This window comes from Microbacterium sp. DT81.1 (genome assembly GCF_049844955.1).
Taxonomy (GTDB): domain Bacteria; phylum Actinomycetota; class Actinomycetes; order Actinomycetales; family Microbacteriaceae; genus Microbacterium.
On the sequence record NZ_JBNCMA010000011.1, the window covers coordinates 1 to 57,671 of the forward strand.

48 protein-coding genes (1 of these 48 running past the window's edge) are annotated in these 57,671 nt (G+C 68.7%); 27 read left to right on the top strand and 21 right to left on the bottom strand.

Annotated features, from left to right (window positions below; all coding sequences use genetic code 11):
• From ACLQ2Q_RS21100 to ACLQ2Q_RS21160, 13 genes are all read left to right on the top strand, one after another.
• A partial coding sequence (locus ACLQ2Q_RS21100) for a hypothetical protein (protein ID WP_425823634.1) occupies nucleotides 1-602 on the top strand: 602 nt, incomplete at its 5' end.
• Between the two features lie 69 nt (nucleotides 603-671).
• Nucleotides 672-1,580, top strand: a complete 909-nt coding sequence (locus ACLQ2Q_RS21105; RefSeq protein WP_425823636.1) for a hypothetical protein — start codon at nucleotides 672-674, stop codon at nucleotides 1,578-1,580.
• Between the two features lie 180 nt (nucleotides 1,581-1,760).
• Nucleotides 1,761-2,423 (top strand): hypothetical protein, encoded by a 663-nt coding sequence (locus tag ACLQ2Q_RS21110; RefSeq protein WP_425823638.1) that lies wholly within the window; start codon nucleotides 1,761-1,763, stop codon nucleotides 2,421-2,423.
• Nucleotides 2,407-3,129 (top strand): carboxypeptidase-like regulatory domain-containing protein, encoded by a 723-nt coding sequence (locus ACLQ2Q_RS21115; protein WP_425823640.1) that lies wholly within the window; start codon nucleotides 2,407-2,409, stop codon nucleotides 3,127-3,129. Before ACLQ2Q_RS21110 ends, ACLQ2Q_RS21115 begins: the two co-directional genes overlap by 17 nt.
• Nucleotides 3,130-3,151: 22 nt before the next feature.
• A complete protein-coding gene (locus ACLQ2Q_RS21120; protein ID WP_425823642.1) occupies nucleotides 3,152-4,465 on the top strand; it encodes a phage tail sheath family protein in 1,314 nt (437 codons plus the stop codon).
• Entirely contained in the window at nucleotides 4,462-4,959 is a 498-nt protein-coding gene (locus tag ACLQ2Q_RS21125) for a phage tail protein (protein WP_425823644.1), read from the top strand. The genes ACLQ2Q_RS21120 and ACLQ2Q_RS21125 overlap by 4 nt, the downstream gene beginning before the upstream one ends.
• Nucleotides 4,960-6,114: 1,155 nt before the next feature.
• Nucleotides 6,115-6,999 (top strand): hypothetical protein, encoded by an 885-nt coding sequence (locus ACLQ2Q_RS21130; RefSeq protein ID WP_425823646.1) that lies wholly within the window; start codon nucleotides 6,115-6,117, stop codon nucleotides 6,997-6,999.
• Complete coding sequence (locus tag ACLQ2Q_RS21135; protein WP_425823648.1) at nucleotides 6,996-8,540, top strand: phage baseplate assembly protein V; 1,545 nt, start codon at nucleotides 6,996-6,998, stop codon at nucleotides 8,538-8,540. Before ACLQ2Q_RS21130 ends, ACLQ2Q_RS21135 begins: the two co-directional genes overlap by 4 nt.
• A 1-nt stretch (nucleotide 8,541) precedes the next feature.
• Nucleotides 8,542-8,886, top strand: a complete 345-nt coding sequence (locus ACLQ2Q_RS21140; protein ID WP_425823650.1) for a hypothetical protein — start codon at nucleotides 8,542-8,544, stop codon at nucleotides 8,884-8,886.
• On the top strand, nucleotides 8,883-9,329 hold the full coding sequence (locus ACLQ2Q_RS21145) for a GPW/gp25 family protein (protein WP_425823652.1): 447 nt from the start codon (nucleotides 8,883-8,885) through the stop codon (nucleotides 9,327-9,329). The genes ACLQ2Q_RS21140 and ACLQ2Q_RS21145 overlap by 4 nt, the downstream gene beginning before the upstream one ends.
• Nucleotides 9,330-9,331: 2 nt before the next feature.
• The gene (locus ACLQ2Q_RS21150; protein ID WP_425823654.1) at nucleotides 9,332-11,923 is read left to right on the top strand and encodes a baseplate J/gp47 family protein; all 2,592 of its coding nucleotides are present in this window, start codon (nucleotides 9,332-9,334) and stop codon (nucleotides 11,921-11,923) included.
• A 14-nt stretch (nucleotides 11,924-11,937) separates the two neighbouring features.
• A complete protein-coding gene (locus ACLQ2Q_RS21155; RefSeq protein ID WP_425823656.1) occupies nucleotides 11,938-12,708 on the top strand; it encodes a phage tail protein in 771 nt (256 codons plus the stop codon).
• Nucleotides 12,705-13,160, top strand: a complete 456-nt coding sequence (locus ACLQ2Q_RS21160) for a hypothetical protein (RefSeq protein ID WP_425823658.1) — start codon at nucleotides 12,705-12,707, stop codon at nucleotides 13,158-13,160. The genes ACLQ2Q_RS21155 and ACLQ2Q_RS21160 overlap by 4 nt, the downstream gene beginning before the upstream one ends.
• Here ACLQ2Q_RS21160 and ACLQ2Q_RS21165 read toward each other — a convergent pair.
• From ACLQ2Q_RS21165 to ACLQ2Q_RS21190, 6 genes are all read right to left on the bottom strand, one after another.
• The gene (locus tag ACLQ2Q_RS21165) at nucleotides 13,157-14,020 is read right to left on the bottom strand and encodes a hypothetical protein (protein WP_425823660.1); all 864 of its coding nucleotides are present in this window, start codon (nucleotides 14,018-14,020) and stop codon (nucleotides 13,157-13,159) included. The two genes, ACLQ2Q_RS21160 and ACLQ2Q_RS21165, sit on opposite strands and share 4 nt — an antisense overlap.
• Nucleotides 14,021-14,323: 303 nt before the next feature.
• Nucleotides 14,324-15,781 (bottom strand): rhamnulokinase, encoded by a 1,458-nt coding sequence (locus ACLQ2Q_RS21170; RefSeq protein ID WP_425823662.1) that lies wholly within the window; start codon nucleotides 15,779-15,781, stop codon nucleotides 14,324-14,326.
• A 214-nt stretch (nucleotides 15,782-15,995) separates the two neighbouring features.
• Nucleotides 15,996-18,050, bottom strand: a complete 2,055-nt coding sequence (locus ACLQ2Q_RS21175) for a bifunctional aldolase/short-chain dehydrogenase (RefSeq protein ID WP_425823664.1) — start codon at nucleotides 18,048-18,050, stop codon at nucleotides 15,996-15,998.
• Nucleotides 18,047-18,982 (bottom strand): alpha/beta hydrolase, encoded by a 936-nt coding sequence (locus ACLQ2Q_RS21180; protein WP_425823666.1) that lies wholly within the window; start codon nucleotides 18,980-18,982, stop codon nucleotides 18,047-18,049. The genes ACLQ2Q_RS21175 and ACLQ2Q_RS21180 overlap by 4 nt, the downstream gene beginning before the upstream one ends.
• A 5-nt stretch (nucleotides 18,983-18,987) precedes the next feature.
• On the bottom strand, nucleotides 18,988-20,154 hold the full coding sequence (gene rhaI / locus ACLQ2Q_RS21185) for an L-rhamnose isomerase (RefSeq protein ID WP_425823668.1): 1,167 nt from the start codon (nucleotides 20,152-20,154) through the stop codon (nucleotides 18,988-18,990).
• Entirely contained in the window at nucleotides 20,151-20,576 is a 426-nt protein-coding gene (locus ACLQ2Q_RS21190) for an L-rhamnose mutarotase (protein ID WP_425823670.1), read from the bottom strand. Before ACLQ2Q_RS21190 ends, rhaI begins: the two co-directional genes overlap by 4 nt.
• Nucleotides 20,577-20,752: 176 nt before the next feature.
• Between ACLQ2Q_RS21190 and ACLQ2Q_RS21195 the strand changes: the two genes are divergently transcribed.
• Nucleotides 20,753-21,616, top strand: a complete 864-nt coding sequence (locus tag ACLQ2Q_RS21195) for a DUF294 nucleotidyltransferase-like domain-containing protein (protein ID WP_425823672.1) — start codon at nucleotides 20,753-20,755, stop codon at nucleotides 21,614-21,616.
• 72 nt (nucleotides 21,617-21,688) lie between these two features.
• On the opposite strand, the gene ACLQ2Q_RS21200 is transcribed toward ACLQ2Q_RS21195, so the two are convergent.
• The 3 genes from ACLQ2Q_RS21200 to ACLQ2Q_RS21210 all read right to left on the bottom strand — a co-directional run bounded on the left by ACLQ2Q_RS21200 (nucleotide 21,689) and on the right by ACLQ2Q_RS21210 (nucleotide 24,942).
• A complete protein-coding gene (locus ACLQ2Q_RS21200; protein WP_425823674.1) occupies nucleotides 21,689-22,597 on the bottom strand; it encodes a carbohydrate ABC transporter permease in 909 nt (302 codons plus the stop codon).
• Nucleotides 22,594-23,511: a carbohydrate ABC transporter permease gene (locus tag ACLQ2Q_RS21205; protein ID WP_425823676.1), complete on the bottom strand. Its 918-nt coding sequence runs from the start codon at nucleotides 23,509-23,511 to the stop codon at nucleotides 22,594-22,596. Before ACLQ2Q_RS21205 ends, ACLQ2Q_RS21200 begins: the two co-directional genes overlap by 4 nt.
• Before the next feature lie 111 nt (nucleotides 23,512-23,622).
• Nucleotides 23,623-24,942, bottom strand: coding sequence for an ABC transporter substrate-binding protein (locus ACLQ2Q_RS21210; protein ID WP_425823678.1), 1,320 nt, complete (start codon nucleotides 24,940-24,942; stop codon nucleotides 23,623-23,625).
• 240 nt (nucleotides 24,943-25,182) lie between these two features.
• On the opposite strand from ACLQ2Q_RS21210, the gene ACLQ2Q_RS21215 reads away from it, so the two are divergent.
• The 4 genes from ACLQ2Q_RS21215 to ACLQ2Q_RS21230 all read left to right on the top strand — a co-directional run bounded on the left by ACLQ2Q_RS21215 (nucleotide 25,183) and on the right by ACLQ2Q_RS21230 (nucleotide 34,834).
• Nucleotides 25,183-27,900, top strand: a complete 2,718-nt coding sequence (locus tag ACLQ2Q_RS21215) for a family 78 glycoside hydrolase catalytic domain (RefSeq protein WP_425823680.1) — start codon at nucleotides 25,183-25,185, stop codon at nucleotides 27,898-27,900.
• 41 nt (nucleotides 27,901-27,941) lie between these two features.
• Entirely contained in the window at nucleotides 27,942-30,797 is a 2,856-nt protein-coding gene (locus ACLQ2Q_RS21220) for a family 78 glycoside hydrolase catalytic domain (RefSeq protein WP_425823682.1), read from the top strand.
• A 44-nt stretch (nucleotides 30,798-30,841) separates the two neighbouring features.
• Nucleotides 30,842-31,858: a LacI family DNA-binding transcriptional regulator gene (locus ACLQ2Q_RS21225; protein WP_425823684.1), complete on the top strand. Its 1,017-nt coding sequence runs from the start codon at nucleotides 30,842-30,844 to the stop codon at nucleotides 31,856-31,858.
• An 81-nt stretch (nucleotides 31,859-31,939) separates the two neighbouring features.
• Entirely contained in the window at nucleotides 31,940-34,834 is a 2,895-nt protein-coding gene (locus tag ACLQ2Q_RS21230) for a glycoside hydrolase family 2 TIM barrel-domain containing protein (RefSeq protein ID WP_425823686.1), read from the top strand.
• A 12-nt stretch (nucleotides 34,835-34,846) separates the two neighbouring features.
• Here the strand turns inward: ACLQ2Q_RS21230 and ACLQ2Q_RS21235 are convergent, their stop codons facing one another.
• From ACLQ2Q_RS21235 to ACLQ2Q_RS21245, 3 genes are all read right to left on the bottom strand, one after another.
• Nucleotides 34,847-36,145, bottom strand: coding sequence for a four-carbon acid sugar kinase family protein (locus ACLQ2Q_RS21235; RefSeq protein ID WP_425823688.1), 1,299 nt, complete (start codon nucleotides 36,143-36,145; stop codon nucleotides 34,847-34,849).
• A 121-nt stretch (nucleotides 36,146-36,266) separates the two neighbouring features.
• Nucleotides 36,267-37,523 carry a RuBisCO large subunit C-terminal-like domain-containing protein gene (locus ACLQ2Q_RS21240; protein WP_425823690.1) on the bottom strand — a complete coding sequence of 419 codons (1,257 nt, stop codon included), beginning with the start codon at nucleotides 37,521-37,523 and terminating at the stop codon, nucleotides 36,267-36,269.
• Between the two features lie 14 nt (nucleotides 37,524-37,537).
• Nucleotides 37,538-39,529, bottom strand: coding sequence for a glycoside hydrolase family 127 protein (locus tag ACLQ2Q_RS21245; protein ID WP_425823692.1), 1,992 nt, complete (start codon nucleotides 39,527-39,529; stop codon nucleotides 37,538-37,540).
• 205 nt (nucleotides 39,530-39,734) lie between these two features.
• On the opposite strand from ACLQ2Q_RS21245, the gene ACLQ2Q_RS21250 reads away from it, so the two are divergent.
• The 6 genes from ACLQ2Q_RS21250 to ACLQ2Q_RS21275 all read left to right on the top strand — a co-directional run bounded on the left by ACLQ2Q_RS21250 (nucleotide 39,735) and on the right by ACLQ2Q_RS21275 (nucleotide 45,943).
• Nucleotides 39,735-41,078 carry an ABC transporter substrate-binding protein gene (locus ACLQ2Q_RS21250; RefSeq protein WP_425823694.1) on the top strand — a complete coding sequence of 448 codons (1,344 nt, stop codon included), beginning with the start codon at nucleotides 39,735-39,737 and terminating at the stop codon, nucleotides 41,076-41,078.
• Nucleotides 41,079-41,149: 71 nt separating this feature from the next.
• Nucleotides 41,150-42,031 carry a carbohydrate ABC transporter permease gene (locus ACLQ2Q_RS21255; RefSeq protein WP_425823696.1) on the top strand — a complete coding sequence of 294 codons (882 nt, stop codon included), beginning with the start codon at nucleotides 41,150-41,152 and terminating at the stop codon, nucleotides 42,029-42,031.
• A gap of 1 nt (nucleotide 42,032) precedes the next feature.
• Nucleotides 42,033-42,941, top strand: coding sequence for a carbohydrate ABC transporter permease (locus ACLQ2Q_RS21260; protein ID WP_425823698.1), 909 nt, complete (start codon nucleotides 42,033-42,035; stop codon nucleotides 42,939-42,941).
• 4 nt (nucleotides 42,942-42,945) lie between these two features.
• Complete coding sequence (locus tag ACLQ2Q_RS21265; RefSeq protein ID WP_425823700.1) at nucleotides 42,946-43,608, top strand: aspartate/glutamate racemase family protein; 663 nt, start codon at nucleotides 42,946-42,948, stop codon at nucleotides 43,606-43,608.
• 629 nt (nucleotides 43,609-44,237) lie between these two features.
• Nucleotides 44,238-45,023, top strand: coding sequence for a hypothetical protein (locus ACLQ2Q_RS21270; RefSeq protein ID WP_425823702.1), 786 nt, complete (start codon nucleotides 44,238-44,240; stop codon nucleotides 45,021-45,023).
• Between the two features lie 311 nt (nucleotides 45,024-45,334).
• A complete protein-coding gene (locus ACLQ2Q_RS21275) occupies nucleotides 45,335-45,943 on the top strand; it encodes a VOC family protein (protein WP_425823704.1) in 609 nt (202 codons plus the stop codon).
• A gap of 224 nt (nucleotides 45,944-46,167) precedes the next feature.
• Here the strand turns inward: ACLQ2Q_RS21275 and ACLQ2Q_RS21280 are convergent, their stop codons facing one another.
• Nucleotides 46,168-46,704 carry a nucleotidyltransferase domain-containing protein gene (locus ACLQ2Q_RS21280; protein WP_425823706.1) on the bottom strand — a complete coding sequence of 179 codons (537 nt, stop codon included), beginning with the start codon at nucleotides 46,702-46,704 and terminating at the stop codon, nucleotides 46,168-46,170.
• 580 nt (nucleotides 46,705-47,284) lie between these two features.
• Nucleotides 47,285-47,851 (bottom strand): RBBP9/YdeN family alpha/beta hydrolase, encoded by a 567-nt coding sequence (locus ACLQ2Q_RS21285; protein ID WP_425823708.1) that lies wholly within the window; start codon nucleotides 47,849-47,851, stop codon nucleotides 47,285-47,287.
• A 576-nt stretch (nucleotides 47,852-48,427) separates the two neighbouring features.
• Between ACLQ2Q_RS21285 and ACLQ2Q_RS21290 the strand changes: the two genes are divergently transcribed.
• Complete coding sequence (locus ACLQ2Q_RS21290) at nucleotides 48,428-49,054, top strand: DUF1349 domain-containing protein (protein ID WP_425823710.1); 627 nt, start codon at nucleotides 48,428-48,430, stop codon at nucleotides 49,052-49,054.
• Between the two features lie 146 nt (nucleotides 49,055-49,200).
• Here the strand turns inward: ACLQ2Q_RS21290 and ACLQ2Q_RS21295 are convergent, their stop codons facing one another.
• Nucleotides 49,201-49,722 carry a hypothetical protein gene (locus ACLQ2Q_RS21295; protein WP_425823712.1) on the bottom strand — a complete coding sequence of 174 codons (522 nt, stop codon included), beginning with the start codon at nucleotides 49,720-49,722 and terminating at the stop codon, nucleotides 49,201-49,203.
• Nucleotides 49,723-50,080: 358 nt separating this feature from the next.
• Entirely contained in the window at nucleotides 50,081-50,938 is an 858-nt protein-coding gene (locus ACLQ2Q_RS21300) for a hypothetical protein (protein ID WP_425823714.1), read from the bottom strand.
• 463 nt (nucleotides 50,939-51,401) lie between these two features.
• Between ACLQ2Q_RS21300 and ACLQ2Q_RS21305 the strand changes: the two genes are divergently transcribed.
• Nucleotides 51,402-52,388, top strand: a complete 987-nt coding sequence (locus ACLQ2Q_RS21305; protein WP_425823716.1) for an aldo/keto reductase — start codon at nucleotides 51,402-51,404, stop codon at nucleotides 52,386-52,388.
• 163 nt (nucleotides 52,389-52,551) lie between these two features.
• Nucleotides 52,552-52,725 carry a hypothetical protein gene (locus tag ACLQ2Q_RS21310; RefSeq protein WP_425823718.1) on the top strand — a complete coding sequence of 58 codons (174 nt, stop codon included), beginning with the start codon at nucleotides 52,552-52,554 and terminating at the stop codon, nucleotides 52,723-52,725.
• Between the two features lie 194 nt (nucleotides 52,726-52,919).
• On the opposite strand, the gene ACLQ2Q_RS21315 is transcribed toward ACLQ2Q_RS21310, so the two are convergent.
• The 5 genes from ACLQ2Q_RS21315 to ACLQ2Q_RS21335 all read right to left on the bottom strand — a co-directional run.
• Entirely contained in the window at nucleotides 52,920-54,017 is a 1,098-nt protein-coding gene (locus tag ACLQ2Q_RS21315; protein WP_425823720.1) for a glycoside hydrolase family 172 protein, read from the bottom strand.
• A 38-nt stretch (nucleotides 54,018-54,055) separates the two neighbouring features.
• Nucleotides 54,056-54,916, bottom strand: coding sequence for a carbohydrate ABC transporter permease (locus ACLQ2Q_RS21320; protein WP_425823722.1), 861 nt, complete (start codon nucleotides 54,914-54,916; stop codon nucleotides 54,056-54,058).
• Nucleotides 54,916-55,842: a carbohydrate ABC transporter permease gene (locus ACLQ2Q_RS21325; protein WP_425823724.1), complete on the bottom strand. Its 927-nt coding sequence runs from the start codon at nucleotides 55,840-55,842 to the stop codon at nucleotides 54,916-54,918. Before ACLQ2Q_RS21325 ends, ACLQ2Q_RS21320 begins: the two co-directional genes overlap by 1 nt.
• Before the next feature lie 49 nt (nucleotides 55,843-55,891).
• Nucleotides 55,892-57,220: an ABC transporter substrate-binding protein gene (locus ACLQ2Q_RS21330; RefSeq protein ID WP_425823726.1), complete on the bottom strand. Its 1,329-nt coding sequence runs from the start codon at nucleotides 57,218-57,220 to the stop codon at nucleotides 55,892-55,894.
• Nucleotides 57,221-57,306: 86 nt separating this feature from the next.
• Nucleotides 57,307-57,671, bottom strand: partial view of a LacI family DNA-binding transcriptional regulator gene (locus tag ACLQ2Q_RS21335; protein WP_425823728.1) — the end only. Its footprint extends 661 nt past the window's final position; 365 of the gene's 1,026 nt are visible here — the last part of the coding sequence; its start codon lies beyond the right edge, outside the window — the gene reads right to left on this strand; the stop codon is at nucleotides 57,307-57,309.

The window sequence follows — 57,671 nt, forward strand, 5'->3', positions numbered from 1 at the left end:
CGGCGGGGGCGTTCTCGTTCGTGGTGGGTGCGGCGTTGGAGGAGGCGCCGGATCAGGTGGTGTCGGGTCCCACGGTGACGTTCCAGGTACCCGACCCGAAGAAGCGCAGGTTCCCGTGGTGGATCGTGATCCTCGCTGCGGTGGCGGCGTTGCTGCTCGCCGGTGGCGGCATCCTGATCTACTCCCTCACACGTCCTGAGGGGCGCGACCCCGCCCCGTCACCCTCTGCGACGGCGGCGTCGACAACGCGGCCCGTCTTCAACCGCGACGACTTCCTGGTGGACGAGTCGTCGATGCAGGAGGACCTGGACATGGACGGAATCGTGGATGTGTCACTCTCCGACACCGACTTGAGTCCCGCCACGACCGTGCGCTCGCCGACGATCGTGAGCGGCACCACGCGGGGTGTGGGCCTGGTCGCCGATCCGACCTTCGAAGCTTGCCGTGAGGTGGTGCTCGGATCCGGATCCATCGCCATAGCGGAATCCGATGACGACGCGATCGTGTGCGTCTTCACCAGTGGCGGACACGCGGCCATTCTCGAGTTCGAAGCGTCGCTGCCGGATGAGACGCGTGAGGTTCGCTTCACCGTGTGGGAGTAGTCCTTCCCCGGCGACACTCGGTTCGGGCCGCATCGCGTGTTCGCGTGGCCTCGCTGGTACGGTGTGGCCATGTCGGGTGGTGAGGGTTTCGGGCCGGTGGGTCCGGCGGCCGCTGAGGGGCCGCCGTTCGCGGTGGCGGGGCCGGCGTCGGTGGCGCTGGATGCCGGGCGTTCGGGTTCCGGGTCGTTCACGGTGTCGAATGTGACGGGTCGGCCGGTGCGGGCGCGGGTGCTGGTGCTGCCGGGGGCGGGGGCGGACGCATCGTGGTTCCAGGTGGTGGGGGAGTCGGAGCGGGCGATGCCGGTGGCCGGGACGGCGACGGTGGATGTGGCGGTGAAGGTGCCGGAGAAGGTTCCGGCGGGGGCGTTCTCGTTCGTGGTGGGCGCGGCGCTGGAGGAGGCGCCGGATCAGGTGGTGTCGGGTCCCACGGTGGCGTTCCAGGTACCCGACCCGAAGAAGCGCAGGTTCCCGTGGTGGATCGTCATCCTCGCGGTGGTACTGATCCTGCTGGTTGGAGGGGGCATCTTCGTGTGGAGGCTCCTCACACCGGATCCGCAATCCGCCCCTTCGAAATCTCCGTCCCCGTCGCCGAGTCACGGGATCTACGATCAGTACCGGTTCGTCGCAACCACCGGTCTCAACTTCGATATCGACGAGGGCGAAGCCGGCCCCCCCTACTCGGCCGAGAATCCGTCCACCGATTTGCTCTTCACCGGCGACATGCAGGAAGACGGTTTCCTGCTTGTCGTCGGTTACGACACCAACACCCTCGCCTTCGTCGACGAGGGCACCTTTGAAGCGTGTGAGGCGGCGCAGGACTACTCGAAAGGTGAGCCCCTCCAGATCCCGCCGGAGAACACTTCTTTCCTCTGCGTTCAGTACACGGATCAAGTGCACATGGCCCTGCTGACGATCGAGCGGGCGGCAAGCCGCTCTCACGACGTCTCCGCCATCGTGTGGGAACGGGGCGCCACCTAGTCACGAGTGCGCCTCTGGTGCCGCCGCACGGCGACTGCTACCTTGTGGCCGTGGCGACCAGAGGGACGCGGCGCTGCGAGTGGGTGTGGAACTCGCGAGGTCTGCCGACTGTCGCGGCGGCGATGGGCGCCGGCGCGCGCGCCCGCGTCGACCGCACGGCCCGGAGAGGGTAGACCCACCATGGGAAGCCCATTCGTCCGCACCCTGCTGACCGCCGTGGTCGCGGTCGCGCTGGCTACGGGTACCTGCCTCGCTGCCTCGGTACTGTGGCCTGCTCTGCGGGAGCCGTGGGTGCTGATAGTCGTCGGCGGCATCGCCCTGCTCATCGCCATCATGGCCGGCATCCTCGGCAGCTACGAGCTGACGACCGCCCGCGGATGGCTGCTGCTCGTACTCGATCACACCTGGTCGCTGCCCAACACGCTTTTCGGGGCGGTGGTGGGCAACATCATCTATCCGTTCTTCGGAAACCCGTCCACGTCGCTGAGCGCCGGAAAGGAATGGGTCTCCTACAAGGCGCGCGGGGCCTCCGGGTTCGGGGTGACCGTGTTGCAGACGCTCGGAACGGTCAATATCGGCGGTGCGGGCAATCACGAACGGGTGCACCTGCTGCAGGCGCGCATCCTCGGCCCGATCTTTCTTCCGCTCGTGGGTATTTCCTACGTGATCTTGACGCTCTTCCAATGCGTGTGGTCCCTCACCATCGGTCTCATCCTCCGACTCGCGAAAGTGCGCGACACGGCTTGGTTCCGAGCGCCCGCCACGTCGGCGGTACCCGGCTTCTGGGGCTGGATCTACTTCGCGACTCCGATGGAGCTGTGGGCATATGGCACCGAACCCTGAATCAGGGGACGACTTCGCCCGGGCCCTCGACCCGGTGCGGCAGTGGGCGCGCGCGGTCGCAGACCTCCCGGTCATCCACGATTTCGACGACGAGCACGAGGGCGACGGAGCCGTTCTGCTCCGTCCCCTCGAACTGGAGGCGGCGCCGGCGTCCGGACCGGACCGGCGGTACATCAGCAGTGCCGAGCTCTCGCTCGGCGTGCTCGTGACGACCGTCGGGCTCCCGGTCTTCGAGGCTGCCGGCATCACGAGCGGGCTGGCGCTGTCGGCGAGATCCGACGGCGAGTGGCCGATGGATGCGTCGGGCCCGAGCCTCGGACTCTGGCGCGCCCTCGCCCGGCCGCCGGCACCCGCCTTCATCCTGCGCGTGCCCGTGCGGCGCATCCTGGACCGCCCCGCAGCCCCGCTGGTGCGCGAGCCGCTCCACACGGTGCCGGTGCACATGCGGGTGGTCAACGGCCGGGTCGTCGCATCCGACGGCCGTCCGCTCGCCGCGGCGCGGGTCGCCTTCACCGACTCCGGTGCCTGGGTGATGTCCGATCATCGCGGAAGGTTCCGCCTTCCGGTCGCCACGGTCGAGGGCGGTCCACTCGTCCTGAGCATCCGCGCCCGCGGCATATCCGTCACGGCAACCGTCGACGCGCCCTCCGCGGATGCCGGCGGCAACGTCGGTGACCTCACGCTGCCTGTTCCTGAATCCGACTGATCGACACCGAGAAAGGACGACAATGCCCCAATACCTCACGCCGGGCGTCTATGTCGAAGAACTCCTGGCAGGGCCCAAACCGATCGAAGGCGTCGGTACCAACGTCGCCGCACTCATCGGGGTGGCCGACAATCCCGACGCACCGGTCGGCGTGCCGACCGCCGTCAACAACTGGACGCAGTACACGAACCTGTTCGCGGGTCCCGGGCCGAGCTCGGATCTGGGGCTCGCCGTGCACGGGTTCTTCCTCAACGGCGGTCAACGCTGCTACGTCTTGAACATCGGCAAGGACGGTTCCGTCGGCGGCACTTCTTCGCAGCGGGGCATCTCGGCGCTCGAGCCCATCGACGAGATCGCAATCGTCGCCGCTCCGGGATTCACGGATGCCGTGTCGTACGAAGCCGTGATCAGCCACTGCGAAGGGATGAAAGACCGCGTGGCGGTGCTCGATTTCCCGTCGGGTATCCGCGATCTGAACACCTTGACTCGGGCGGCGACGGCATCGGGGTCGGCGTCATCGAGCTCGTCGGCATCCGGCTCCGCCACTTCACCGTCCGGCGAAGGCGAGTCGGACGCCGAGGGTGAATCGGATACCGAAGGGGCAGACGAGACACCTCCTCCACCCCCCGCGCCCGGCCGGCGCGGCGGCCCCGGCGGGGGCCCGAGCGAAGAGGGTTCTGCCGCCCGCGCGACGGACTGGGCGGCGCAGTACGGCCCCTACGTCTGGATCGTCGACCCCGTTACCGGCAAGCTTGTGCTGGCACCACCGTCGGGCCATGTGGCCGGTGTGTGGGCTCGTGTAGACGGAAGTCGCGGCGTGCACAAGGCGCCCGCGAACGAGACGCTTCGCGGCGCGGTCGACCTCGAGTACGCTCTGACCCCGAGCGAGCAGGGGCTGCTCAACAGCTCGGGGATCAATGCCATCCGGATGATGAACGGAAGCATCAAGATCTGGGGGGCCAGAACGAGGGCTGAGAGAGGCAGCGAGTGGACCTACCTGCCGGTGCGCCGGCTTTTCGCCTTCGCCGAGGAGTCGATTCAGCAGGGCACGAACTGGGTCGTGTTCGAGCCGAACGACCGGACGCTCTGGAACCTCCTCCGTCGTGACGTCGTCGCCTTCCTGCGCCGCCTCTGGAGCGACGGAGCGCTGTTCGGAGCGACGGAACGCGAGGCGTTCTTCGTCAAGTGCGACGCAGAGACCAATCCTCCGGAGAACATCGACGCGGGCATCTTGACGGCGCTCGTCGGGATGGCACCGGTCAAGCCGGCCGAGTTCATCGTCTTCAAAGTCAGCCAGTACGTGGCCGGCAGCGCCGGCGGAGAGGAAGCACAGTGAGCGACGCATCGGCGGCTCCCACGGCGCCGGCGGCTCCTGCCGCGGCCCAGCCCCTGTTCGAGGCACCGTTCGGAGCAAGCAATTTCAAGCTCGTGATCGGCAACCTCGCGGTCGGGCACTTCACGCAGTGCTCGGGTCCGCGGGTGCGGATCGACACCGTCGAGTATCGCGAGGCGGGTCAGTCCCAGGTTGTGCACCACATCCCGACGCTGGCCAACTACGAGACGCTGTATCTCCGGCAGGGGCTCACCCGCCAGACCGAGCTGTGGGACTGGTTCGCCGCGACGCTCCGCGGCGAGATCAGGCGGCTCGCGGTCTCGATCATCCTCCTCGACTCCCGCGGAACCACGCCCGTCGTCCAATGGGATCTTGCCGGGTCGTTCCCCGTGAGCTACGCCGGCGCAGAGCTCCAGGCCACCGGCCGCGAGGTGTACATCCACGAGTTCGGGCTGAAGTACGAGGGCATCGAGAGGGTGGGTTCCGGCAATGCCTGAGTGGCGTCGGCCGCGTCTGTGGAGGACGCTGGTCGCCGCCGGCAGGACCGCGATCGACCGCGTCGCCGACGGGGTGGACGCCCTCGCAGACGGGGCCGAGGCGCTGGCTCACGGCCTCCGCTCGCTCGGCCGCGGCCGGCAACCGGCCCCACCGGCGCCCACCGCGGATCCACGGCTCGCGGGCGTGGATCCGGCCCTCGCCGCCTACGTCGCCGCGCGCAATCCCGTGTGGTTCTCGTTCGAGGTGCCGGACAGCCAGCAGGAGGCCGAACCGGAAACCCCGTTCTCGTCGTGGAACGAGGCGTCCGAGCCGGCTCATGATCGTAACGGCGAGAGCCGGGCCGCGCCGGCCGCCCCGGAGCCCCCTTCGCCGCGTCGGGCCGCCGGGCGAGGCGCTCCTACGGCCGCGGAACTGCCGGGCGGGCGGCCGGTGCCGACGCGCGTGCACTTCCGCCGGAGGCGGGACGAGTCGGATGTTCCTCCGCCCTCCCGTCCCATCACCGCCCCTCCGAGCCGCGTGCCTGCGTGGAGCCCCTCTGTTCCTGGGCCGGCCACCGCAGACGGGTCTCCCGACGGGAGCCGGAAACGAGAGGCGCCGGCGGGGCGGGGCCCGGATGCGGCGTCTGCGGCTCCGGCATTCCCGAAGGTCACTTCCCCGCCGCCGCCATCGCCCGAAGCGGGATCGAGTTCCGCGCGAGAACGGCGCGAGGCGTCCGCGGACATCGGTTCGGCTGCACCGTCTTCTCGTGACACGAAGTCGCCGGCACCCTTTTCCTCCGTCCCGTTCGAGACGCGGACCGCGTTTGTGGAGCCGGCCCGGGGCGCAGAGTCCCATACTCCGCCGGCCACCCGTCCGCCGTCCTCTCCGCAGCGGAACGAGGCGCCCCCGCCGCGTCGTCTTCCCTTCCCGGCATCGGCCGGCGATGTAGCAGTGGCCGCGCAACCCCACCGCCGATCGCCCGCACCGCAGGTCTCACCCGGGGTGCGCACCAGTGAAACCATCCGCACCACGTCACCTCCGGCCTCGGCACCGGCCCCGTGGCCAGAATTGCCGCCGTCGGGATGGAGTCCGATCGCCGGCGACGTCGTAGGCGGCCTGGCCTGGGCGTCGGTGGTCCAGCCCGACGTGCTCGTCGATGAACAGCGGAGCACCTGATGGAGCGGGTCGCATTCATCGTGGAGGAGACCGGTGAGCGGATCACGTGCATGCTCAACCCGGAGCACATCGTGCAGCGCCGCATTGCCGGGCTCGCCCCGCGGCGCAGCGGGGCGGGCATCGTCGCCGGCCCCGCACGATCTGACTCTCCGCTGCTGCACACCGGCGGCGGGCGGACGGAGATCGAGCTCCAGCTGCTGTTCGATGTCGGCCTGCTTCCGCCGCCGATCGTGCCGCCACCTCCTTCCCCGATCCCGGCCGAGGGCGGGGCTGGCGGGCCGAGCGAGGTCGAACTGGGCGAACTGGGACCGACGGAGCCCGGCTCCCCGCCGCCGGCTGCCGTCGCGCCGCCGCCGATCCGCCGGGATGTCCGGGACCACACGAGGCCGCTGTGGCAGCTCGCGGAGAACTCGGCGAACGGCGGTCGTGGCGTACCGCACGTTCGGATGGTGCTCGGCAAGGAGATGAACGTCCTCGCCGTCGTCGAGGCGCTCGCCGAGCGGTTCGAGCAGTTCGATGCGAGCGGAACGCCGAAGCGATCCTGGCTCAGCATGCGCCTCGTTCGTGTGCCCGACCCGAATCCTCCTGCTCCGGAGATTCCCGTGGCCGTCACCATCCCCGGGGCCGCCGCCGCGGAAGCGGCGGCCGCCGCGCCGGCCGCCATCCATGCCGTGATAGGCGCGGGCCCGTCGCCGGCGGGCGGCCCCCCGGCCGGCGGGGAGACCCTCCCCCAGATCGCTGCGCGCTACTTCGGCGGCCGTTCCGCGCTCTGGCGCTGGATCGCCGAGGTGAACCTGCTGGACGACGTCATCTGGCCCGAGCCCGGTCGCGACCTCATCATCCCGTCCGCTCCGGAGAACCTCCCGACGGAAGGGCCGCGATGACCGACCCCGCAGCCGTGGCCGCCATGGGACCGCATCGCGTCCCCGGCGTGACGTTGCGCATCGACGGCGACGAGCTCGACGCCGTCGGAGTCGCCCTCCTCGCCGGCATCCGCGTTCGCCGCGAGGCGAGTGCCCCGGCGGCGTGCGCCATCACGTTCGAAGACCCTGCCGATGCGGTGGCGTTGGAGAGCATCCTCGCCCTCGGGGCGGCGGTAGAGGCATCCGTCGAGGGATTCTCGGACGCACTCTTCACCGGCGAAATCGTCTCCGTGGAGCAGGACTTCGGTGCGGATGGCACGCTGCAGGTCACGGCGCGCTGTCAGGACGCCGCGCACCGGCTGCGGGGGGACTCGCAACTTCGGGTGTTCGTCGACGTATCGGTATCCGAGCTCGTGCGAGAACTCGCGTCGGGTACAGGGCTCGACGTGGATGCGCCCGAGGAAGGGCCGCGCATTCCCCGCCTCGTACAGGACGGCCGGTCCGCGCTGGATCTTCTGACGTCGGTCACCCGCCGTGCCGGCCTGTGGTGGCGGGTGGATGCGTCGGGAAGCACTATCGAGCTGTTCGGGACCGGCGGCGCGGGCGAGGAGGTCAGCGTTGCGTATGGCGAAACGCTCCTGCAGGCAACAGTGACGGCAAGCTCGCTGGCGAACCGCTCGAGCTGGCGCGTGCTGGGGTGGGATCCCGTGACGGGGGACGTCGCGACGGGCTCCGCGGATGCCGCCACTGCGGCACCGGGAGCGAGGGAAGCCGTCCTCGGCGGGGCGATGACCGCCGGCACTACGCACCTCGACGCGCTGGCGCGCGGACTCGCCGCCGATGACACCGCCGTAGGACGATCGTTGCGGGCGGTGATCGAGGGTGACCCCGCCGTCGCCGCGGGAACGACGCTCGTGGTCGACGGGCTCACATCCGGGGCATCCGGCTCGTTCGTGCTACTCGCCGCCGACCACGTCGTGGATCCGTTCGGGGGCTATACCTGCACCGTGACGACCACGACGCCTGAGCATCTGCGGCTGCTGCGCCGGCTGGACGAATCACCCGGGCGCGAGGCGTCCGCGATCACGGTCGCGGAGGTGCTGCGCATCGACGACCCGGACGCGAGGGGCCGCGTACGCGTGGGTCTCTCGGCGTACGACGGGCTGGAGTCCGAGTGGCTCCCGGTGCTCGCGCTGGGCGCGGGCGAGACGAAGGGGCTCGCCCTGCAGCCGGATATCGGGGACCGGGTCGTCGTCGCGCACGACTCCCGCGATCCGGGCCGGGGCGTCGTCCTCGGCGGACTGCGCACGTCGGACGCGGGCGAACCTGGAGTCGGCGTCGTGGACGGAGCGGTCGGCGTCTACGGTCTCCGGCTTCCGACCGGTCAGTCGCTTCGGCTGAGCGCCGACGGCGACAGCATCGTTCTCGCGAACCAGGGAGGCAGCCGCGTCGAACTCACCGCGGCGGGCATCGTCGTTCACGCGGCCGGCGATCTCGTGCTGGAGGCTCCCGGGCACCTTCTGCGGCTGCAGGCCGATCGGATCGAACTGGAGCAGGTGTGACATGTGGTTCTGGGTGACCCGAGACGCCGACATCCGCTGCGAGCACAAGCTCGGCAGGGTGGACCTGAAAGCCCCGGAGGACTTCGTCTTCGTGAGCGGGCAGCCGGTGCTGACCGACGGCGACCCCATAGGCCGCTCCATCGGGGGATGCCCCAACCTCAGCGTCGGGATCAAGCCGTGCACAGTGACTGTGAACGTTCAGCGCGGCCACTCGGGATACGTGACGATCGCGGGCAAGCCGATCGTCCGTGCAGACCTTGCCGGGCTGACCGACGGCACCCCGCAGGGACAGGTGCAGTACCGGGTGCAGCACCCGGGACAGACGCTCGTGACGGAGGCGCCATGACGATCCAGGTCCCCACCAGACGAACGCCGCCCGTGTGGACGGCGTGGCGGTTCGGGCATCCCGACCTCGACGATGCCCTGCCGGGGCTGTCGGTCGGCCCGAACGGGCGCGTCGAACTGGTCCGCGACGCCGAGGCGATCCGCCAGGCGCTCATTCTGCTGCTGTCGACGCGGCCGGGCGAGAGGATCATGCGACCCGACTACGGCTGCGACCTCGCCGCGCTGCTCTTCTCGCCGAACGATGACACCACGGCGGGTCTCGCCAAGCACACCGTCCGACGAGCCGTCGAACGTTTCGAACCACGCGTCGTCATCCTCGGCGTCGATGCGGGCCCCGTCCCCGATGCTCCCGAACGTCTGCAGGTGACGCTCGATTACCGTCCGCGTATCGGAGGGCCGGCCGACCGGCTCGTCGCCGATGTGCCCTTGCAGGGAGGTTTCTGAACATGCCGCTTCCGATCCCCAACCTGGACGACCGCGATTTCGACCGGCTCGTGGCTGATGCAAAGGCTCTCATCGCCGCGCGCAGTCCGGAGTGGACGGACCTTTCGCCGGGTGACCCCGGGGTGACCCTTCTGGAGGTGTTCGCGTACCTCACGGACACGCTCCTCTACCGGGTCAACCGGATACCCGAGAAGGCGTTCGTGCAGTTCCTGGAACTGATCGGGGTGCGCGTCCTTCCGCCCGCCGCGGCATCGGTCGATCTCGTCTTCTCGCTGTCGGCGCCCGCGACGGCGGAGGTGGTCGTGCCGCGCGGAAGCCGCGTCGCGACGGTGAGATCGGATGCCGGCTCGCCGGTGTTCTCGACGGCCGCCGATGCCCGCATCGCCGTCGGCGAGCAGAGCGCCACGGTGCGCGCCTACGCAGGCGAGGTGGTCGACGGCGAGCACCTGGGAAGCGGTACCGGTAAGCCCGGCCAGCTCGTCCGGGTCGCGCATCCCCCCATCTCGCTGCCGACGGGCGATGTCTTCGACCTCATCGTCGGAGTGCAGGCGGAACCGGGCGAACTGCAGAACCGCGAGCCCGCCCGTCTGTCGGAGGGGGTGACCTACCGGATCTGGACGGAGGTCGAGCACTTCGGCGCCCCTCCGGGCCCCGAAGGCGAGGCACACCTCTATACCGTCGACCGGGCGGAGGGTGTGATCATGTTCGCACCTGCGGCCCAGATCGCGGACACCGCAGTCGGCGGCCCGGCGACGGAGGCCGCCACCAGGCGCCTGACCGCGCAGCCCATCGCGCTCGCCGAGGTTCCGGGACCGGGTCGCCGCATCGCGGTGTGGTATCGCCACGGCGGAGGAGCGAACGGCAATGTCGCGGCCGGCACCCTGACGACGTTGAAGGACGCCGTACCTGGAGTCACCGTCACGAACCCCGGCGCTGCAACGGGCGGCCGCGACCGCGAGACCCTCGAGAACGCCATGATCCGCGGCCCGCAGTCGATCCACACTCTCGACCGCGTCGTCACCGCACGTGACTACGAGCAGTTCGCGGTGGCCGCGAGCGGCGGCGTCTCGCGGGCGCGCGCCGTGACGCGTGCGGATGCGTGGGTGGGGGCGCCTCCGGGCGAGGTCCAGGTCTACGTGGTTCCCGCCGGCGCGGGAGACACGGGCGTGAGCGGGGACGCGCTCGCGGCGGCGATGAGCCCGGACGTCCTCGATCGCCTGGCCGAGGCTCTCCGATCCCGGCAGCCGATCGGGACACGCGTGCGGGTCTCGTGGGCGGGGTTCAAGCGCACCCTCGTGCGCGCGTCGGTCGTGGTGCACCGTGCAGAGGACCGCACCGCGATCGAGCGCCGGCTTCGCGACCGACTCGACCGGGTGCTCTCACCCGTGCCGGTCGGCACCGAGACCGGCTGGCCGTTCGGCGAGCACCTGAGGGTGGCGAAGGTCTACGACGTGCTGCAGAGCGAGCGCGGTGTGCGCTACGTGTCGGATGTCACCCTCATCGTCGAGGATGTACCGGGGATCGTCCCCTCCCTCGTCCGCGACCCCAATCAGCGGAAGACGTGGTTCTCGGCGAGCGGCGAGCAGGTCTTCCGAACTGTCGATGACTCGACGGGGTGGGTGGCCGTCTCCCGGTTCGAGCGCGAGACGGTGGAACGCCTGGCGGTCTTGCGCGAAGCGCCTGGTTGCGTCGTGGCGGCCGCTCGGGTGGGCGAGACCGAGTCAAGTGCCGTGCACGTGTCGATGGATTACGGCGAGACGTGGGCACGCATCCGCGAGTTCGACTCGCACGTCGAGGACGTCGCGCTCGCGCTCATCGACGGCGAGCCCCACGCTTTCCTCGCGACGGACGCCGGCCTCTTCCGTCAGCCGCTGCAGGGCGAGGCGGTCGGCGACCGCATCCTGGTCGTGGCGGAAGATGCCGCCCTGGGCTTCTACGCCGTCACGACCTCCGTCGATCCGTCCGGTGCCCTCTGCGTCGCTGCGGCTGCCCAAGAGCTCAAGGGCGTGTTCGTGTCCTTCGCGGAGGGACGCCCGGGGACGTTCCTGAACACCGGTCTGAAGAACCAGGACACCCGCGTGCTCCGCACGCTCGAGATCGCGAACCGGCGCTACCTCTACGCGGGGGCGTATGCGACGGGCCAGGAAGAGGGGGCGGGCGTGTCACGCGTCGAGGTGCTCGGAGTGCAGCTCGACGCCAAGGGGTGGACGCCCGCCGGCGCGAAGTGGACCGGCGGAAGTTGCCGCGACATCGCGTTCATCGGCGAGACAGTCCTGGCCGCGACCGAGCGTGCCGGCATCGCGGTGGCCAACCCCCGGCAGGACGGCGGCAGCTGGCGGACCCCTACTCGCGACTGCGGGCTGCCGCTCCGCCAGGACGGCACCTTCCAGGCGCTCTTCACCATCGCAGCGAACGACGCTCGTCCCCCGCTCGCCCTGTGCGGCGGTCCCGACGGAGTGTTCCGCAGTGCCGACGGACGAACGTGGCGCCTCGCATCGCCCTCGGCTTTCGGCGACGAGGTCTCGCTTCCGCCGAACTGGCTGTTCGCTCCGGGCGCCCACGAGATCACGGTCGAGTACGACGATGCAGGCTGAAATCGAGGACGACGATGCAGGCTGAGCGGATCGCGAAGCTCCTCCCGGAGATCTACCAGCGCACCATCGTGGCGGGGACGCCGATCGCCACGCTGCTCGATGTGATGGCGCAGCTGCAGGACCCCGTCGAGGAGGTGCTGGCGCAGCTTCCCGACTATTTCGATCCTCAGCGCACCCCCGACCGCTTCGTGCCGTTCCTGGCGCGATGGGTCGACCTGGCCCGATGGCTCGATGAGACGTCCGAAGGTTTCGACTCGGGGGTCGGGCGGCTGCGTCAGGTCGTCGCGGCCGCCGCCCACCTGTCCCGCCTTCGCGGAACCGCCCAGGGCTTACGGGAAGCCCTCGAGTTGGCGACCGGCGTGAGTGGCGTCCGGATCGACGAAGAAGTGACGGATGCCGCCGGTCGAATACGTCCGTTCCATGTGGTCATCACCCTTCCGAAGGAGGCGGCCGTCCACCAGGTGCTCGTCAAGCGCATCGTCCAGCAGGAGAAGCCGGCGCATGTGACCGCCGAAGTGGTCTTCGAGAACGGATCGGTCGCTTCGGCGGCGGAGCCGGAGGAACCCGTCGCGCCGCCCACCCTCCCTGTCCGCGGCCCCGCGGCACCGCCCGAGCCGTCATTCCCCGGCAGCGAGCCGGCGCCGGTCCTCACAGGAGTCACGGAACCGCCGCCCCCGCCCGTCGTGGTGGTCACACCCGCCCCTGTTCCGGTCGCCGTGCCGGAGCCCACGGCGCCCGAGCCTTCCCGGGCGCCTTCCGCGGCGCCTGAGGAGCGTCCGACGTGAAGGTGATGATCATCGTGCTCGTCGCCATCGCGGTCGCGGTGGTGCTCGTGCTCTTCTACGGAGGCCTTCGTCCTCAGGGCGACCCCGACGAGGCCCGGAACGGGGTGGAGGGCGGGCTGGGTTGGCTCATCCCCCGCCCGACGGTCGTGTTCGAGGACATTGCCGGCAAGGAGTGCGCCGACGAGGACATCCCGGGATTCTCCGTTCCTCCGACCGGATGCGCGATCGAGCTCGAGGCGCCCTCGCAGATCATCCTCTGCAATCCCGGTCCCGGCAACGTGGGTGTCGAGACCAGGGGCCGCGACTACCCGGATCGGGTGGTCGACCAGAACGCTCTGTCGTGCCTGGACCCGGAGCCGACCCCGATCCGGATCTACGACGCGGAGACGACGCTCCTGCTGACGTGCGACTCCCCAGGGGGGTGCACCGTGCGGCTCGTCGAGGAGGGTTAACCCGACCCGCTCGTCGGCGTCGGGTTTCGCGACGTCAGGGGGTTCGAAGCCTCGCGCTCTCTGAGCGGGCCGCCGCCCTGGCGCCCGAGATTCAGCTGCTTGATCAGCGAGATGATGCCGCCGATGAGCATGAGCAGCCCCCAGATCGCGCCGACGATGGCGATGATGATCGCCCCGAGAGCATCCGTGATGCTGACCAGGATGACCGGCACGATCGAGTGCAGGATCATCGTCAGGAAGGTCAGGAGCACCGTCAGCAGCAACCAGAACACGAGGCGTTTGTTGCCCAGCATGCTCTGCTGCGCCACGATTAGGAAGACGATGGCCGCCAGCTGGAAGAAGATGATCAGGCCCAGCATCACCGCGGATGCTCCGGTGTCGAAGAACCCGAAGATCGCGAGATAGGCCAGGGTGCCGAACGGCGCGGCGAGGAACAGCGACACCATGATCGTCAGGGCGACGAAGGCGATGATCGCCATGACGATGCCGGCGATGACGGCGACGAGCCCGCCGAGCACGCTCAGGATCCCGCCTATCAGCGGGATCATCCGATTGCCTATCAGCAACGGCAGCGCCATCAACCCGACGATGACCAGGAGAAGCCCGTTCGGCAGGGCGAGGTAGGGAATCGCCAGACCAGGCGGATCCCCGACGTCCTCGCCGAAATCTCCCGAGTCAAGGTCCGCCAGATCCGTCGGATCGACGCCTTGGGGCACCGACGACGGGTCATCTCGGAGTGACTGGATCCGTTCCTCGAACGGCGGCGGCGAGATGATGAACCCCGAGCCTATGCACACGAGCAGCGCGAGCACGATCGCGGCGACGGCTACCCATAGCGCCCAGGCGCGCAACTCCTTCACGGGTCCAGTGTGGAGCCCAGCGTCGGCCGCGTCCAGAGGCGGTCGCCGGGGAGCGGGAGCCATCGGTCGCACGGTTTCAGGACTTGAGGGCGGAATCAGGACGACTCCGGCCGAATGGTACTGATCCAGCGCATTCCGCCTGCGCCCGTGTACTGGCGGCCGGCCGAGCCGCGAGCCCGGGGGTCAGCGCCGCACGTCGCGGGCGCAGGAGATGTCGCGGGAGCAGGGCGATTTCGGCTGAATCCTCCTGATCCGGCGAGAACTCCTGCGCGCGCGTGCGCCGGCGCGCCCGGACAGCGTCGCTCAGCCGCGCGGCTCGTACCTGGTCGGCGGATGCACCGTGGCCACGAGGTCCCGGAGCTCGGCTGCGTTGCCTTCGATGAGGTGTTGCGCCCGGGCCTGCACGAGCAGGTTGCCGATCGCGGTGGCCTCGACCGGACCCGCCAGCACCGGCAGGCCGAGGTGGTCGGCGGTGCGCTGGCAGAGCAGGGTGTTGAGCGATCCGCCGCCGACGATGTGCACCACCTCGACCGTGCGGTCCGCGAGCTGGGCGGCCGTGCGCACCGACCTCGCGAAGGTGTCCGCGAGGCTCTCGATGATGCTCCGCGCGAACTCGACGCGGGTGCGCGGCACCGGCAGCCCATGCGCCCGGCAGTGCTCGGCGATGCGGTCGGGCATCTCGCCCGGTGCCAGGAACGCCGGGTCGTCGGCGTCGAATACGGCGACCTCGTCGCGCAGCTCGCCGGCGGCCTGCAGCAGCGTCGGCAGGTCGATGCGCTCGCCCTCGCGCTCCCAGTGCCGGATCGATTCGCTCAGCAGCCACAGACCCATCACGTTGTGCAGGAAGCGAACGGTGCCGCCGACGCCGCCCTCGTTCGTGAAGTTGGCCTCGCGCGCGGCCTCGGTCGTGACGGGGTCGTTCAGCTCGAGTCCGACGAGGCCCCACGTGCCGCACGAGATGTAGGCGGCGCGCGCCGGATCCATCGGTACGGCGAAGACCGCCGATGCGGTGTCGTGCGAGCCGACAGCGGTGACCTGCACGTGCGCGGGCGCGCCGAGTCCTCCGCGCACGTCGCCGAGCAGGGTGCCGAAGCTCTCGCCCGGCGAGATGAGGGTCGGCAGGATGCCGGCGTCCGCGCCGGTGAGCGCAACGAGCTCGGGCGACACCTCGCCCGTCCGGACATCGATCAGACCCGTCGTCGAGGCGTTCGTGCGCTCGAAGCGGGCCTCACCGGTGAGCCAGTATGCGAGCAGATCGGGCACGAGCAGCATCGTGTCCGAGACCTCAAGCAGCGGCCCCGCCGCCTCGGCCGCGAGCTGGTAGATCGTGTTGAACGGCAGGAACTGCAGCCCGTTGCGCGCGTACAGGTCGGTGTGCGGCATCCGCCGGTGCACCGCCCGCACGCCCGCCTCGTTCCGGTCGTCGCGGTAGTGGAAGGGCACGCCGAGCAGCTGGCCGCGGCGGAGCAGTCCGTAGTCGACGGCCCACGAGTCAATGCCGATGCTGCCGATGTCGTCGTAGCGGCGGAAGGCCTCGGCGAGACCCGCGGATGCCGCGCCGTACAGGCCCAGGATGTTCCAGTGCAGCCCGTCGATCGTCCGCACCGGATCATTCGGAAAGCGCGCGACCGTCTCGGTCTCGAGGATCCCGGGCCCGACCCGTCCCACGATCACCCGGCCGCTCGTCGCGCCCAGGTCGATCGCGGCGACGCGCCCGCCGCGCCCGCCTCGCCCGCCCTGTCCGCCCAGCCCGTCGCTCATCCCCGGGCTCCCGCCGACACCGAGCGCGAAGGGACGCAAACTGCTGCCTGGCGACCCCCCGAATCCGCGGATTGCGTCCTTTCGGCAGCGCGGCGGGAGGAGGTGCGCGAAGGGACGCGAAGTGCTGCCACGAGGGGTCCCGGGGCCGCGGATTGCGTCCTTTCGGCAGGGTCAGGGGTTCGAGCCGGCTCGGGGGGCGTCCCCTCGACCCCGCTCATCGCAGGAAGGCGGCCGCGACGCCCGAGTCGACCGGGATGTGCAGCCCGGTGGTGAGCTGGAGCTCAGGGCCGGTGAGGGCGATCACGGCGTTGGCGACGCTCTCGGGCAGGACCTCGCGCTTGAGGATCGTGCGCTGCGCGTAGAACTTGCCGAGGTCCTGCTCGTCGACCCCGTAGGTCTTGGCGCGGTTCGCACCCCAGCCGGAGGCGAAGATGCCCGAGCCGCGAACGACCCCGTCCGGGTTGATGCCGTTGACCCGCACGCCGTGCTCGCCGAGCTCGACGGCCAGCAGCCGCACCTGGTGCGCCTGGTCGGCCTTGGTCGCCGAGTAGGCGATGTTGTTCGGGCCTGCGAAGACCGAGTTCTTCGACGAGATGTAGACGATGTCGCCGCCGAGCTTCTGGTCGATCAGGGCCCGGGCCGCCGCCTTGGACACGAGGAACGAGCCCTTGGCCATGACGTCGTGCTGCAGGTCCCAGTCGGCCTCCGTGGTCTCCAGCAGGGGCTTGGACAGCGAGAGCCCGGCGTTGTTGACGACGAGGTCGAGCCCGCCGAAGGCGAGCACCGCGTCGTCGATCGCGCGCTGCACCGCCGCGGCATCCGCCACGTTCGCGGCGATGCCGATCGCGACATCCGTGCCGCCGAGCTCCGCGGCCGCGGCCTGCGCCTTCTCGAGGTCGAGGTCGGCGACGACGACGCACGCGCCTTCCGCGGCGAGCCGGGTCGCGATGGCCTTGCCGATGCCGGATGCCGCGCCGGTGACGAGCGCGATGCGCCCGGCGTGGGTCTTCGGTTTCGGCATCCGCTGCAGCTTCGCCTCTTCGAGCGCCCAGTACTCGATGCGGAATTTCTCGGCGTCGCTGATCGGCGTGTACGTCGAGATCGACTCGGCGCCACGCATGACGTTGATCGCGTTGAGGTAGAACTCTCCGGCGACTCGGGCGGTCTGCTTGTTGGCGCCGAAGCTGAACATGCCGACACCCGGCACGAGCACGATCAGCGGGTCGGCGCCCCGGATCGCGGGCGAATCCGGCTCGGTTGCTGAGCCTGTCGAAGCATGCTTCTCGTAATACGCCGTGTAGTCGGCCCGGTACGCCTCGTGCAGCTCGGCGAGGCGTTCGATCGACTTCTCGACGCTCGCATCGGACGGCAGGTCGAGCAGCATCGGCTTGACCTTCGTGCGCAGGAAGTGGTCGGGACAGCTCGTGCCGAGCGCCGCCAGCTTCGGAGCATTCGCCGAAGCCAGGAACTCGAGCACCCGCGGGTCGTCGTTGTAGTGGCCGACCATGGGCTTGTCGTGCGACGCGATGCCGCGGATCGTGGGGGCCAGCGCGGCGGCCTTCGCGCGGCGCTCGTCGTCGGGCAGCGGCGTGAACTTCTTGCGCTCCTTGCCGAAGGGCTCCTTCTTGCCGTTCGCGTCGAGGTAGGCCTGCGCGGTCTCGATGATCCAGAGCGAGTTGGTCTCGGCCTCTTCGCTCGTCGCGCCCCACGCGGTGATGCCGTGGCCGCCGAGGATGCAGCCGATCGCCTCCGGGTTCTTCGCCTTGATCGCGGCGATGTCCAGGCCCAGCTGGAAGCCGGGGCGCCGCCACGGTACCCACACGACCTTGCCGCCGAACGCCTTCTTGGTCAGCTTCGCACCGTCCTTGGCGGTCGCGAACGCGATGCCGGAGTCGGGGTGCAGGTGATCGACGTGCGCCGCGTCGACCAGGCCGTGCATGGCGGTGTCGATCGACGGCGCGGCGCCGCCCTTGCCGTGCAGGCAGTAGTCGAAGGCCGCGACCATCTCGTCTTCGCGGTCGACGCCAGGGTACACATCCACGAGCGCGCGCAGGCGATCCAGACGCAGCACGGCGAGCCCCGACTCGGTGAGGGTTCCGAGGTCTCCGCCGGAGCCCTTCACCCACATCAGCTCGACGGGTTCGCCCGTGACGGGGTCGGTCTCCGAGCCCTTCGCCGACGTGTTGCCGCCGGCGTAGTTCGTGTTCTGGGGATCGGCGCCGAGGCGGTTGGACCGCGCGATCAGGTCGGTGACGGCCTGGGTGGTCATGAGAGGGATCCTTCGGTGAGTGGTGCGCCTGCTCCGAGTGCGGACACGGGGGTGGGCGCGGACACGGGGGTGGGTGTGGACGCAGGGGTGGGTGTGGACGCGGGGGTGGATGTCGCGAGTGCAGCGAGCCGCCCCGCGATGCGGTCGATGGATGCCTCGAAGCCAGGCTCCTGCGGGCGGTTCAGGTGGCCGTGCTCGGTGCCTGCCTCGGTGAGCACCTCCACGTCGACGCCCGCCTCGGCGAGCGAAGCGGCGAAGGCCTCGCCCGAGACGCGAAGCTCGTCGACGTCGCCATTGATCATGAACGTGGGCGGGAAGCCGGCCAGATCGGATGCCGTGGCCAGGCCGGGCACGGCGGGCAGCGGTGCCTCGTCGCCGCGCGGCAGAGGGTGACCGACGAAGTTCTCGTACATCTCCCGCACGCTGTCCGGGCCGAAGCGGTCGGCATCCGGCCGGGCATCGAGCGCGGCGCGCAGCGCCGGCGGGGTCGGGGGCTGCACGGCGTGCAGGGTGGGGTAGGCCAGCACCACGGCAGCGGGAAGCTCGCGGCTCTCGCCCGCCCGGCTTTCGTCGTCGAGCAGGCGAAGGACCGCGCCGGTCACGAGGTTCGCCCCGGCGCTTGCGCCGCCGATGGCGAGGCGCGCGATATCGATGCGCAGGCGAGCGGCGTTCTGCACGGTCCAGGACCAGGCGGCCAGCACGTCATCCGACGGCGCCGGGTAGCGGCATCCGTCCCCCGCGAGGCGGTAGTCGACCGAGACGACCGTGATCCCGCGTGCGGTGAGGGCGTGCGCCACCGCGTCCGCCTCGGGCATGTCCAGCGCGCCGCCGGCGAAGCCGCCGCCGTGCGCCCAGACCAGGCCGGCGCCGAGGGGAGTGCGCCCGGGATAGACCCGCACCAGGCCCTCGGCCGCGGCATACGGTTCGCTCATCGTCGCTACGCTCCCCAGCCGGCCTGGACGCCGCCGACGCGGTCGGCCTCGATCTTCTCCTGGTAGCCGGATGCCGCGAACGCGGCCATCGGGTCGGCCGGAAGTCCGCGGGACTCGCGCCATTCGGCGAGGCCGGGGCGCACGTCGGTGTAGAACGCGTCCATCAGCACGGCGTTGGCGGCGAGGACGTCGCCGGACACCTGGGCGGCGCGAAGCGCCTCCTCGTCCACGAGCAGGGCGCGCGCGGTCATCTCCTGCACATTGAGCACCGAGCGGATCTGGCCGGGGATCTTCTTCTCGACGTTGTGGCACTGGTCGAGCATGAACGCCACGTCGGGGTTGTTCAGGCCTCCGCCGCGGATCACCTCGAAGAGGATGCGGAACAGCTGGAACGGGTCCGCGGCGCCCACGATGAGGTCATCGTCGGCGTAGAAGCGGGAGTTGAAGTCGAACGAGCCGAGCTTGCCGAGGCGCAGCAGCTGCATGACGATGAACTCGATGTTGGTGCCGGGTGCGTGGTGTCCGGTGTCGAGGCAGACCATCGCGCGCTCGCCGAGGGCGGCCACCTGCACGTAGGACGTCCCCCAGTCGGGAACGTCGGTGTGGTAGAACGACGGCTCGAAGAACTTGTACTCGAGCACGAGGCGCTGCTCACCGCTCAGGCGGGCGTAGATCTCCTGCAGCGACTCCTGCAGGCGGTCCTGGCGGCCGCGCAGGTCGGCCTGGCCGGGGTAATTGGAACCCTCGGCGAGCCAGATCTTGAGGTCGCGCGACCCGGTGGCGTCCATGATGTCGATGCACTCGAGGTGGTGGTCGATCGCCTTGCGGCGCACGGCCGAGTCTTCGTGCGTGAGGGCGCCGAACTTGTAGTCGTCGTCCTGGAAGGTGTTGGAGTTGATCGTGCCGAGCGCTACGCCGAGGTCCTCGGCGTGGCGGCGCAGCGCGGAGTAGTCGTCCACCTTGTCCCACGGGATGTGCAGCGCGACACTCGGCGCGAGGGCCGTGACCCGGTTCACCTCAGCGGCATCCGCGATCTTCTCGAACGGATCGCGAGGAGTGCCCGGTGTCGTGAAGACCTTGAATCGGGTGCCTGAGTTGCCGAACGCCCACGACGGGAGCTCGATGCCCTGGCCCTCGAGGGCGGGGAGGATCTGTGCGGGAAGGCTGGTCACGGTGCGTCGCTTTCTGTGGATGTCGGTGCGTCGTCGTCTCGCCGGCGCTCACGCGGTGCGAGCGGGTCTCCGGCTGCGGCGAGCTGGTCTTCGAGCTGGAAGATGGGGGTGAGCGGGGTCGCCGCCTGGTCGGGGCGGCCGTCCAGGCCCACGAAGAACGGGGCCATCTCGGCCTCCCAGCGCGCGGCGAGGGGCGACGCCGCGAGGTAGGCCTGCGCGGCGACGTCGTCATCGGTCTCGTAGTAGCCGACGAGCCGGCCGCCCTCGCCGAGGAAGAGGGAGTAGTTGCGTCGTCCGGCGGCGGCGATCTCGGCCAGCATGTCGGGCCGCACCGGAGTGTGCCGTCGGATGTACTCATCGAGCAGCTCCGGCTTCACCCGCAGTTCGAAGCACACGCGCTCGGGCGCTTTCTCGCTCGTCATCGAGAGGGCTCCTTGGGGATTCGGGGTGGGGCGCTGGGGAAATGAATCGTTTCAAGGATAGGCCACATGAGACCTTCCGGCAAGCCGGATCCCTCACAAGCGGGTCGGGGATTGTAACGTTTCACCGTAGGGTGTAAGTGCGGCCGCATCGGCCCAGTACTCGAAGGGGAGTGCCCATGGAGCAGCAGGAGCGCGCGCTGGCGGCCTACATCGACACCGTGAGAGAGCATCCGGCGACGCTCGCCGTGATCGTGGTCGGCTCGGTGGCCCGCCGCGACGAGCGGGCGGAGAGCGATGTGGATGTCTACCTCGTCGTCGACGACGCGAGCTTCACCGCGGCATCCGCCGAGAACCGCCTCGCGTGGATCGAACGCCGCGACGCGGACTACCCGGGCTCCTACATCGACATCAAACTCTCCAGCCCGGGCTACCTCGCGGCCGCCGCCGAGCACGGCGACGACCCGACCCGCGCCTCGTTCGCCGGCGCCCGCGTCGCCTACGCGAGGAGGGACGCTTCGCGTGTGGACGAATCGAGCGTCGACGGATCGAGCGTCGACGGATCGAGCGTCGACGAATCGAGCGTCGACGCCCCCGACCTCGACGACCTGATCGGCCGCATCACGCGTCTGCCCGACGGCGAGTGGGAGGAGCGGGTGCGCTCGCACCTCGCGCAGGTCCGCCTGCACGGCGGCTACTTCCTGCGGCAGGCGGCGGAGCGCGGCGACGAGTTCCTGCTCCGCCACGCCGCTCTGCACCTCGCGCTCGCCGCCGCGAGAGCCGCCTTCGCCGCCGACCGCACGCTTCTGCAGGGACCGAAGTACGTCAGTCGGACGCTTCGCGGCGTCCCCACGCCGGAGGGGTTCCTCGAGGCCTGGGACGACGTGGTGGCGCGCCCCGGTCTCGACACCGGCGAGCGCCTGATGCGCCTCGTCGAAGAGTGGCTCGGCGACCGACTCGACGCGGACCGCACGCTGTCGACCTTCATCCGCGACAACGAGCTCGCCTGGCTGCGCGGCGGCGTGCCGGCCGAGTACTACTGAGCCGGCAACGGCTGGTCTCCGGCATCCCGTGCGATGACCTGCACGGGATGCCGGAAGCATCTGCGGCACGCCTCACCCCTTGACGGCACCGCTGGTCATGCCCGCGACGATCTGGCGGTTGAAGAAGATGTAGAGGATGAGCGGCGGAATCGTGATGAGCAGGATGTCCATGAACAGCAGGTTCCATTGGCTGAGGTTCTGACTCGAGAAGTTGTACAGCGTGAGCTGGACCGTGGCGTTCGCATCACCCGGGAGGAAGTACAGCGGTCCGGTGAAGTCGTTGAAGACCGCAACCGCCTGCACCACGATGACGGTGACGACCACCGGCTTGAGCAGCGGCAGCACCACCCGGAAGAAGAGTCGCATGGGGCCGGCTCCGTCGATGATCGCCGCTTCGTCGAGCTCGCGGGGGATCGTCGAGACGAACGCCCGGAACAGCAGGATGCAGAACGAGAGCCCGAAGGTCGCCTCGATCAGGATCATGCCGGGCAGCGTCTTGAAGATGCCGAGGCCCTGCATGACCCAGATGGTGGGCACGACGGCCGGGGGGACGATGAGTCCGGCGAGGACGAAGAAGTTGATCAGGTGATTCCAGCGCGACTTCCGGCGCTGGAGCACGTAGCCGACCATGGCCGCGAACACGACCATGAGAATGACGCTGACGATGGTCAGGATCGTGCTGTTGACGAACGCGCGGACGAGGATGTAGTCGCGGGTCTCCAGCACGGTGACGAGGTTCTCCCAGAGCATCCAGCCCTGCTGGGGGAGGGAGAACTCGAACAGCGCCGCTTCGGCCGGGTTCTTCGCCGCGGTGAGGAAGATGAACGCGAACGGCACGATGAAGACGACGATCGACACCAGGATCGCGATGATGCCGAGGAGGTACTTCCTCAGGAATCGCTGGAGCGTCAGAGGCCGGCGATCCGCGCGCGGAGTGCGCCCGTGCGAGTCGGCGGTGGTGATCGTGCGTGTGAGCGTCATGATTCCACCTGCCGACGGGTGAGGAGGTACTGGATCGGGAGGACGATCGCTGTCACCACGAGGAAGAGGATGACGTTCCCCGCCGTCGACAGGCCATAGAAGCCGGCCTGGTACTGCTTGTAGATCACCGAGGCGACGACGTCGCTCGAAAAGCCGGGACCACCGCGGGTCATGGCCCAGATGAGCTCGAAGTAGCGGAGACCGCCGATGAGCGAGAGCAGGATGACCGTGGCCGTGGCGGGCCGGACGAGCGGCAGCGTGATGTGCCAGAAGTTCTTCCACGACCCGGCGCCGTCGACCTTCGCCGCCTCGTAGTACTCCTGCGGGATGGCGACGATGCCGGCGATGTAGATGAGGGTGGCGATCCCCACGCCCTTCCACACGTCGACGAGGGCGACGGAGTAGAGCGCGAGCGCGGGGTCGGTGAGCCAGTTCGGGCCGTCGATGCCGAAGACTGCGAGCGACTTGTTGATGAGTCCGTCGAACGGGTCCATCAGCACCTTGAAGGTGACGCCGATGCCGATCGTGGAGACCAGCACGGGGAAGAAGATCGTGGAGCGCAGGTAGCCCCGGCCGAGGATGGCACCCGTCAGGAGCACGGCGAGAGCGAGGCCCAGCACCACCTTGAGCCCGGAGGTCAGGAACCCGTAGATGAAGGTGTTGATGAGGCTCTGGAACATCATCGGCTCCGTGAAGAACGTCACGAAGTTGTCGAACCCGATGAAGGTGGCGTCGAACAGCGTCCATCGGGTGAGCGAGAAGTAGAACGAGGCGAAGGTGGGGACCGCGAACAGCATCACGTAAAGGACGCCCGAAGGGATGTAGAACCAGAGGGGATACGGGCTCTTCATACTGCGACGCTTGGCGGGGGTGGCTTTCGCGGGGGCGCTCGGCGGCGCTGCGAGTGTGGTCATGTCATCTCCATCGATGTGCCTGCTTCTGGATGAGGGGTCGCGCCGCGGGCGGCGCGACCCCTATCGATCGTTCGGCTCAGTTCCGGGTATCGGTCCTCAGCCGATCAGCCATCACCAGCCTTCGAGGCCGAGCTGCTGCGCCTGCTTCACCACGTCGGCGTCATAGAGCGCCGCGCCGTCCTCCGCCTCCCGGATGCCGGAGCCGACCTCGACCGTGATGTTCTCGAGGTTCGGTCCCTTGATGGGTGAGAGGAACTCGAGGGCCGGGTTGGTGTTGCCCTCGTCGAAGTAGGGCTGCATGTCCTTCAGGAGGCCCGGGACATCATCCGGCAGTGTGCACGCGGTCGTCGCGAACGGCCCGCTCGGCACCATGACCGTGGTCTGGATCTCGCAGCCTTCCGGAGAATTGAGGAACGCGACGAAGGTCTTGGCGGCCTCGAGCTTGTCGCCCTCGGTCGTCTTGGGGATGTAGACGGCGTTGGGCAGCCAGACGGTCAGCTTCGTGTCCTCGGCATTCTGGGCCGGGAGCGGGAAGACCCCGATGTTCTCCAGCTCGTCGGGGAAGTTCTGCTGGAACGTCGAGACGATGCCGGTGAGGATCGGGTAGTGCGCACCCTCGCCGGTCGCGACCATCCGTGCCCCATCGTCGTACAGCGCCGAGGCGAAGTCCTCGTTCCACCAGCCCGCTTCGAATCCGGCCTGCTGGTTCGCGAAGCCCGCGAGGGCCGGCTCGTCGACGTACTTGCGGTTGCCCGCCGTGTACTCCTCCGCCCAGTCGGGGTCCTGGGCGAGGACGTTGCCGAAGTCGCCGAGCACGAACAGCTGGCTCGTCCAGGTGTCGCCGTACGTCTGGATGACGGGGGTGATGCCGGCTTCCTTGATGGCCTCGTTGTTCGCGGCGAACTCATCCCACGTGGTGGGAACCTGGAGCCCGAGATCGGCGTAGACCTTCTTGTTGTAGACCACGGCCCCGGCCTGGGTCGCCCCGAAGGGCGCGCCGTAGAGGCCGTTGTCCGTGGAGACGACCGGCTTCATGGTGTCGATGAGGTCGCCGGCCCACGCCTCGTCCCCGAGCGGGACCAGATTCTGATCGGGGTTCATCGCCTGGAACAGCGAACCGGAGTTGTAGTAGAAGACGTCTTCCATCTCGCCCGTGGCGAGCTTCGTCTTGATGAGGTTGTCGCCCTCGGTGCCGGCGGGCTGGGTCTCCAGCCGCACGGTGATGTCGTCGTTCTCCGCCTCGAACGCCTCGATCAGCGCTTCGGCGACAGCGACGTTCGTGCCGGTGTTCTGCGTGAGGAAGCTGATCTCGTTCGCGCCGCCCTCACCGCCGCCGCCGCCGTCGCCGCCGCTGCACGCGGCGAGAGGGAGGGCGAGGGCGAACACGCCCGCTGCCGCCACGATGGTTCTCCGGGTCGAAGAACTCTTCATCTTTACCTCCTTGTAAAGCAGCCCCGGGGCTGAGAGCCAGGACTGTCTGGCTGTGTTCTCACCGCTGTCGACTTCACTCAGCGGATGGTTGAAACGGTTCAACTGGAACGAGAGTACGACGCCCGGCCGGGAGAGTCAACGACCAATTCCGGTCCTGGCGGTAACGATCTCGTAACCCGGATGCCCCAGGTGCCCCGACATCCCGCTCCGGGTTGACAATCGGTCTTGAATCGTTTCAGGATGGAAGACCCTGTCGGCGAGGATGCCGGCGCGAAAGGACACGGAAACATGACGGATCTCCCGCCCGCCGCCGAATCCGACGAGGCGACGCGCATCGCAGGACTGCGCTCCTCGTTCGGGCGGGGTCTACTCGGCACCCCGCTGACCGGTCTCCGACTCTCGTGGGCGGTGCGAAGTGAGAACGCCGACGCCCGCCAGCTCGAATACCAGCTGGCCGTCTCGAGCGGAAACGGCGAGTGGGACGTGCAGCCCGCGATCGCGGGGGAGGTCTCCACCGGCATCCGCGACGCCCGCGGGTTCTCGGCCCGCGAGGTGCGACGCTACGCCGTGCGGGTGCGAACTCAGGTGGGCTGGACGGCGTGGAGTACCCCCCTCACCGTCGAGGCGGGCGTGCCGGGCGATGAGCTGGACGCCCGCGTCATCGGCATCCCGAGCGAGGTCGCCGGCCCGGTGCCCCTGCTGCGTCGGGAGTTCCGGCTCGAGACGGCCCCGCGATCTGCGCGCCTGCGCCTCAGCGCGCTCGGGCTGGTCGACGCCTGGATCAACGGCGTGCGGGTTTCGGATGCGCTGCTCACTCCCGGATGGACCTCCTACCAGAAGCGGGTGCTCGTCGACACGCTCGATGTGACCGACCTGCTCCGCGCCGGCGACAACGTTCTCGTCGCGGCGGTCGGCGACGGCTGGTATCGGGGGCCCTTCGGCTTCGCGCGGAGGACGGCCATCTACGGCGACCGCATCGGCGTGCTCGCCCAGCTCGAGCTCACAAGCCCCGACGGCGCCACCGAGATCATCGCGTCGGACGGGTCGTGGCGCGGGGGCTTCGGTGCTGTCCGGTCGGCGGGAATCTACGACGGCGCGATCATCGACCAGTCCCTCGACGCGGTGGGCGTGCACGAGCCGGGTTTCGACGACAGCGGCTGGGCTCCGGCATCAATCATCGAGACCGACCTGGCGCGCTTCGAGCCCCGCGCGTCGGAGCCCGTCCGCGTCATCGCAGAACGCGAGATGAGCATCGAACGCCGGAACGACCGCCTGCTGCTGGATTCCGGGCAGAACGTCTCGGGATGGGTGCGGCTCGTGGTGCGCGGCGCGGCGGGGGATGTCGTCACCATCCGCCACGCCGAGGTGCTGGAGCCGTCGGGGGAGCTGCACACCGCGGCGCTTCGGAAGGCGAAGGCCACCGACGTCTACACCCTGGCCTCGGACGGCGAGCACGTGCTCGAGCCGGTGTTCACCTTCCACGGCTTCCGCTACGCCGACGTCGTGGGCGACGCGGAGGTGGTCTCGGCCACGGCCATCGCCATCTCGAGCGACCTCGAACCGCGCAGCACGTTCCGTTCCTCCGATGCGGCTCTGGACCAGTTCCACTCGAACGTGCTGTGGTCCCAGCGCGACAACTTCGTCTCCGTGCCGACCGACTGCCCGCAGCGCGACGAGCGCCTCGGGTGGACGGGCGACGCACAGGCCTTCGCGGCGACCGCGAACACGCTGCTGGATACCGAGGCGTTCTGGATGTCGTGGCTGCGCGACCTCGAGATCGATCAGACCGACGAGGGCGGTGTGCCCTCGGTGGTGCCCGACATCATCCGTCGCCAGGACATGCTGATGGGCGGCACGCCCACCGACAACATGGGGCGTGCCGGGTGGGCGGATGCCGCGACCATCGTGCCGCTCGCGGTATACGAGTCGTACGGCAGCACGGAGGTGCTCGAACGGCAGCTCGACAGCATGAGACGGTGGGTGGGCCACCTGCGCCGGCGTGCGGGCGACGGGATCGTGCTGCCGACGGAGCCGTTCCAGTACGGCGACTGGCTCGACCCGGATGCCCCGGCCGCGCGCCCGTGGGAGGCCAAGGTATCGAGCGACTACGTCGCGAACGCGTTCTACGTGCACTCGGCACGGCTGGTCGCGCGCGCCGAGCGCCTCGTGGGCGATGCCCAGGCGGCATCCCAGTACGACGCCCTCGCCGATTCGGTCGCAGCGGCGACCTGGGAGCGGTGGGGCGAGGAGGCCGTCTCGACCCAGACCGGCGCCGCGCTCGCGCTCGAGTTCCGCCTCGCACCCGAGGAGCGCCGGGCCGGCATCGCGGACGACCTCGCCGCGAACGTCGCCAGGTCGGATGGGCGCATCTCGACCGGCTTCCTCGGCACGCCGCTGGTGCTCTTCGCGCTGTCGAACAACGGCCACGTCGCCGAGGCGTACCGCATGGTGCTGCGCCACGAAGCGCCGTCATGGCTCTACCAGGTCGACCGCGGTGCCACCACGGTCTGGGAGCGGTGGGACGCCATCCTCCCCGACGGCTCCATCCACGGCGGCGACATGGATGCCGGCAACAGCGGCGGCGAGAGCGGCGGTATGCTCTCGTTCAACCACTACGCCTACGGGGCGATGATCGACTGGGTCTACCGGACGGTCGCGGGGCTGGCACCGGATGCCGAGAGCCCCGGCTATCGCACGGTCCACGTCGCTCCGCGACCCGCGCGCGCGCTCGACCGCGCCGCCGCGACGATCGCGACAGGTCTCGGCGAGCTGTCCATCGACTGGCGCCTCGACGGCGATGCGTTCGAGGCGACGCTGACCGTGCCGTTCGGCGCCCGTGCCCTGCTCGACCTGCCTATCACCGAGTCCTCCACCGTCACGGTGAACGGCGCCGCGGCGCCGGACGAACTGCACCACGGCACCCACCGCATCACCGTCACCGCACCGGCCGTCGCGTGAGCGCCGGTCCGATCGACGAGAACCACCTGAAGGAGATCCCCGTGACCACCCCCGTCGTCTCCCGCGTCAGCACCGACGCACCATACGGCAGCGACACCGTTCCCTCGCCCGCCCCACGCCTCGGCTGGGTCACCGAGACCGACGCACCCGACTGGATCCAGGCATCCGCGGAACTGGAGCTGACCCGCCCGAGCGCGGTGCAGCACCACACCGTGGACGGGCGGGAGTCGGTGCAGGTCGCGTGGCCGTTTCCGCCGCTCGCACCCCGCGAAGAGGCGGAGCTGCGCGTCCGCGTCACCGGCGCCGACGGCGTCGGCGGCGAGTGGAGCGCCCCCCGCCGCATCTTCGCCGGGTTCCTCGGCGAGGGCGAATGGACGGCGGAGGCGATCGGCCTCGCGGACCCCTCCCAGCATGCGCAGCCCGCGTACCTGCGCACCGCGTTCGAGGTCGAGGGCGAGGTCGCCCGGGCGACCCTGTATGCCACCGCGGTCGGCGTGTACCAGGCGGCCGTGAACGGCACGGACGTCGATGACCAGGTGATGAAGCCCGGCTGGACGCCGTACCAGGCGCGCACCATCCACGAGACGACGGATGTCACGGCCTCGGTCACCGAGGGGCGCAATGCCCTCGGCATCCGCCTCGCCGGCGCCTGGGCGACGGAGTACTTCGGCTTCCGCGACGATGCGCACCCGCACTACGGCGCCCAGCCGCGGGTCGCCGCGCAGCTGCTGATCGAGTACGCCGACGGCCGCTCGCAGCTCGTCGCCACCGACCCATCGTGGAAGGCCTCCACCGGCGCGCTCGTGGCGAGCGGGCTTTACCAGGGCGAGACGTTCGACGCGCGCGTCGGCGTCGGCGCCTTCGGCGCTCGCGCCAAGAGCACCGACGCTTCCCCGGCCCAGCCCGGTTTCAGCGAGGTGGGATTCGACGACTCCGCGTGGCCGGCGGCCGCCGCGGCGGAGACCATCGTCGCCCCGGAGCCGCGCACGTCGCCCTTCGTGCGCCGGATCGAGGAGCTGCCGGTGCGCGAGGTGATCACCACCCCGGCGGGAAGGACGGTGCTCGACTTCGGCCAGAACCTGGTCGGCCGGCTCCGCATCCGGGTGCAGGGCCCCGCCGGAACGACCGTGACCCTTCGGCACGCCGAGGTCCTGGAGCACGGCGAGCTGGGCACCCGTCCGCTGCGCGCCGCCGAGGCGACCGACCACTACACGCTCGCGGGCACCGGGGGCGCGGAGGAGTGGGAGCCGGAGTTCACGTTCCACGGGTTCCGCTACGCGGAGATCTCCGGGTGGCCGGGGGAGTTCGATCCCGCCGACGTCACAGCGGTCGTGCTGCACAGCGACATGGAGCGCACCGGCTGGTTCGAGACCTCGCATCCGCTCGTCTCGCAGCTGCACGAGAACATCGTGTGGGGGCTCCGGGGCAACTTCCTCTACCTCCCGACGGACTGCCCCCAGCGGGACGAGCGCCTCGGCTGGACGGGCGACATCCAGGTCTTCGCCCCGACCGCGAGCTTCCTCTACGACGTGCGGGGGTTCCTCGACACGTGGCTGCGCGACCTTTCGATCGAGCAGGAGGCCGGCGGAGGGGTCGTGCCGTTCGTGGTGCCCAACGTGCTGGGCGCGCCCAAGCCCGCGGCCGCGTGGGGCGACGCCGCGACCGTCGTGCCGTGGGTGCTGAACGAGAGATTCGGGGATGTCGCGACGCTCGAGCGCCAGTATCCGAGCATGACGTCGTGGGTCGACACCCTGCTCGAGATCGCGGGCGATCGCCGTCTGTGGGAGGGACGCTTCCAGTTCGGCGACTGGCTCGACCCGGATGCGCCGCCGGACCAGCCCGCGAAGGCCAAGACCGACGGCGACATCGTGGCCAGCGCTCACCTCTTCCTCTCCACCCGCAACGTCGCGCACGCGGCGGAGCTGCTGGGCAGGGACGAGGACGCCGAGCGCTACGGCCGCATCGCCGAGGAGGTGCGGGCCGCGTTCCTCGCCGAGTACCTGACCCCCTCGGGACGAATGGTCTCGGACGCGCAGACCGCGTACGCGATGGCGATCGTGTTCGGCATCGCACCGGAGGGTCTACTCCCCGCGCTCGGTGCTCGTCTCGCCGAACTCACGCGCCGGGGCGGCTACCGCATCGGCACGGGCTTCGTCGGCACGCCGATCATCGCGGACGCCCTGAGCAGCACCGGGCACGTCGACGCCGCGACCCGCCTGCTCACCCAGAACGAGAACCCCTCGTGGCTCTATCCCGTGACCATGGGCGCGACGACGATCTGGGAACGGTGGGACTCGATGCTGCCCGACGGCACCATCAACCCCGGCGAGATGACCTCGTTCAACCACTACGCCCTGGGTGCGATCGGCGACTGGCTGCACCGGGTCGTCGCAGGACTGGCGCCGGCGGCGCCCGGCTACGCGAAGCTGCGCATCGCGCCGACACCGCTCGCGGGATTCGACTTCGCCTCGGCCGAGCACCTCACGCCCTACGGTCGGGCCGAGGCCGGCTGGCGTCGCGAGGGGAGTCGGATCGTGATCGAGGCCGTCGTGCCGCCGAACACGACCGCCACAGTGGTGATCGAGGGCGAAGAGCACGAGGTCGGCTCGGGAACGCATCGCTGGGAGATCGACGACGCGGGAGACACCCCCGCACCGCCGGTCGTCGATCTCGATTCCAGCCTCTCGGTGGTCATCGATGACCCTGAGGCATATCGCGTGGTGCTCGACGTGATCGCGGAGGAGAAGCCGGAGGCTGCGGAGCGCATCCGCAGGAACACGACGTGGGCGGAGGGTCGACGGCTCGAGGAGGCGCTGTCCCGGGATGCCGGGCCGGCGCTCCGAGAGAGGGTGGCCGACCGTCTGGCAGAGTTGACCGCGAGCCGCTCGGGCGGCTGAGTCTTTCTGATAACACGGTCCGAGGCGAGGAGAACGGGGCGGGCGTGGCAGTGAGTGTGCGGGATGTGGCGGCCGCGGCATCCGTGTCGGTCGGCACTGTCTCGAACGTGCTCAATCGGCCGGCGAAGGTCGCGCCCGCCACGGTGGAGCGCGTGCTGCACGCGATCGAGCAGCTGGGCTTCGTCCGCAACGACGCCGCCCGGCAGCTGCGCGCGGGTCGAAGCCGAAGCATCGGCCTGATCGTGCTCGATGTGCGCAACCCGTTCTTCACCGACGTCGCCCGTGGCGCCGAGGACCGGGCCGCCGAAGAGGGCATGACCGTGCTGCTCGGCAACAGCGATGAGAACGCCTCGAGGGAGGGCTCCTATCTCGACCTGTTCCAGGAACAGCGGGTGAACGGGGTGCTGATCACCCCCGTGGCCGAAGACATCACGCGGCTCGAGCGGCTGCAGGCGGGAGGCACGCCCGTCGTGCTCGTCGACCGTCACACCGAGGACGACGCGTTCTGCTCGGTGGCGGTCGACGACGTCGAGGGTGGGCACCTCGCCGGAGCGCACCTCACGGCGATCGGGCGCCGGCGGATCGCGTTCGTCGGGGGCCCGCCCTCCATCCGCCAGGTCGCCGACCGGCTGCTCGGCGCGCGGCGGGCTGTGGATGCGACCCCCGGAGCGACGCTCGAGGTGATCGAGATGACAGCGCTGACCGTGCTGGAGGGGCGGAGAGCCGGAGAGGGGATCGTCTCCCGCGCCCCTCACGATCGCCCGGATGCGATCTTCGCCGCGAACGACCTGCTCGCGGTGGGCCTTCTGCAGGCCCTCGTGATGAGCGGCGACCTGCGCGTTCCCGACGACATCGCGCTCATCGGCTACGACGACATCGACTTCGCGGCGGCCACGGTCGTGCCGCTCAGTTCCGTTCGGCAGCCGGCGTCGCTCATCGGCTACACCGCGGTCGATCTGCTGCTGCGCGAACTCGGTCTCGCCGATGACGGCGAGAGCGCCCAGGAGCGGGCGGTGCTCTTCCGGCCGGAACTCGTGGTGCGCGAGTCCACCGGCGGCTGATCCATGGCCGGATATTGGGAGAGCACCGCACCGGGGAGGGGACGCCGGGCTCCACGTGCCGAGGCGGTGAGCGACGCGCGGGTGCTGAGTCTCAATGGATCGTGGCGGTTCCGGCTCTCGCCGACCGCGGCGGGCTCGGGCGAGGAGTTCGTCGGGGAGGACTTCGACGATTCCGGCTGGGATGCGATGCCCGTGCCGTCGCACTGGGTGCTGGAGGAGTTCACCCCGCTCGCCGGCGGACCGCCGCGCTCGATGCGGGGCACGGCCGAGGGTCCGCTGTACACCAACACCGCCTATCCGATTCCGCTCGACGCTCCCCGGGTGTCGACCGAGAACCCGACCGGCGACTACCGCCTGGTCTTCGACGTGCCGGCGGATTGGGAGTCGGCGGTGCTGCGGTTCCAGGGCGTCGACTCTTGTGCCAAGGTGTGGCTCAACGGCGTCGAGCTGGGGTGGTCGATGGGCAGCCGGCTCCCGTTCGAGTTCGACGCGGCGGTGGTTCCAGGCCCGAACCTGCTCGCCGTGCGGGTGCACCGCTGGTCGGCGGGCACCTACCTCGAAGACCAGGACATGTGGTGGCTCCCCGGGATCTTCCGCGACGTCGAGCTGATCGAGCGGCGCGCCGGCGCCATCGACGACCACTTCGTGCACGCCGACTTCGACGCGCGGACGGGCATGGGCGCGCTGCGGGTGGATGCCACGGCCGAGGCCATCGTAGAGGTGCCGGAGCTCGGCATCCGGATGCCGGCGGGGGAGACGGCGCGCGTGCCCGTCGAGCCCTGGAGCGCCGACGCGCCTCGGCTTTACAGCGGGACCCTCACCTCGGCGGGTGAGGTGGTGCAGCTCGCGATCGGCTTCCGCCGCGTGGAGATCCGGGACGGGGTGTTCGAGGTGAACGGACGGCCGCTCACCTTTCGCGGCGTGAACCGGCATGAGCACCATCCCGACACCGGCCGCACCCTGAGCCGCGCCACGATGATCGAGGACATCGTGCTGATGAAGCGCGCGAACATCGACGCCGTGAGAACGAGCCACTACCCGCCGCATCCCGAGTTCCTGCGGCTCTGCGACGAGTATGGGCTGTGGGTGGTGGTGGAGTGCGACCTCGAGACGCACGGGTTCATCTATGACGGCTGGGCCACCAACCCTCCGGACGATCCTGCCTGGCGTGAGGCGATCCTCGACCGGATGCGGCGCACCGTCGAACGGGACAAGAACCGCCCCAGCGTCGTGATCTGGTCGCTCGGCAACGAGAGCGGCACGGGCGAGGCCTTCGCCGAGCTGGAACGCTGGACCCGTGAGCGGGACCCGTCGCGGCCGGTGCTCTACGAGCGCGACCCCAGCTACCGCAACTCGGACTTCTACTCGCTGATGTATCCCTCGCTCGAGCTGCTCGAGCAGATCGGTCGCGGCGAGGAGCCGGCACCGGAGGGGATCGACGAGACCGACGAGGCACGACGCCGGGGGCTGCCCTTCCTTCTCATCGAGTACGCGCACGCGATGGGCAACGGACCAGGGTCGCTGCAGGACTACTGGGCGATCATGGACGCGCACCCCCGCCTCTGCGGTGGCTTCGTGTGGGAGTGGATCGACCACGGCTTCTCGGCACGCACGGCCGAGGGCGTGCCGTTCATCATGCACGGCGACGACGTGGAGTACGAGCCGCGGGGCGGGCGCTTCAGCCTGCACGGGCTGGTGTTCAGCGACCGCACGCCGACGCCGGGCCTCGTCGAGCTCGCCAAGGCCTACGCGCCGATCTCGATCCGGGTCGGGGCCGAGGTGGAGATCGCCAACGCGCGTCACTCCGCCGACACGTCCGACCTCGCCTTCCGGTGGGCGGTCGAGCTCGACGGCCGCGTCGCGGAGTCAGGGACGCTCGCGGTGGAACCCGTGCCCGCGGGCGCGAGCCTCACCGTGCCACTGCCCTTCGACCTGAGCGCCTCACCGCACGCCGTGCTCACGGTGGAGGCCGCGCTCGCCGCCGATGGCTCCTGGGCCCCGGCCGGGCACGTGGTGGCGTGGGGCCAGGCCGTCGCCGAGCCCGTGCGCGCATCCACCTCCCCCGCATCCACCGCCCCCGCATCCACCGCCCCTGCATCCGCCGTCTCGGCGCCGGGCGAGACCGCCCGCGCGCCCGCCGGTACGGACATCGCGATCGGCGCCGCGGTCTTCGACGCGACGACGGGCCGGATGCGGCGGCTCGGCGCCCTCGAGCTCGACGGTCCGTGGCTCGATCTGCACCGCGCGCCCACCGAGAACGACCACGGCCAGGGCGACCTGAACGACATCGCCTCGGTGTGGCGCAAGACCGGCCTTGACCGCCTGCAGCACCGCACCGACTCCGTCGAGGCGGGGGCGGACCGGCTGCGTGTGACGGGGCGCACCGCGCCGACGTCGCATCCCCACGGAGTGGAGTGGCAGATGCTGTGGCTCGCCGACGGGGACGGGGTCGTGCTCGAGACGACGGTGGACTTCGTCGGCCCGTGGGCGGACACCCCATACATGCACCGCGACATCTGGGTTCCCCGCCTGGGACTGCTCTTCTCCCTCCCCGGCGGCTACGACGCCGCCCGATGGTGGGGCCGGGGTCCGGGTGAGACGTACGTCGACTCTTGCGAGGGGTCACGCCGCGGGGTCTTCCACCGCACGATCGATGAGCTTCAGGTCGACTACCCCGTGCCGCAGGAGAACGGCAACCACATCGAGACGCGGTGGCTGGAGCTCTCCGGGTCTTGGGTGCCGAATCTGCGGGTCGAGGGGCGCCCGGAGTTCGACTTCACCGCCCGGCGGTGGACGTCGTTCGACCTGCAGCGCGCCGCCAAGCCGCACGAGCTCGTCGACACCGGCCGCGTGTGGCTGAACATCGATCACCGGCAGCAGGGTCTCGGCTCGGCATCCGTCGGCCCCGCGCTGCCCGAGCGCTACCGCGTGCCGCGGGAGCGAACGACGTGGAGCGTGCGGCTGTCTTCGGTCTGAGCCCGGGGAGGCTCAGGCGCCGAGGCCGCGCACGTCGTCGAAGAGGGTGACCGTCCCCACCTGGCCTCCCTTGAGCAGCAGTTCCAGGCCGTCGAGGTGGGTCGCCTCCGCGTGCGCTCGAAGCAGCACCACATTGCCCCACGGGTTGGCAGCGATCGACAGAGAGTGGACGCCGAGGAGCCTCGTGACCCGGCTGGAGGTGTCGCCACCGCACACGATCACGCGGCGCGTCACCCCGGCGGCCGCCGCCGCGTCGACGAGGGAGGCCGTCGCGCGGGCGATCGCCTCGAGGGGCGTGGCCGTGGCGGACATGTCGGCGTCGTCCGAGGTGAAGACGACGCTGCGGCCGGACCTCAGGGTCGTCACGGCCGACGGGATGGCCGCCGCGATGCCCTGCTCGTCGAGAGGAAGGGGCCGCACCGTCCAGCCGGCCTCCACCGCGGCATCCGCCTGCCGTCGCGTCTGGCGCGAGCGGCTCCCCGACACAGCCAGGACGGGCCCCGTGGCCGGGATGGATGCCGGGGGAGCGGCTGCGTCGCGCGGATCGGCGGCCGCCAGCCCGTGGCTGAGGCCTCCGGAGCCGATCGCGAACACCGGTTCGGGCATCCGCTGGATCGCCGCCCCCACGGTGACGAGGTGCTCGTCGGTGAGCGCGTCGAGCACGACGAGGGGGTCGCCGTCGGCGAGGCGGGCGGCGAGGTTCTCGTCGTAGGCGACGAGCGGGATGCCGCCGACCTCCAGGCTCGTCTGCCGGCTCAGGTGCACCCGCAGATCGGAGTCGGTCATCGGGGTCGACGGGTGGGTGGACATCGTGGGCTGCCGGTCGAGGCGGTAGATCATGCCGTCTTCGGCCGCGAAGTGGTGGCCGAAGACCGTATAGCGCCCGAAGTCCGGCTGGGCGAAGAGCACCGGCACCGGTCGCTCGGCGATCACCTCGCGACCGATCTCGGCCACCCGCCCGAGGCTGCCGATGGTCGGGGAGGAGTCGGCCGTGGACGATGCCTTGTACTGCACGACGTGCGCGCCGGCATCTCGCAGGGCCTCCAGCGCCGGCCGCAGCTCGTCCTCGATCCCGGCCGTGGGAAGGGACCGGGCGATCCCTGCGATTCCCACGACGTCCACTTCGGCGGCGGCGGCCGCCAGTGCCGCGCCGGTCGGGACGGAGGTGAAGAGGCGTCCGGTCCACCCGCGGCGGGCGAATTGGAGCAGCGCATCGACGCTGCCGGTGAAGTCGTCGCCGTAGAAGCCGACGCGCGCCGTCCCGCGGGGCGCGCCGGCCACGCTCTCCGGCGACGGACCCTCGTCAGGCATTCTCGCCTCTAGCCACGCTCGCCTCAAAAACACGCAGACCCTTAAACACGCCCACCACTAAACACGCCCACCTCTAAACACGCCCACCTCTAAACACGCCCACCTCTAAACACGCCCACCTCTACACACGCACCGGCCCGAAGCTCTCGGTCGCGCGCCGGAGCGCATCGGAGGCGGCGTAGGCGTCCTCCGCGCTCTCGCCGCGCGCCGCGGACGCCCATGCGTCGCGCATGCTCTGCACGCCGGCCATGGGACCGTCGGGGTGGCCGTGGATGCCGCCACCGGCGAGCACGAGAAGGTCGGTCGTCCCCACCGCCGCGTAGGTGGCGTGCGCGAGTCCTCCCCACTGCCCGCTCGAGAGCACCGGCACGGTCGGCGTGAGACCGAGCAGCGGCTCGCGGACGGCGGCGATCGAGTCGAGCACCTCGGCGTCGGACTCGTAGAACTTGTTGCTGATGCCGTTGGTGTGCAGGTGGTCGGCCCCACTCAGCCGCGCGAGCTTCTGCCATGCGCGGAACCCGATCCCCACCTGGTCCGATCGGGCGATCGCGCCCAGCATGGCGCGGTGACCGTGGATCGGGACGGTGGAGTGACGGTTGAGGAAATCGAGGCCCGCGAGCCCGATCAGGTTGATGCACGCCATGACGCACGTGCCGCCTGCCTCGACCACCAGGTCGTGGTTCGCCTCGAGGCGACCGATGTCGTCGGTGATGTTGAAGGCGTACATCGGCTTGACGCCGGTGCGGTCGGCGTGGCGTTCCAGCACAGGCATCACCGCCCGGACGCGAGCCGCCAGCGGCGCGGAGGGTCCGTTGCCCTGCAGTTCGTCGTCCTTGATGAAGTCGATGCCGGCCGCGGCCAGCTCACCGACGAGCTCCGCAAGCTCATCCGGGGCAAGGCCGATGCTCGGCTTGATGATCGTGCCGATCATCGTGCCCTCGGTCCGACCCATCAGCCGGCGGGTGCCCTCGACGCCGAAGGAGGGGCCGGGATACCGGTCGGCGAAGGGCGCCGGCAGGTCGAGGTCGAGAAGGCGGATGGCGGCGAGCTCCTTGAGCTCGAACAGGTTGCCCGCCACGGCCGCGAGCAGGTTCGGCAGGGAAGGCCCGAAGTTGTCGAGCGGGAACCGCAGCTTCAGGATGGCGCGCCGGCGCTCGGACGGGTCGCCGACGGCGCCGGGCAGCGGCGGGGAGCCCGTGAGCGGGATCTCCTGGATGCTGTCGACCTGGGCCGCGAACCGGGCGCGCAGGTCGTCGGACTCACGAGCCACCCGCACGAACGTTCCGGTGGACTGCTCGCCGGCGAGCACCTCGGCAGCATGCCGGAGGGGCAGGGACGTCTCGATGACGTACGTCGCGACGACCGTGTGCGCGCTCATCCCGTTCACCCCGTTCACCACACCAGGGGAAGCCACACGGACATCTCCCCCGGGCCCCGGTTGCCCCACGCGAAGTAGGGGATGAGCCGCGCCCGGGCGGCGCCGACCGGCGCGGCATCCAGGTCGTCGTAGAGGTCGTCGCCCGCCTCGGGGAGCACCGTGAGCTCGCCCTCCAGCGCGATCAGGCGCCGGCCGTCGATGTGCGCCTCCACCGGGGTCAGCTCTGCGCCGCGGCGCAGCGCCGCCCGCTCCAGCACGACGCCCTCCGGCAGGTCCGCGCTTTCCAGGCAGTACACGACCGGCCCTCGCTGCACGGCGACCTGGTTCGTGATCTCCTCGGCCAGGCGGTGACCGCGCAGGATGCGCACCGGCATGGGAAGCGTCAGCACGACCTCGTCGCCCGGCGACCACGCGCGCTCGATCCTCGTGTACGCGCCCGGTGCCGACACCGGCACGGGGTCGCCGTTCACCGTGAGAGTCGCACCCGCCGACCAGCCGGGGATGCGCATGTGCAGCGGCACTCCGCCGCCCACGGCATCCGTCACCGTGAAGCCGATCCGCCCGTCCCAGGGGTAGTCACTGTCCTCGCGCAGTGCGAGGGAGCGTCCGTTCTCATCGGCGCCGCGCAGGTCGCTGCCGCCGTAGAGGTGCACGTGCAGCCCGTCGGCCGAGACGGAGGCGGCGAGCTGGTGGAACCGCGCGAGCGTGCGTGCGATGTTCGGCGGGCAGCAGAAGCAGCTCAGGTAGCGCTCGCGCAGCCGCTCGTCCGACGGCGGCGGTGGCGGGGTGGGGTGCTGACCGGTGTCGCCAGGGCGCCGGAGGGGAAAGGGGAGCTCCCGCACCTGGCGGAGCGCATTGGTGTAGAAGTACTCCGAGCCCTCGAGGCTGACGCTGGCGAGCAGGCTGTTGAACGCGACCCGCTCGATGACATCGGCGTATCCGGCGTCGCCCGTGAGCGACAGCATCCGCTCGCCCCACAGGATCAGCCCGATGTTCGCGCACGACTCCGCATGCGCGGTCGTGTTGGGCAGCTGATACGCGCGGCCGTACGCCTGGTGCACGCGGCTGATCTCGCCCTGCCACGGGTAGCCGTCCGGCGACGCGCCGTCGTAGAGCGCGCCGCAGCCACCGGTGATGTAGAGCTTGGTGTCGACCACGTCGCGCCAGAGATTCTCCAGCACGCCGGTCAGCTGCTCGTCGCCGGTCTCGGCCACCAGGTCGGCGAGACCCGCGTACAGGTAGTTGGCACGGACGGCGTGACCGGCCACCGTCGTTTGCAAGCGCACCGGGATGCGGTCCTGATTGTCGTCGCCGCCCTCGTCGAAGTCGTCGCGCACCCGGACGAACGCCTCCATCAGGCGCAGGTAGCGCTCGTCGCCGGTGACCCGGTACAGGTCGACGACCGCCATGTAGTGCGAGGGGCAGATCGCGCTGCGGGCCAGCTCCAGCGGCTTGTTCGTCGCGAGGTCCTCCAGGAACGAGGCGGCGCGGCGCGCTGCGTCGAGCAGCGTCGCGCTTCCCGTCACTTCGAAGTGCCGCACGCCGGCGGTGATGAGGTGACCGAGGTTGTACGTCTCGAAGTTGAAGCGATCCGCGAGCGCAGCAACCGGTTCGTCGTTGCGCGCGGCGATGATCGTCGGCGTGTGCAGGTAGCCGTCCGCCCGCTGCACCGAGGCGATCAGCTCGGCGAGTTCCTCGATCCGGGCGGCGAGGTCCGGGTCAGGGTCGGTCTCGAGCGAGTCGATCGCCGCCTCGAGCCACTTGTAGAAGTCGCCGTCCATGAAGGGCGGGCCGTAGTGGATGCCGGAGTCCAGCCCCGCCGCGATGCGGAAGTTGCGGAGCCCGGGGCTGACGGCGGGGTCGCTCAGCGACTCCCAGATGCGGGGGATGGTGACATCCCTCGTGCGCTCGCGCAGGGCGCCCCAGAATCCGCGGGTCCAGCGGGCGTGGTCAGCATCGAGCGCACGCAGCGGTGCGTGCGCCCGGAGAGCTGTGGTGGGAGGCATGCGAAGTCCTTCCGAGTGCCGTTCAGTCTGGTGCCGCGGCGGGTGCCCGGCAAGCGGCGCCGAAGTGAAGGAGAGGTGCCGTGAGAACGATTCAGCCACATAATGAATAGAATTTCAACCCTGAGTGTTGACACACACCGGATTTCTGCCTACTGTCGCAGACATACCCCGCTCCACAGCAAACGTCGTCGTCAAGGAGGACGCTATGAACACCCGAACCAAGCGCCGTGGTCTCGTCACCACCGGATTCGCGCTCGCCGCCGTCGTGGCGCTGGCGGGCTGCGCCGGCACCGGATCGGCGGCCCCCAGCGGCGACCCAGAAGAGGCGAGCGGTGCCACCGGCACCGACCCGGAGTCGTTCACCGTCCTCACCGCGAATGAGAACGCGACGCTCGAGGCGCAGCTCACCGCCCTCTCAGAGGACCAGTGCGAAGCCGAGAACGAAGCCCTTCCCCTCGAGCACCAGAAGACGGCCCAGGCCGACGTCGTACAGAAGGTCACGCTGCTCGCCAGCCAGGACGCGCTTCCCGCCCACTTCATCGCCGGCACGGCCATGGTGCGCCCGGACGGCGACCTCGGCGCCGGTGGCCTCGTGCTCGACTACGAGGAGCTGCTCTCGGCATCCGGCGCGTGGGAGAACGTGCTTCCCGCCGCGGCATCCACTGTTCAGAACGTCTACGGCGGCATGGTGTCGCTGCCGTACCAGTACAACCTCGAGGGCATCTGGTACAACAAGGCCATCTTCGAGGAGGAGGGGATTGAAGAGCCGCAGACGTTCGACGAGCTCGTCGATGCGAGCGAGCAGCTCACCGAGGCCGGCTACACCGCGCTCGCGCAGCCCGGTGCCGCCGGCTGGCCGCTGACGCGCCTGATGGGCATGCACATCTTCCGCGAGGTCGGCCCCGACGCGATGGAGAAGGTGCGCGACGGCGAAGCCAAGCTCACCGACGAGGGCTACGTCGCCGGCGCCGCCGCGTTGCAGGACATGGCCCAGAGCGGGTTCTTCGGGGAGGGCTTCAGCTCGGTCGAGCCGGATGCCGCGACCGCGGCCTTCCTGACCGGCAGCGCCGCCATGAAGTACGACGGCACCTGGCTGCTCAGCAACATCAACGACGAGGAGCAGAACCAGATCGGCATCGAGAACGTCGGCTTCATGCCGTTCCCGGCCGTCGACGGCGGGGAAGGCTCCATCGACCAGTGGCCGGCGAACGCCGGTGCCGCAATGGCCGCGAACCCGAAGACCGCCGGCCCGAAGGTCGCCGCCTGGTTCGACTGCATCGCCGAGAACTACGGCCAGCAGGCCCTGTCCGACGCGGGCGTGCTCTCGGGCTTCAAGGTCAACGGCGATGTCGGAGACATCCCGGAGACGACTGCGTTCGTGCAGGAGAAGATGGCCGAGATCGACGAGACCGTCCTCTGGTTCGAAGCGCTCCTCGACGCCAAGTCCAACTCGCTCGCCTCGACGAACGTGTCGCTGCTCACCACGGGCCAGATGACGCCCGAGCAGTACATGGCCGACCTGCAGGCGAGCATCGACGCCGCCGGCTGATCCGAATCGAGGCCCGGCTCTCGCGGTCAGCGGGGGCCGGGCCTTCTCACCTGTCTGGGAAGGCTCTGCCGATGAACCGTGTCTTCGGGGATCGCAAGACGATCCTCATCCTCCTGATACCGCCGCTCGCCATCTACGTCCTGCTCAAGGTCGTGCCGGTGCTGTGGTCGCTGGGCCTGTCGTTCTTCCAGGGCAACACCCTCCGCGGATTCGAATTCGTGGGAATCAAGAACTTCACGACCTTCTTCACCGACGGCGCCGCCCTGCAGTCGCTGTGGGTGAGCGTGAGCTTCGCGGCGATGGCCACGATCGGCCAGGTCGCGCTCGGGTACCTCCTCGCCCTGCTGTACGTGTTCGTGCTCCGCAAGGGCTCGGCGTTCGTCCGCACCGCAGTCTTCTTCCCGATGGTGCTGCCGACCGTCGCCGTCGCGCTGCTGTTCCGCAGCCTGGTCTCGGTGGGCGAGAACCAGGGGCCCGTGAACGACGTCATCAACTTCTTCGGGGGCGAGAGCGTCGAGTTCATGGCCTCCACGGCCGGCACGATGGCCGTCGCGATCGTCATGACGCTGTGGAGCTCGATGGGCTTCTACGCGGTGCTGCTGTTCACCGGCCTCCTCGACATCCCGGACGAGATCATCGAATCGGCCCGGCTCGACGGCGCGGGCGGCCTGCGCCTCGTCCGGCACATCATCGTGCCCCTTTCGCTGCCGATCCTGCTGTCGTCGATCATCTTCAGCCTGAACTCGACGCTCAAGGTCTTCGACAGCCTGCTCGCCCTGAACAACGGCGGACCGGGCACCTCGACGTCCCCCCTGACCCTGTACATGTACCGCACGGCGTTCGAGTACGCCGAGTACGGCTACGGCAGCACCATCGCCCTCGTGCTGACGCTGCTCTGCCTCGTCTTCACGCTCGCGGTGTTCCGTTCCTCGAGCAAGCGCGTGGAGGACTGAGATGACCGCGACACAGACACTCACCCAGGCCCGGCCGGAGTCGCGCAAGACGACGCCGCGGCAGCCGTTCGACCGGCGCATCTCCCGCGTGCTGCGCCGCATCCCGGTGTGGATCGTCGTCGGGCTGCTGCTGGTCGTCGTGCTGTATCCGCAGCTCTGGATGATCCTCGGATCCTTCAAGACGCAGACCGAGTTCTTCGACAACCCCACGTGGGCGCTGCCGGAGACCTTCAATCTCGACAACTACGTCGCGGCCTTGACGCGCGGCAACGTGGCGCTGAACTACCGCAACAGCCTGCTCGTCACGATCCCGTCGGTGTTCTTCATCATCCTTCTGGGCGTCGCCGCGGGCTACGTGCTCGAGGTCATGATCTGGAAGGGCCGCCGCACCGTGCTGCTGTTCATCCTCGCGGGCATCATGGTGCCCGGGCAGATGATCTTGGTGCCGCTGTTCACGGTGTACTTCCGTGCGGGGATCACCGATACGCTGTGGCCCCTGATCCTGACGTACACGGCGATGGGACTGCCGCTGACGACGTTCCTGATGGCCGCGTACTTCCGGTCGGTGCCGCGCGAGATCTTCGAGGCGGCCACGGTCGACGGCGCCTCCCCCCTGCGCTCGTTCTTCGTCATCGGCCTGCCGCTCATGAAGAACGCGATGCTCACCGTCGGACTCGTGCAGTTCTTCAGCGTCTTCAACGACCTGCTCATCGCGCTCACGTTCACCACGCGGCCGGAGCTGGCTACGATCCAGGTAGGGCTGCTGAGCCTCTCCGACCAGTACGGCTCGACGCAGTACGGCCCGCTGTTCGCCGCGATCAGCATCAACATCGTGGTGCTGCTCGTGGTCTTCGTCTTCCTGAACAAGAAGATCATGGCCGGCCTGGCGGCCGGCTCGCTGAAAGGATGACCCGATGACCGCCTCCGCACCGCGCGTCGCCTTTCTCCATACGGGAGCCGTCGTCATCCCGCCCGTCGCCGACCTCGCCCGAGAGCACTTGCAGGGCGTCACGCCGATCAACTACCTCGACGACAAGATCGTGGCCGACCTCGGCGACGACGAGCGCGCGGGGTCCGTGCCGGAGCGGCTGACCGACCTCGTGCGGGCCGCTGCCAGTGCGGGGGCGGATGTCGTGATGTTCACGTGCTCGTCGATCTCGCACTTCGCGTCGCCGGTGGGCGCCGAGGTCGGCATCCCGGTGCTGCGCATCGACGAGGCGATGGCCGACATCGCCGTCGCCACCGGCGACCGCATCGCCGTGCTGGCGACGCTCCCGACGACCTTGACGCCGACGACCGGGTTGATCCGCGAGCGTGCGGGGATCGCGGGCAAGTCACCCGAGATCACCAGCGAGGTCATCGAGGGGGCGTTCGCGGCGGTGTCGTCAGGGGACCGGGCGACGCACGACCGGATCGTCGCGGAGGCTATCGAGCGCGTCGCGGTGGATGTCGATGTCGTGGTGCTGGCGCAGGCTTCGATGGCGAGCGCTGCCGAGGCGGCGCACGTCGACGTGCCGGTGCTGACCAGCCTCGAGCCGGGGATCAGGCGGTTGAGCGAAGCGGTCGCTGCGCTCTAGGGGTGGGAAGAGTTGCGAGACATCCGCGGTGTCGCAGATGGGGCACCCGCGCGGGCACCTTCGTCGGGCGGGGCATCCGGGCACCATCGTCGGCGACTGGGTGCCGCCCCATCGCAGTGGCCTAACGGGGCGTTGACCGACCTCCACGCGTGCGGTGAGGGACCGAGTATCGCGCAGGCAAGGACTTTGCGAAGATGTCGTCCGGGGGGAGCCAGCAGCGTCACTTAGGGGACAACTATGGCTGATGAGACAAGTCCTCGGCCTGGCGGATCGCATCCGGCCAGTGGGCGGGGTTCACACCGTCGCGGTGGGCGATTTCGGGTGGCGGGCCGGGTGTTGAAGGCCGTTTCGCTTGTAGCGATCTATGGCACCGTGCTGTATCGATCCTGCTCTACTTCGTGCAGCGGGGCTCCGAAGGCGTCTTCGAAGGGATTGCCCGCATTGCCATCGCAATGGTGGTTCTTGTCGCCTTCGTCGGTCTCTATGTTCTCGGCGGATTGCTCGACCGGCGGGGGGAGAGACACCAGACGCTCGGAGCATCCGAGGCAATGAGCGCGGATCCGCGGCCACCTGTTCTCTACTTCCGATCATTTGTCGATGAGCCGCGGACGCGCCGTATCGGCACCCGCGTGGGGAGCTCCTTTTACTACGACTTCGGTCGGGGTGAGGAGGAGTACCTTCGCCCCGAGATCGCCAAGGTCGGGCCGTTCGTGGCGGTGGGTCGCCCCGGCGACCCGCTGCCGCACCTCGGCGCCAACCGGGCCTACCTCAGCGATGATGACTGGCAGGCGGACGTCCTGCGTCTCCTCGACCGCGCTGCCGGAGCGGTGATCCGGATCGGACCGGGCGAAGGTCTGCTCTGGGAGACCCAGCACGCGGCCGCGCGACTGCCACCCGAACGGCTGGTATTCCTTGTGCCCCGCGACCCTCACTTGTACTACTGGTTCAAGGAACAGATCGACCGACACCTACCCCGCCCGCTGCCTTGGTATCCGGATGTGGAGGCGAAGAACTGGTTCCAGAGGGGACGGCAAGTCCGGTTTCAGCTCCTCGGGGCCCTGTACCTGGCGTCCGATTGGTCGGGATACTTCGAGCTGTTCACGCTCCCGACGGGAGACGCCGACATCCCGTCCGCCACGATGCAGGCGGCATTCGCTCGCTGCCTGCACCGGTTCACCTGGTCCTTATCTCGCACCGGATCCCCGATCGGCGGCGAACGAGCGCAAGGCGGCTTGCCGGTCGTTCGCTTCCATCCCCCACCGAACTGGCCACCACCACCTCCCGGATGGTTTCCCCCTGCGGGCTGGCAACCGGATCCAACCTGGCCGCCTGCGCCTCCGAACTGGCAGTTCTGGATATCGGCATCCGAGGTCGCGAGCGCACCCGTCGACACGGACCCGCGTCCCCACACCTGACGAGTCCCCAATTCCGCCAGGTGTCTGGTCAAACGAGTTATCGGAAGCCGACCGACACGCGGCGCCGCGGCCGACATCCGCGCGCAGGAGGACCCCCTTACGCCCGGCGGTTTCGCCCACGCCGCAGTCGATGTCGTGAGCGGTGACGAGGTCGATCTGGTGCACGGGGTGACGCTCGAGCCCCATGGTTTCGTGTGGCTTCGGGTCACGTCGCTCTGACCGCGCTCGAACGCCGGGGCACGGCGGCCGGCGCCGGTCGACCGAGCAGAATCGGAGAAGCGTGGTTGCTTTGTCGTTCCTAAGCTGGCCGCATGTCAACAATCGAATTTGTGACCGTCGGGGTGACCGACCCCGCGGCCGCCGAGAAGTTCTACCGGGACGCCTTCGGCCTCGGAGAACGCGTCCGCGTGCAGGCGACCGATGAGCCGACGTCGGGATTTCGCGGGTTCACCCTGTCGCTGGTCGTGGCCCAGCCCTCGACCGTCGACGGCTTCCTCAGCAGCGCACTCGAGGCCGGCGCCACGTCGCTCAAGCCGGGGGCGAAGTCGCTGTGGGGCTATGGCGGCGTCGTCCAGGCGCCGGACGGCGTCGTGTGGACCATTGCGTCGTCGTCGAAGAAAGACACCGGTCCGGCGACACGGCAGGTCGACGAGTTCGTGCTGCAGCTCGGTGTCGAGGATGTGACCGAGAGCAAGCAGTGGTATGTCGACCACGGCGTCCCCGTCCACAAGGCGTATGGGCGCAAGTACGTGCAGCTCGGCGACCAGTCCAGCCCGATCACGCTGGCGCTGTACCAGCGGCGCGCTCTCGCGAAGGTCGCGGGGGTGGATGCCGAGGGAACCGGATCGCACCGCCTGCTGATCAGCGGCACTGCCGCGCCGCTCACCGACCCTGATGGGTTCGTCTGGGCGGGCCGCTGACGGCGGCGATCTCGCGTTCTGCGTGCCTCCGCATCACGGATTCGCGTGAACGCGCCCGGCGGGCTCGAGCCCTCGGCCCGCCGCATGGAACCGATCCGAGAGGGCGCATCGCAGCAGCACGACGTCGCCGATCCGGCGGGTCTCGGCCGGCTCCACGCGACGCGCGGCGGTCCACCGGCTTGCGGACGCAGGTCACGGCGCACCCGTCTGCTTCTCCGGAAGTATTAGCTCAGAGTGGTGCCAGGCAGGTCGGCGACTGAGCGGAGTGCCGCCAAGTCCGCTCGGTCCTTCGCGCCGCCCACCTCGTCGGATCTCGGGGAGGCCTTGAAGGCGAGCATCATCTCCAGCGTCAACACCCTCACCGTCACGTCTCCCAGCTCGCGCCGAGCGAAGTCCAAAGTCCCCCGCGACAGAACGATCGGCTGGTCAGGAACAGGCACGACCACGCCGCCCTGGCTGCCAGGCACCACGAAAGTAAGCTGCAACTCGTATTGTTCACGCACATAGTTCGTGCCCACTATGTCCTCTGGGGTGGGCGCGTGAAACCAACCCGCCGCCACCAACGCGTGATGGACGCGCGCCTCATCGCGGCGCCAAACGAGGAGGTCGATGTCGTCATGCCGGCGAGTAAGACGCCCAACCCACAGGTCCACGGCCCAGCCGCCGAAGAACCAATGCTCGAGCTGAGCCGCATCCATCGCGTCGGCGGCGCTTGACAGCGCTGCCAAACCCGCAGCGAAATTCATCTCCCGCGTGCTCACGACTGTGCCAACCCTTCCTCGACCCGTATCACGGGCGTCGCTACGCTCAGGGTGCTCCTTTCAAACGTCACGTACAAGAAGGACTTAGAGAGACTCCCGCGAAGCGCTTATTCGAGGAGGGTCCCGCCGGATCAGGAGCGCGACACGACACCTGCCGCCGTGTGGACACCGCGCGGGCACAAGGTTCCGGGGCGGCTCCCCACTCGAACGAGGATCGGCGTAGGTTCCGCGCACGTCGACCTGATGTCAAATGCTCAGGCGTTAGGCGCGGGTGTGGGTGGTCTCGTTGAACGCGCGGACAACAGCCCCTCGGTGAACGTGAACTCGCATCCGCGTCACCATCGCAGAAGGCTGATCTTCTCCGTCGCGCCTTCATCCCCGCCGGTCGCTTCACGGCGGGGCCGCTGCACGCCAGGCCGCGAGGTCCTGCGCGAGACGCGACGTCTGGGTCGTCCAAGCACGTCGTCGTTCATGGAGCGATACCTCAAATGCGACGCGATGTTCCGCATGCTCGCGATTCCACGCACCATGTCCTCGGGCACGCCCCGCAGGTACCGGTCGGCGTTCTGCGCTGCCGCGGTCAGGTCCTCGCGGATGAGATGAGATCCGCGAGGATCCGCTGCCCGGCGGGCCACTCCCCCAGCGCGCTGTCGGCGTTGATGTGACCGAGAGCACCGATCACGTGCAGGGACGCACCGGAGATCTCGGACACCCGAGCTGCATAGTCGACCGCAGCATACGGGTCATTGGTGCTGGCCACAACGGCGCTAGGCACCCCGAGCGGGGAGGCGACGACATCGCGAAACGACCCGGCGTCCGGAGGGAAGCTGGGTGCGGTGGGGTCGGGCGGTGCGACGAGCAAGATCGCGGCGACCCGCCCCGGTGCACCTTCACGAGCGGCCCACTCGAGTGTCGCCAAGCAGCCTCCGCTGTGGGCAGCGAGAGCCGGAGGCGTGGCGCAGCGCGCGATCGCTGCATCGAGTGCACGCACCCAGTCCTCGAGGTCAAAGACGTCGAAGGATGCAGGCTCGGTACGTCGGCAGTCTGGGTGGGCGGCCTCCCAGAAGGTCTGCCAGTGGTTCGGGCCGGAGTTGTTCGCCCCCGGCACGATGACCAACGGGACCCTTTCGATCTCGGGCAGTATCACAGCCAAAGGCTAGTTGTTCCCGCCCCCTGCCTCCAGACGGCGGATGCGCCCCAAGTGTGTTCCACATCTGTTGCACGTTCGAGGCCTTTGCAGGCGGCACGAGGAGGGCGCCCTCGTGTAGATCGACGTGGGTGTGCGCATGGGACCCGAGGTAGCAATCGCGTACGCGCAGACGCACGCGGCATGGTATCGGTCCACAGTCGACGCGCAATTCCCCAACACGGCTATTTGCGGCACAGTCGCCCCCCTCGTGCCCCGCTTGTATTCGAGTAGGCGTCGATCGCACGGCCGACCGCCTGCCGCCGTGGCTCCGGCTGGATCGCCCGCAGGCGTTCCGCTTGCGCGCATCGCGCGAATGAGGATCCCTTCCAGCACATTCTTCGCGCGGCACCTGCTCTGCCGATACGGTGGCGCACGGAGGCAACATGTCGAGTGATGACCAGTACGTTCTTCCTGGGTCGGAGATGGACCTCGCCATTGACCGGACTTTGCATCGCATGGCACCCCAACGGGAGGGGTGAGCACACCGCATGAACGTGCACGTGCACGTGCACGGCGTCACGCTAGCCTGATCGCATGACGGTATACATCCCCAGCATTGAGACCCCGTTCCGGCCGTTCCCGGACGACCGCTGGTCGGTGGATCCTGCCTCGGGCAGCATCAGTGTGTCCAGCATTCCGGGCACCGACATCTTTACCGACCCAGGCGGCGACGACGGCGGCCAGGTCACGTCGTCGACGCTGCACAACGCCGCAACGCTTCTGACCGATGCTCCCGCCGGCGACTTCCAGCTCAGCGCGCGCGTCCGCGTCCGCTTCGCAGGCACGTTCGATGCCGGCGTGCTGTTCCTGCGCCACGACCGTGAGACGTGGGCGAAGCTTTGCTTCGAGTTCTCGCCGCGCGGGCAGGGCATGATCGTCAGTGTCGTCAACAATCGCGTCTCCGACGACGCCAACGCCTTCACAGTCGACGGTGATCAAGTGCACCTGCGTGTATCTCGGAAGGGGACGGTCTTCGCCTTCCACGCATCCGTGGACGGCGAACGATGGATGCTAATCCGCGCGTTCTCGCTCCCAAATGGCCGCAAACCGCTCGAGATCGGATTCGAGGCCCAGTCGCCCCAGAGCGACGGCTGCGACGTCACTTTCGACGAACCACGCCTCGTGGAGCGCACGATCTCCGACTTCCGCGACGAGTCGTGAGCCGCCGTTCTTCTCTCTGCTGATCACCGACCAGCCCTGGACCCTGTTCGTCGCCCAAGCAGTCGGGATGAGCGTGCTCTGTCGTTCGCGCAGCGGGACGAACTCGTCGCGGGCAATCAGACGATGAACCCCGGGTCCGCGCAGCCCTAGGCCGGGGACGGGGAGTGGCGAACCGACCCCGAACGACGCAGCCGACGAACCACGCTGACGATACCGATGCCGACCAGTGCCGCGAGGGCGAGAACACTGATCGCGTAGAGCGGCCGGGCCCACGGCGAGTAATCCGCACCGCCAATCCCATAGGTGTCGGCCAGCCCCATCCCCGGGCCGAAGGAGGCCGCGAAGTAGGCGATCGGTCCGAGTGCGAGAAGCAAAAGGTAAACAACCGCCACCACTGTGGGCGGAATCCGAGTGAAGAGCACCGCGACCAGCAATCCCACCGCCAGTAACGGACCCAGGGCCATGACGAAGACGACCATCGGGGTCTGCATCGATTCGTTGGCAGCTGCCATGTCCTCCCAGATCTGGTCGATCTCCGCCCCTGGGACGGCAGCGAGCGGGTTCAGCCACAGGATCTGCACGAGCGCGAGTAGTGCGTACCCGCAGACCACCAAGCAACCTGTCGCCGCAAGAGTCACCGCAGCTGCACGATGGCGAGAGGGGTTCATGGGAGCGACGATAGCGCTGCTGGCAGCTGATGCCATTTACTACTCCCTTCGACGAACACGCCCGTCACTTCCTGACTAGAGGCGCTTCTCGCCGAGTAGCGCTCGCCTTGGGGATCACTGAGGGTCCCTCCTGCGGGATGATCGTCGACGATCCGGTACTTGTGCGCGGGTAGGGATGGGCCGCGGGCGCCAGGGATTGCTCTCCAAAGATCGTCAACGATCAGACTGGCGCCCGGTGGGTATCCGCAGTGCGACGATTGTCGACGATCCGGGCCGCCGTCCGGAAAGGAAATCCTGTGCGCGCTTTGTGCGCGCCAGTGTGTTCACTTGCCATGGGGCCTGCTCGCCCATGCCTCGATCACTGCTCGATGAACCTCAGGGGCAGGTCGGCGATATGTAGTCCCGAGGACCGGATGATGTCCTCGATCGCCGCGCGCTGCTGTACGGGGGCGACGATCTGTATCCTTTCGATTCCATCTTCCGGGGTGCCCCCGCCGTCGGCCCAGTAGCTGCTGACCGACCGATTCTCATTGAGTTCGGTGAGTAATGCGAGGTACGCGACACTTTCGTGCGGCTCCAGTACAACGCCGAGATTCGCGGAGTTGATCTCGACGACGGCGTTCGTATCGAGGCCTGCGGCTCCGACGAGATCATCGGAGTGGTCCACCAGCGGGAGCAGGTGGGTGAACCCTGCCGGCATCTGTTGTTCGAGTGCGACGAGCGTGAGCGTGCCCTCTTCCCAGATCGTGGGCTGGATAGCAAGGCCCGGGGCGACACGGTCGAGCTGGTGGACGAGCTGCACCGCATCGAACCCGAAGTCGGGACATCGTGTGTTGCGACCATCGGAGTCCGGAGCGGTCGGGGCCGCGTAGAGCGACACTTCGGTTGCCGCGGGCGTCCGTACGTTGATCGACCAGGTCACGCCGTCGGGATAACCGGTGGAGCACGCCGCATGGAGCAGGCCGGGAAGACCCGCCTCATCGACCGTGACGGACATCCACGACGTCGGCTCCGAGAACGTCGGCGCTTCGACCCACCGCTCCTTCTCGATGCTCGCCACGCCGGGAAGTTCCTCGAGCTCGGCTTCCAACTCGTCGAACTCTTGGCTGGGACGGTCGAAATGCGATTCGTTGACCGTCCAACCGAACAGCACAAACGCGACGCACGCCGAACCGATGAGCGCGACCGCCACGACGGACAACCAGAGCCGCTTCACGATCTTCGTACGAGGGCGATCGGCGTTCAGACCCTCCGACCCGAGGTCCGCTACCGCACTGAACCTCCGCAAAGCATCGCCCCCCTACCAGTCCTGCCGTCCTCGTCGGCATCGAACCTACCGCGGACCGATCACGCCGAGCTGGGGAGATCACAAACGGATGGCAAACCAGGACACCACCACAATCCACTCGACGCCACGGGCGGACGAGAACGCGGCGTCCCGCTCACGCCAAGGCGCATGGTCGCCGTCGCGGTGCACCTGCCCGGTAAAGGATCCTGGGCGACGCACGTCAGCGCAACGACTCGTACGTTCGCGCGGCGCGTCGCAGGCATGAGCCATGCGCTGAGGGTCCAGGCGATCTGTCGGCGTCGGTGCGGCGGCGACGAAGCTGGTTACGGCGCTGACCCTGTGAGGGTCTGGAAAACGGCCTGGGTGCGCCCGGTATGTGACGATGGGCGTCATGGATTACACGCATCTCGGCCGCACAGGGACCTCGGTGTCGCGCATCGTCCTCGGCACCATGAACTTCGGCGATCGGACCACGGAGGAGGACGCGTTCGCGATCATGGACCGCGCACACGAACTCGGGGTCAACTTCTTCGACACCGCCAACGGCTACGGCGGAGCAGGCGGCCGCGGTGCGACCGAGGAGATCATCGGTCGCTGGTTCGCGGCTCGTCCGGGCGTCCGGGACGACATCGTGCTGGCGACGAAGGTGCACTCGCCGATGGTCGACCCCACACCTGGTGGCGATGTCGTCAACGCACGGGGCGCGTCGGCATGGCAGGTGCGCCGCGAGGCGATCGGCTCGCTCCGTCGCCTCCAAACCGATCGCATCGACCTGTACCAGTTCCATCACATCGACCGTCACATCTCATGGCCCGAGCTGTGGCAGTCGATGGAGGTGCTCGTCGCACGCGGCGAAGTCGTGTATGTCGGCAGCTCCAACTTCGCCGCCTGGAACATCGCGCAGGCGAACGAAATCGCGCAGCAGCGGCACTTCCTGGGACTGGTGAGCGAGCAGTCGCTCTACAACCTCGTGCAGCGCTCCATCGAGCTCGAAGTCATCCCGGCCACGCTGAACTACGGCCTCGGCATCCTTCCGTGGTCGCCGCTCGCCGGCGGGCTCCTCAGCGGAGGATCCTCCGATGCGAAGGCGCGCTCGGCCGCGGCGGCAGTCAAGTCGAAGCGCGACGAGCGTCGCGATCAGCTCGACGCCTACGACGCATTCGCACGGGAGCGCGGGTGGACGCCGGCATCCCTCGGTCTCGCCTGGCTGCTGCATCAGCCCGGGGTGACGGGTCCGATCATCGGCCCGCGGACGGTCGAACAGCTCGATACGGCCGTGGCCGCCCTGGACATCAAGCTCAGCGCCGACGACCTCCGCGCCCTCGACGAGCTCTTTCCGGGTCCTGGCGGACAGGCTCCCGAGGCATACGCCTGGTAGCCGGCAGACCCACCGGCACCGCAGCGGCCGCCGGGCCACCACCGGTGCCGCCGGGATGGTTGCGCCACTCCATGCATTCTCCGGACCGTCTCTCTCCATTCGGCGCCGCGGGATGGACGCGCATGGTCCGCACGGGCGTTCGTGAAGCGTGCCATGTGTTCGCTTGCTGATCGGGTCCGGCTACGTCCACGTCGTCGGGCATCGCGTCTATCTCGAGGTGGTCCCGTTCGGCGGTCAGACCAAGCTGCCCCCTCCGCCGCCGTGGCTACTGGCGGTTCTCACCCGGGCGTTCCGCGGCTGCGGAGACGGATCGCCCGCTCGGTCCCAGGCCGTCTGAACGACGTTGCGGGACAAGTGCTCGACCGGTGGATCACCGAGGACGCGCCCAGGCTGGCCTCGGAGATCGGGGGTGCCCGCTGAGCGATCCCTGGGTTCTCGCGGTGGTTGCAACACGGCAGGGATGGTGTGTCCGTATTAGGGATCCTGCTTGGCGCCCATGGTGGTCCCCGATGCGGGCATGCCGGCTGGCGCTTAGCGGGGCGTGCGTGCTGCTGCGGGGGGCAGTGCGGCGTAGGGCTTGTTCACTGTTGTCTGGTACCAGTAGGCGGTTGTGGAGATGTCGTCTGATCTTTCGAACAGGCCGTGGTCCCACGTTCCGATCTGTTGCACCGTCACCCGGAGCCGCTCCTGGAAGTAGATCGGGTCGGGCAGGTGCCATCGGTATAGGCCGTGCATGGGAAGCATCGCTGTGGAGAACTCTGAGGCTTTGGTGGTGTCCGTAGCGCTCGCGAATGGGTATCCGAAGTAGGGAGCGCTGAAGGTCAGGACGTTCGGCTGGGGGTCGGCGCGGAGAGCGTCCTGGAAGGCCCATGCGCCGCCGGCGTAGTCCTCGAGTCCTGTGCTGCATAGGGTCGGCAGGTTGGTGTCGTCATCCACATAGAACTTCACTTCTCCTTCGCCCCACCAATACCTGCGCAGTGATGCCAGCGCAACGTAGGTGCCGACGTATGTGCCGGTGCCCTGGATTCCATCGAGGATGACGTGATCTTCGCCGAGCTCGGTTGTGCCGTTGCTGCGTCGCCATTGCGCGTGGAAGTAGCCGGGCCATTGGTCGAAGTCATCTCCGGTGGTGTAGTCGATCTGGAAGAAGACGTGGCCGAGGTCGCCCGGGTGCTCGCTGGTCAAGTCGATGCGCGCTCCGGTGCGGAACGGCATGGGGAAGTATGAGTTCATTCCACCAGTGGGGGCGACCACGATCGGTTCCGAGGTGACGAGCGCGCGTTCTCCGAAGCCGTTGCAGAAGAAGTCGCCGAGGGGCACTTCGACCGATGGATGTGCGGAGCCGTCCCAGTATGCGCGGAGCACGAGATCTCGGAGCACGAACGGCCCCGCAGGGGTTTTGTCTGTGACGGTGATCCAGATGTGACGGATGACGCCGGGACCATCGATGTCGGCCAGGGTGATCGTTTCACCGGCTGGGAGTTCGTACCAGGCGCTGCCCTTGCGGCCCGGGCCGAGGTGGGAACTCGCCGCACAGGCCGCGCCGGCTGCTCCCGTGGGGTTCTCCGCGTTGATGGCGTGGCTGCGAACGGTTGCGTCGTTGCGAAGGTGATTCCAGGCGGTTGGCATTGTCTCTCTTTCACTTCTTTCGTTGGGCGGTTGCGCGGCTACTTGACGGCGCCTGCGGTGACGCCGCGGCTGATCGTCCTCTGGAAGATCAGGAAGAAGATCAGCGTCGGGATCAGCGATAGCAGGGAGCCGGCGTTGACGACGGTGATGTCGATCGAGTGCTGGCCCCGGAGGGTGGAGAGCGCGATCGGCACGGTCTGCGACGCGGGGTCGCCGAGCAGGATGAGCGGGATGTAGAACTCGTTCCATGACCAGATGAAGATGAACACGACCAACACGGACAGCGTGGGGCGGACGATCGGGAACACCACGCTCCAGAGGATCCGCCAACGCCCGGCGCCGTCGATGGCGGCGGCTTCAAGGACTTCGTGGGGGAACGTGGACATGACGCTGGAGAGGATGTAGGTGCCGTAGGCGGCCCAGAGCATGGTGAAGACGATGACGATCGACCAAATGGAGTTCAACAGTCCGGTCGCCTGAGCGCCGTAGAAGAGCGGGTAGATCAGGGCTTCGTGGGGAACCATGGTCGCGATCAAGAGGATCGCGGTGATGGCAGTGCTGGCGCGGATCCGACCGATCCCGATCGCGTACGACGCCAGGAGAGCCAGGCCGGTTCCGGCGAAGGCGATGACGGTTGAGCTGAGGATCGAGTTCCAGAGTGCTCGGGGGAAGTTGACGCGGTTGAGGTAGTCGACGAAGGCGTCCAGGGTGAACGTCGTGGGCCAGGCCAGTGGACCGTTCGTCGAATAGTCCGCACCGGTCTTGAAGGAGTTGAGGACCAGCAGCAGGAACGGCGCCGCGATGATCGTGGCGACGGCGATCGCGATCCCGAGCATGACCCAATTGAGCAGGGTGCGCCGAGTGCGGTTGAGGGGGAGGGTGGTGAGCGTTGCTGACATCAGCGGTGCTCCTTCCGGTTTTCGCGGTGCTGCCAGCCGAGCATCCCGGCGGCGACGACGAAGATCACGACGGACATCACTGTGGCGATCGTTGACCCGTAGCCCACACGGGAGAGCTCGAAGAAATTTCGGTAGGCGTAATAGGAGGGCACGACCGTGGAATTCTCCGGGCCTCCGCCGGTGAGGATGAGGATGGGCGCGAATACCTTCAGTGCGGCGATGGTTGCTGTGAGGACGACGACGAAGATCTCCGGTCGGATCTGCGGGATGGTGATGGCTTGGAATCTGCGCCACCAGCCGGCCCCGTCCAGTTCCGCGGCTTCATACAGTTCGGGGTCGACGCGTTGCAGGGCGGCCATGAAGATGACGACGGGGTAGCCGATCTGCAGCCACACGAGCATGAGCATCACGGAGTAGATGGCGATGTTCGGGTCTCCCAGCCAGTCGGGCGGCGACTGCACCCCGATCCCTTTCAGCATCATGTTCAGTGAGCCCTGCTGAGTGTTGAGGATGGTCGACCAGATGAAGCCGGCGACGGCGATGGGCAGGATCTGGGGAAGGTAGTACGTGGTGCGTAGCATCGCGATCGCCTTGTCGCCGTAGCGGCGTCCGAGATAGTCGAACAGCAGCGCGGCGAGGAGGATGCCGATGATGGTGGGGATGACGGTAATCGCGACGATCATGTAGATGCTGTTCTGAAACGAGCGCCAGAAGGTGTCGTCGGTGAGCAGGGTCGCGTAGTTCTCCAGTCCTGCCCAACGCAATGGTGCTTGCCCGCCCTTCCAGTGGAAAAGGCTGATGTAGACGTTCATCGCGAATGGTGCCCCGACCACTGCGAGGAACCCGGCGACCAGCGGGACAAGGTAGAGCCAGTAGGAGCCTTGTCGCTTCTGGGCTCGAGAGGACGGTGTGGCGACTGTTGACATGGTGGGCTGCTTTGGGGTGGGGACCCGCCAGAGCGGGTCCCCACCGTGTTCAGCCCGCAAGCGCGACGTCGCGGCCATCGTCGTAGAACTCTTGAAGGTCGGCGGTCCACTCCTCGGCGGTCATGTTGCCGTTGGACATCGCCTGCATGCCGGACTGGATGAAGTCGAGGAACCCAGCCACGGGGTAGTCCGGGTAGAAGCTCAACGTGTCGGCGTCCACCAGTTCGTTGAAGCGTTCGGTGAACCTCCGGGTCACGTCGTCCTCGATCGTCGAGGCGTCGCCGGCGAGCGGCAGGCCGCCGAGCTGGCCGATCTTGTTCTGCACCTCTTCACTGAGGGTGATGTCGATCCAGTCGTACGCGAGTTCCTTGTTCTTCGCGTTCGCCGGAACACCCCACAGGTGCCCGCTGGATCCCATCTGCATGTTCGCCCCGGGGAGCGTGAAGTAGCCCCATGGGAAGTCGGCCTGCTCGCGGATGCGTGTGAACTCGCCCTGGTTCCAGATGAGCATCGCCTTCTCGCCGCTGAGGAAGTTGACCGTCGCCTGCTCGAAGTTCAGGCCACCAAGCTCTGTTCCCACGTAGCCTTTGTCGATCCACTCCTGGAACCGTTCGGCAGCAGGTCCCCACGGGCTGTCGGCGAAGTCGACGGGTTCCCGGAGGAACATGAAGTCATCGATCGACTCCCGGTCTGCCGCCGCGGAAACAAGGGAATACCAGACCCACATCTGGTTGAAGCCCTGACTGGTCGCTGCGGACGAAGAGATCGGCGTGATGCCCGCGGCGAGGAGCTTGTCCATCGCGGACTCGAACTCCTCGAGAGTGGTCGGCTCCTGGGTGATTCCGGCCTGTGCGAACAGTTCCTTGTTGTAATAGAACATGACGTATTCACCGATGTTCGGGATGCCGTACCAGTCGCCTGAGCCTGCCAGCCCCTGCTCGTCATACTTGGCGAACGCCTGCATGCCGCCAGTGATCTTTTCGTCCCAGCCGTACTCTTCGACCGCGTCGGTGAGCGGGGCGAGCAAGCCCTGCCCTGCCAGCTGACCGCCGTCAGCATTTCCCTTGTTGAACTCGATCACGTCTGGCACGTCATTTCCCGTCAAAGTGATCTTCGCGTTCTGGCGCATGGCGTCGAAGCTGGTGGTCTGATAGTCGACCTTGACGTCCGGGTGCTTCTCTTTGAACAGCTCGAGAGCGAGCTGCCAACCCTGACCCTGAGCCGTTTCCGGGTTCTCGTACTGCAGGATCGTGAAGGTCTGGTCACCACCCTCCGAGCCGCCGCCGCTGCCGGCGCAGCCGACCATTGAGATCGCGAGTGTGATGGTCGCGGCGGCGCCGACTGCCGTGCGAAGCACATTTCGCTTCGTATACTTCATGTTTCTCCTCCACAGGGGGTTGTTCAGCGCTGGGCGCGCCAAGTACCGGTACCGCGGGTGCGGCGCCGGGCGTTACGTGCGTGGACCTATACGGGTGGGGGTCCCACCGATTCACGCATTACGAGTGGGCAAGGGATCTTCTCGACCAGCGGTGGGCTGGGCATGTCCTCCTGCATGCGATCGATGACGCGCTGCGCAGCCCACGCACCCATCTCGTAGTGCGGCAACCGGACAGTGGTCAGCGCGGGCCGCAATGCGTCGGCGATGAACCGCTGATCGTCGAAGCCGACCACAGACAGATCTTCCGGGATGCGCAGTCCTATGTCACGGGCGGCCTGAAACGCCGCGAACGCGATCTGATCGGAAAAACAGAACACCGCGGTGGGTCGGTGCGGCGAATTCAACAACGCCAGCAGGGGTGCGTACGCCGTCGATGTCCCCGGGTCCTCGA

Coding starts and splice junctions, on each gene's coding strand:
- ACLQ2Q_RS21320 (WP_425823722.1), bottom strand. CDS start 54,916: ATGTCAGCAACGCTCACCACCCTCCCCCTCAACCGCACTCGGCGCACC.
- ACLQ2Q_RS21305 (WP_425823716.1), top strand. CDS start 51,402: ATGGATTACACGCATCTCGGCCGCACAGGGACCTCGGTGTCGCGCATC.
- ACLQ2Q_RS21155 (WP_425823656.1), top strand. CDS start 11,938: ATGCAGGCTGAGCGGATCGCGAAGCTCCTCCCGGAGATCTACCAGCGC.
- ACLQ2Q_RS21265 (WP_425823700.1), top strand. CDS start 42,946: ATGACCGCCTCCGCACCGCGCGTCGCCTTTCTCCATACGGGAGCCGTC.
- ACLQ2Q_RS21170 (WP_425823662.1), bottom strand. CDS start 15,781: ATGAGCGACGGGCTGGGCGGACAGGGCGGGCGAGGCGGGCGCGGCGGG.
- ACLQ2Q_RS21145 (WP_425823652.1), top strand. CDS start 8,883: ATGACGATCCAGGTCCCCACCAGACGAACGCCGCCCGTGTGGACGGCG.
- ACLQ2Q_RS21150 (WP_425823654.1), top strand. CDS start 9,332: ATGCCGCTTCCGATCCCCAACCTGGACGACCGCGATTTCGACCGGCTC.
- ACLQ2Q_RS21240 (WP_425823690.1), bottom strand. CDS start 37,523: ATGAGCGCGCACACGGTCGTCGCGACGTACGTCATCGAGACGTCCCTG.
- ACLQ2Q_RS21110 (WP_425823638.1), top strand. CDS start 1,761: ATGGGAAGCCCATTCGTCCGCACCCTGCTGACCGCCGTGGTCGCGGTC.
- ACLQ2Q_RS21200 (WP_425823674.1), bottom strand. CDS start 22,597: ATGACGCTCACACGCACGATCACCACCGCCGACTCGCACGGGCGCACT.
- ACLQ2Q_RS21105 (WP_425823636.1), top strand. CDS start 672: ATGTCGGGTGGTGAGGGTTTCGGGCCGGTGGGTCCGGCGGCCGCTGAG.
- ACLQ2Q_RS21330 (WP_425823726.1), bottom strand. CDS start 57,220: ATGAAGTATACGAAGCGAAATGTGCTTCGCACGGCAGTCGGCGCCGCC.
- ACLQ2Q_RS21190 (WP_425823670.1), bottom strand. CDS start 20,576: ATGACGAGCGAGAAAGCGCCCGAGCGCGTGTGCTTCGAACTGCGGGTG.
- ACLQ2Q_RS21245 (WP_425823692.1), bottom strand. CDS start 39,529: ATGCCTCCCACCACAGCTCTCCGGGCGCACGCACCGCTGCGTGCGCTC.
- ACLQ2Q_RS21120 (WP_425823642.1), top strand. CDS start 3,152: ATGCCCCAATACCTCACGCCGGGCGTCTATGTCGAAGAACTCCTGGCA.
- ACLQ2Q_RS21275 (WP_425823704.1), top strand. CDS start 45,335: ATGTCAACAATCGAATTTGTGACCGTCGGGGTGACCGACCCCGCGGCC.
- ACLQ2Q_RS21260 (WP_425823698.1), top strand. CDS start 42,033: ATGACCGCGACACAGACACTCACCCAGGCCCGGCCGGAGTCGCGCAAG.
- ACLQ2Q_RS21215 (WP_425823680.1), top strand. CDS start 25,183: ATGGAAGACCCTGTCGGCGAGGATGCCGGCGCGAAAGGACACGGAAAC.
- ACLQ2Q_RS21255 (WP_425823696.1), top strand. CDS start 41,150: ATGAACCGTGTCTTCGGGGATCGCAAGACGATCCTCATCCTCCTGATA.
- ACLQ2Q_RS21135 (WP_425823648.1), top strand. CDS start 6,996: ATGACCGACCCCGCAGCCGTGGCCGCCATGGGACCGCATCGCGTCCCC.
- ACLQ2Q_RS21195 (WP_425823672.1), top strand. CDS start 20,753: ATGGAGCAGCAGGAGCGCGCGCTGGCGGCCTACATCGACACCGTGAGA.
- ACLQ2Q_RS21140 (WP_425823650.1), top strand. CDS start 8,542: ATGTGGTTCTGGGTGACCCGAGACGCCGACATCCGCTGCGAGCACAAG.
- ACLQ2Q_RS21175 (WP_425823664.1), bottom strand. CDS start 18,050: ATGACCACCCAGGCCGTCACCGACCTGATCGCGCGGTCCAACCGCCTC.
- ACLQ2Q_RS21295 (WP_425823712.1), bottom strand. CDS start 49,722: ATGAACCCCTCTCGCCATCGTGCAGCTGCGGTGACTCTTGCGGCGACA.
- ACLQ2Q_RS21325 (WP_425823724.1), bottom strand. CDS start 55,842: ATGTCAACAGTCGCCACACCGTCCTCTCGAGCCCAGAAGCGACAAGGC.
- ACLQ2Q_RS21235 (WP_425823688.1), bottom strand. CDS start 36,145: ATGCCTGACGAGGGTCCGTCGCCGGAGAGCGTGGCCGGCGCGCCCCGC.
- ACLQ2Q_RS21130 (WP_425823646.1), top strand. CDS start 6,115: ATGGAGCGGGTCGCATTCATCGTGGAGGAGACCGGTGAGCGGATCACG.
- ACLQ2Q_RS21205 (WP_425823676.1), bottom strand. CDS start 23,511: ATGACCACACTCGCAGCGCCGCCGAGCGCCCCCGCGAAAGCCACCCCC.
- ACLQ2Q_RS21290 (WP_425823710.1), top strand. CDS start 48,428: ATGACGGTATACATCCCCAGCATTGAGACCCCGTTCCGGCCGTTCCCG.
- ACLQ2Q_RS21250 (WP_425823694.1), top strand. CDS start 39,735: ATGAACACCCGAACCAAGCGCCGTGGTCTCGTCACCACCGGATTCGCG.
- ACLQ2Q_RS21115 (WP_425823640.1), top strand. CDS start 2,407: ATGGCACCGAACCCTGAATCAGGGGACGACTTCGCCCGGGCCCTCGAC.
- ACLQ2Q_RS21180 (WP_425823666.1), bottom strand. CDS start 18,982: ATGAGCGAACCGTATGCCGCGGCCGAGGGCCTGGTGCGGGTCTATCCC.
- ACLQ2Q_RS21210 (WP_425823678.1), bottom strand. CDS start 24,942: ATGAAGAGTTCTTCGACCCGGAGAACCATCGTGGCGGCAGCGGGCGTG.
- ACLQ2Q_RS21315 (WP_425823720.1), bottom strand. CDS start 54,017: ATGCCAACCGCCTGGAATCACCTTCGCAACGACGCAACCGTTCGCAGC.